Here is a 54,799-nt window from a genome sequence, read left to right as displayed (position 1 = left end):
CCCGATCACGTACGGGAAGGCCGCCGCCGCAGCGTTGTGGTCGTACGACACCCGCGCGTACTCGCAGCCCGAGCTGCGCAAGGCGCTGCGCGGCTGGCTGACCACGGAGTCGAAGTACGCCGACCCGGCCTCCGTCGACCAGGCGGTCCCCTCGGCCGTGCTGTGGAAGGAGATGGCGGCCAACAAGCAGGTCGCCACCGCAAAGATCAACGAGGGGCACTTCCCGCACGCCTTCACCCAGGCCCTCCAGGACGACCCCGGGGCGATCACCCAGGCGTACGTCTACGCCGTCACGGTCTCCGGCAAGCAGTCGATTCGCTGGAAGGGCTCGGCCGCAGGCGGCGCGGAGAGCCGGTCCACCACCCTCGCGGTCCAGTGCCGACCCAACCACTCCTGCGCCCTGGTCGGCGTCATGCCGTCCGTCGCGCCCTGAACCTCGCCCCAGAACGGAGGTACGACCCATGGGAGTCTGCGACTTCCCGCTGATGGACAAGGTGTGCGGCGCTGTCGACTTCGCCACCAACCCCGCCGGCACCGTCACCGACGGTCTCGGCGCGTGGATCGCGAAGTCGGCGGGCGAGCTGGCGTCCAGCGCGGCCGACCTGGCCGCCAAGGCCGTCAACAAGACGACGGCCATCGACCTCAACGCCGGGTGGTTCCGCGACAACTACGAGCTGCTGCTGCCCATCGGCCTCGCCCTGACCGTCGGCATCTTCTGCATCCAACTCATGACCGCGGCCTGGCGCCGCGACGAACGTGCCCTCGCCAAGGCGGCGTTCGGCACCATGACCGGAGTCCTCTTCAGCTTCTCCGCCATCGCCTTCACGACCGTCGCCATCACCGTGGTGGACGCACTGTCCGACGGCCTCTTCAAAGCCGCCAACACCTCGATCGACGACGTGATCCGCCGCGTGATCAAGGTTGATCAGATGGGGGCCATGTACGGCCTCGGCTGGGGTGTGCCCGCGCTGGTGGCCTTCGGGTGCGCGATCGGCGCCTTCCTCTACTGGGGCGTGATGGTGGCCCGCAAGGTCGGCGTCCTGATCATGGTCGCGCTCGCGGTGTTCGCCGGGGCGGGCGGCGGCTGGGAAGTCGCCAAACGGTGGCGGCGCGGCTGGATCGAGGCCACCGGCACCCTGATCGTCTCCAAGCTGTTGATGACCGTGGTCTTCCTGATCGGCGTCTCCGCCATGGGCAAGACCGACGCCAGCAACGGAATGGCGGCCCTGTCCGACGCGATGGCCGGCATCGTCGTGATGGTCCTGGTGTTGCTCTGCCCCTACGCGACGTACAAGTTCGTTCACTGGGCCAGCGACGGCGGCGGCCACGACGACATGCACCGCACCGGTGTCGCCGGCATGGCGGTCGCCGCAGGAGCCGCGAAGACCGCAGGCAGCCTCGCGCTGCGGGCCGGTACCGGCGCCCCCGCTCCGCAGGGTCCGAACCAGGTCCCCGGCGCGGGCACCGATGGCGTCGCCTCCGGCATCAACCCCTCCGGCGGCAACCTCAGCAAGGAGGGCATCGACGCCGGGCCGCCCAAGCAGCAGACCCGCTTCCGGTACGGCGAAGACCCGGACGCGAGCGGCGACAAGGGCCGGGCTCTGATCCAGCGCCCCGGGATCCCGCCGCTGATCACACGTCCTGGCGAGGACGAACCGGAAGGGTCCGAATCGACTGCCCAAGGCGTTGCGGGCGGCTCCGGTCACCTCGCAGCCGCATCGGCTCCGGGCGGCGACATGACCTCCATGCCGCCAGCCGACCCCGGACCTTCGGCCTCGGGCACTCCGGCGTCCGGGTCCGGTCCGTCGGCCACCGGCTCCGCGACGCCGACGAACTGGGTGTATCCCACCCAGCCGCCGTCGGGTTCCTGACCCACATCCCCGGGGGCGGGCCGCACTCCACGGCCCGCCCCCGCCCCCCCACCAGCAGGAAGGTTTCGCCATGACGTCCAGAAGAGCGCCGCGCGCCCCGTCCTCCGCCCGCTCTCACCGTCTGGAACCACCATGTCCGGCAAGCACCAGTCCTCCACGCCCACCGTGAAGTTCCCGCATCGCAGCAGGCGCGGCGTCCTGCTCGGCCTGTCCGTCCCGCAGTTGGTCGTCGCCGGGCTCACCGGCCTTCTCCTTCTCGCCGTGATCCTCGCCCGCGGTGTGGTCGGCGCCCTCCAGCTCATCCCGCTGTGGGCCGTGATCGCCCTGCTCGTCTTCGTCCGCCACCGAGGCCGTGCTCTGGCGGACTGGGCCCCGATCGTCGTCCGGTACGCGCTGCGCCGGATGCGAGGCCAGCTCGTCTGGCTCACCCGGCCCTCTCGCCGGCCGACCCGCGAGGGACTGCTCCACCTTCCCGGCACCGCTGCCAGCCTGCGCGTGACCACTGCTCCCGACGGCAAGTACGGCGCCGTTCACAACCCGCACACCGGGACGCTGACCGCGGTGGTCAAGGTCTCCTCCCGCGCCTACGCCCTGCTCGACCCCGGCACCCAGCAGGCCAACGTCGGCGGCTGGGGACGCGCGCTGGCAGCTCTCGCCCGTACCGGGCAGATCGCCCGCATCCAGGTGATCGAGCGCACCATCCCCGACTCCGGCGACGCGCTGCGCCGCTACTGGGAAGAGCACGGCCGCCCCGACACCCCGATGGCCGGCGCGATCTACAACGAGCTGATCCAGAGCGCCGGTCCCGCAGCCGCCCCGCACGAGGCGTACGTCGCGGTGTCCCTGGACACCCAGGCGGCCCGTCGGCTGATCAACCAGGCTGGCGGCGGTCTCACCGGTGCCTTCAGCGTCCTCGCCCAGCTCACCTCCACGTTCGACCAGGCGGCGCGGACCGCCGGTCTCACCCCGACGGGCTGGCTCACCGCCCGCGAGATCGCCGCCGTGGTGCGCACTTCCTATGACCCGAAGGCGCTGGCGACACTCGACCGCTGGTCCACGGCCGGTCGCCCCGAGGCCGAGCCCGCCGCCGCCGGCCCCGTCGTGGTCGTCGAGAAGGCGGACCACATCGCCACCGACTCCGCCGTGCACGCCACCTACTGGGTGGAGAACTGGCCGCGCACCGAGACCAGCGCCGGCTTCCTGCACCAGCTCCTGTTCACCGGCGGGGTGCGGCGCACGCTGTCGCTCTCCTACGAGCCGAAGAACCTCGACGCCGCCCTGCGCGACGTGCAGCGCAAGAAGTCCAGCGTGATCGCCGACGCCGCCGAACGGGCCCGGCGCGGCCAGGTCGACTCCGAGGCGGACTCGATCGAGTACCAGGACATCAAGTCCCGCGAACGCCAGCTCATCGCCGGGCACGCCGACATCGCCCTGACCGGTCTGCTGACCGTCTCGGCCGACACCGAGGACGAGCTGCGCACCGCCTGCGCCGTCGTGGAAACCGCCGCTGTCGGCGCCCAGCTCGATCTGAGGCCGCTGACCTGGCAGCAGGCCGAGGCGTTCACCGCCGCCGCCCTGCCGCTCGCGCTCGCTGCCTGACCCTTCCCTTCGAAAGAGCACCCTCATGTCCCGCACCGCCAGCCCGACCGCGCAGGACTTCGTGCCCTTCGCCACCGCCGCGCTCGACTTCCACCGGGCGCTCAACATCCCGGGCGGCCCGCTGGTCACCACCCGGGCCGAGCTGGACGCCCTGCACGCGCACCTCGTTTCGCTGTACGGGCTGCTCGACGCCCACACCGGTCGCACCGGGCAGCTCGTCGCGGTCGAGGGCGACCAGCTCCGTACCGCCCGCACCCGCATCTGGCAGGCCGCCGAGCACCTCCACGCCGCCTACCACGCGGCGTCCCGGCCGGACTCCGGCGAGATCCCCGCACCGGAGGCGTGCCAGGCCGGCCTTCCGGAGGGAGCACCGGAACTGACCATCTGCCAGCGCCACCAGCGCACCGCTCATCTCGTCCGGCGGCGCACCACCCCGGCCGACCTGCACGCACCGTTCACCGGCCTCGTCCGCCGCTGACCCACCTCTCATCTGGAGAAACGCTCATGCCCCGTACCCGCGCCAGCGCCTCCCCTCTGTTCGTGCCCCGTAAGACGACACGCGCCGAACAGCGAGCCGCCCGAGCCGGTTTCACCGAAGCCCGCCGCCAGGCACGCCTCGCCGGAAATCCGCCCAAGCACCGCGCCGAGCAGACCCTCGACCCGGATCTGCGGCCTACCTACCCGCCCGCCGGTCGCCCCGGTCCGGCCTCCGCCCGCGGCGGCAAGCTCGCCCTGCCCGCCCACCGGATGACCACCGCCACAGCCAGCGGCGCGTACCCGTTCGTGGCCGAGGGCGGCCTGGGCGCCGAAGGGGTATTCATCGGCCGCGATGTGCACGCGGAGGCGGCCTTCTGCTTCGACCCGTTCTCGCTCTACAACAGCGGCAGGGTGGAGGGCTTCACCAACCCCAACGCGGTCCTGGCCGGGATCATCGGCATGGGCAAGTCGGCGCTGGCGAAGTCGATCGCCACCCGGTCGATCGCCCACGGCTACCGGATCTACATCCCCTGCGATCCCAAGGGGGAGTGGACCGGCGTCTCGCAGGCCCTCGGCGGCTACAGCATCGCCCTGGGCCCCGGGCTCCCCGGCCGGTTGAACCCGCTGGACGCCCCGGCCCGTCCCGCCTCCGTGAGCGAGGAGGACTGGTTCACGGAGGTTCGCAAGCGCCGTCTGCTGCTGCTGGCCAGCCTCGCTCGCACCGTGCTGAAGCGCGACCTGCTGCCGATGGAGCACACCGCCCTCGACCTGGCCCTGGATCTGGTCGTCGCCGACGCCGCCGCCGCCCGGGGTACGGTGCCGCTGCTCGGCGAGATCGCGCACGTACTTGGCTCCCCCGAGCGCCTCGACCAGGCCCTCGGCCACCAGGCGGGGCACCTAGGTTCAGCCGCCCAGGACCTCGCCCATGCCTTGCGACGGCTCGTGCACGGCGACTTGAGCGGCATGTTCGACGCGCCGAGCACCGTGTCGTTCGACCCGACCACACCGATTCTGTCCATCGATCTCTCCCGTCTCGGCGGCTCCGGTGACGACACGGCACTGGTGCTCGCGATGACGTGCGCGAGCGCGTGGATGGAGTCAGCCCTCAGTGATCCCGATGGTGGTCGGCGCTGGGTGATCTACGACGAGGCGTGGCGGCTGATGCGGCACGTCGGTCTGCTGGAGCGGATGCAGAGCCAGTGGAAGCTCTCCCGAGGGCTGGGCATCGCGAACCTCATGGTGATCCACCGGCTCAGCGACTTGCTCTCGGCGGGCGACGCCGGTTCACGCGGCCGGGTCCTTGCCGAGGGGCTCCTCGCGGACTGCAGCACGCGCATCATCTACCGCCAGGAGCCCGACCAGCTCGCCGCCGCTGCCTCTCTGCTCGGCCTGACCGGCGTCGAGACCCAAGCCGTGTCCGCTCTGACCAAGGGGCGGGGTCTGTGGAAGGTCGCCGGCCGCTCGTTCATCACCCAGCACATCCTCCACCCGGCTGAGCGGGAGCTGTTCGACACAGACGCCCGCATGGCCGCCTAGCCCAACGACCAGCACAGCAACGGGAATCGATCATGTCTGCTTCTTCCACTCCTTCCTCCGGTGACAACCAGCCGTCGCAGGCCACCGACCCTTTGGCGTGGCGACGGCACCTCCCGGCACTGGCCTCGGCCGCCGCCGGGATCAACGAGGCGTGCGACGCCTGGGACGCGGTTTCGGACTCCCTCTGCGACGCGGACGGCTGGCCGCTGGACGACAAGGTCTACGGGGACGGGAAGGTCAAGCGAGACGCCGAAGCGTGGAAGCACGCCGAAGTGTTCCTCGACCACGGACCCGAGGTGCTGGCCGGGGTCCGCGCCGCCGCCGACGGCCCCGACTACGTCGAGGGGCCGATCAGTGACGACCTCCGTCGGATACGCGGGATCGACACCATCCTGTTCCGGGCGGAGGAGTTGCGGCACGAATGGGCCGACGTCATGGCGCTCATGGACGGTTCGCAGCCGAGCGTGCTCCACCTCTACCAGGAGCGGGCTGAGGAGCACCGCAACAGCGAAGGCTGGCACTACGCACACGAACTGTCTGTCCAAGGGGCGGCGTTGGTGCGCGCCGGTGAATACCTGGCTGACCGGGCGGACGCCGAACGGCCAGCCCCAAGCGAGCGGGCGCGCGTCGCCCTGACCCGGTCCACTCACAACGTCCGTGGCGAGCCGACCGCTGTGCCTCCACTATCCCCAGCAACAAATCCGCCGGCTCCCGGTCGCTCCCGATGACCCCTAGCACGGAGTCACGGCAGCACCAAACCGACCGATCACCGGATTCCAAAGCGTAAGCACCCGTTCTGACCGGAGTCATGTCGCCGGACCATCGTCGTCGGCGTCCTCCTCTCGGGGGTCGACGTTGGCGGGATCGGGGTCCTGCATCAGCTCGAAGCGACGCCGCTGAGCCAGCTCGTGCTGGGCGGCCCTGCGCTGCTTCTCTTCCGTCCGGGAGGAGAGCGATGGAAGCGGATCGGAGCGGATGTAGGCCGACAAGAGGTCGGTCAGCTCGTCCGTCAGCTCCGCAAGCCAACTCACCGCGAAGAAGTGTCGGACACCCGCTGCCCGGAACCGGCGCATGACGATGAGGAGGGACTTCACACGGTCTCGGAGTTCCCGGTTCGGGATGCGGGCCACAGCCCTCTCGACGTTCTCCATGTGGCCGAACACGGTGTCCAGGTACGACGCCCGCTCGTCCGTGGGCATCGTGGCGACGTCACTCCTGACTGAACTTAGAAACTCCCCGAGCGTGATCAGTTCGTTCAGGGCCTTGTCCGCCGCTTCCTGGCCGATCTCGGCGAGACGGGCCTCCCTGGCCAGCTTTCTCTGGTGGGACAGAGTGAGCCACACGCCCCCGAAGGACGCCGCACCACCCACGAGGGCACCGCCGAAACCGATCAGACCGGAGAGCACTTCAGGTTGCATGGCGATCATCATGCCGACTGGACCAACTCCGTTGGGCTGATCCCATCAACTCCCGCTGGACCACTTCCCGCCCCTTCGCCGTCGGTCGGCCAGCTCGTGCTCCCGACCGGTCCGCCGCCGGAGTCTTCCGCGCGGACCGCGCCGCCGTCGGTCAGTTCCTCACCCGCTCCCCGACTCTGACCGACCGCGATCCAGGAGCCCTCCGTGCACCGCACCCCCAGAACTGATCCGCCCGTCGCCCGCACCTGCAACCGCACCCGCCTCGGATGGATCTGCCATGCCCAGCCACTACGACGTGCTGCCCGACCTGGCCTTCGGCCACCACCCCGTCCACGGCATCGTCGCCGCCAACCCGAAGAACCTCGCGGCCAGCACCTGGATGCTCAGGGGATTCGACTTCCATCCCGTCCCCGACCAGCCGACGTTGTACGCGCTGGCCGACCAGAACCGTGACGGACACGGCCGTACGAGCCGGGCCATCGAGCTGCTGCGCAAGGCCGGCTACCAGGTCGATGTGGACGTCGCACTTGACCCTGCACCGGCGCCCGACACGGCACAGGTACGCGACCGCGGTCCGCTCGGTGAACCAGACGTCGCCTTCGCCGACCACCCGCAGCTCGGCATCGTCGCAGCCTTCGACGACCGTGTCTCCGGCCTCAGCGGGCTGGCGCTGTTGGAGGACGGCTGGCGGCACAACTCGAGCCTGGACATCTACACGCTCCCCGCGACCACCGATCGCGTCGAGGCGCTGGGGAAAGTCGCCGCCGCCACGGTGGCCCTGCACCGTTCGGGGCTCCAGGTCGCAGTGCAGCCCCGCCTCGCTCAAGAGGTGACGGCTCGGCCCCGCCCTGCTGCCACGCCGACCACCGGCCGTGAGCGCGGTCGTGGTCCCGCCCGCGCGTCTCCGCTGAGCGCCGCCGCGCTCGCCGCCAGCCCGGCCCGTGCCGGAATCCCGGGCAGGGCGCCGGTCCCCGCCGCCGCCGTCTCCACACCGGCGGTCCGGCCGGTTGACCCCCGCGTCGCGTACTCCCGCGACCGCTGATCCAACTCCTCAAGGAGGCCCTTCCATGGCCGTGAAGACGATCTGGCCTATCGACCACACCTGCGGTCACCATGCCGACCGCGACTTGTCCGACCGACCGGCTGACCGACGCGCCGGCTTCGCCGAGTGGCTCGCCAGGCAGGAGTGCACGGACTGCTGGCGCGCCTCGAACGAGGGCGACGAGCAGGACAAGGCTGCCTGGCTCAAGGCGAAGCGCGCCGAGGAGCAGACGGCGTCCGAAGCCTGGTCCGAGCAGTACCGGATGCCTCCCCTGGAGGGGACCGAGCGGGCCGTTCCCTGGGGCGTGCGCTGTCGTCACCAGATCCTGACCAACGCCTACACCGCACTGGTCACCGAAGGTACGACCAGCGAAGCGGAGTGGGCGGAGATCGAGGAGAACGCTCGTACGGTGACCCGTGCCGGGTGGTGGATAGACCAGAGGTCGTCCGAGCCCGAAGACCTCACCGAACTGCTCCGAGCCGCCACCGGGGCCGACCGGCCGACAGAGAATCCCTTCTTCTGACCGACCGGGTGCCCTGCTGCGGCGGGGCACCCGGCTGACCGCCACCGTGCGGCCTCTACCAGCGATTCTCGGCCGGACCAAACCCCGCATTTGCCGGACGCTCTGCCCACTGGCCCACCTCCAACGGGTCCTTCGCTCCCTCTGCCCCGGAGACTTCCGTGCCTACCTCGATCACCATCACGTCCGAGTTCAGCGGCAGCGTCGTTGCCAAGGGCGCTACTGATGACCTCTCCGCGCAGCTCCTCCGTCACGCCGGTTTCAAGCAGATCGACGACTGGCACGGCCGACGCCATCGCCTGCCCACCACCACTCCGCTCGCCGACCAGGTCGCCATCGCCAGCCATGCGGCCGAGATGCTTCGAGCCGCTCGCTATGACGTCACCCTTCCGCCGTCCCTCGACACGGCCCGGATGAGCCCTCCGGTGCATGCGCTGGGGCCCTACGCCGCCGGAGCTGAACTCCTCAGCATCACGGACCAGATCCGTGCGGCCGAAGACGGAGCCAGCCTTCAGCGGGCAGTCGACCACCTCCTTCACCCCGAGCACGGTGCGCTGGAGCGTGTCCGGGAGGCGTTGGAAGCAGCGGGAGAACAGGTCAACGACCTGGACGACGACGCGTATGCGCTCGCCGACCGGTTCGGCTTCGCCTCGGAGTTCGTCAGCTCGGCCCAGTCCGAACTCGTCGACTCCGAGGCCGAGCTACGCCGCGTCGGCGCCGCTTCGACGAGCTACTCCCCAGCACCGACCGTCCGTGATCACCGTGATGCCGCTCTCGCCACTTCTCCTGCGGCGAACCAGGCCAAGGTCTCCTCGGCGTCCAGTTCCCCGTCGGCGCCTTGCTCTGCGACGAGTCACCCACCGCGCGCCTCAACCCCCCGACGGTGACCCCGGCCGCCCTCTCCGCCGCCGGCCTCCATTACGTCGCGCGCCCCCGCTCGACTCACCCGTCAAGGACCACTCACCCGAAGAGGCAAACGTGCCCGAGCACTACTCCAGCATCGGCGAGGCCGTCGGTGCGGCCATGCAGCACAACATCCGGCTCGCCCACCGCAGCGCGGCACCGGGCTCCGACAAGCCGCTGCAGGTCAGGCACCTGCCCAGCGCTTCCGCCGATCCGTACTCGGTTCGCGGGATGATCTCTCGCCTCCACGAGGACGCCTCGCCCGATGAGGTGGCGGGCATCATCCAGGAGGTCAACGGCGCACTGGTCGGGGCTCTGCCCGAGCTGACCGAACTCGTCGCCTCTGCCGCCGACTGGACTCGCGCCCGCCTCGACTTCGACGACCCGCATCACCATCCGACATTCGAGACGTGGACCCGACTGGCAGCCGCGTACGGGATGCTCCAGGACGTCCGTGAGCAGTTGGAAGCCGCCGAGGACGGTCTCGCTGCCTGCCCCGCAGAGCGCACGGACCCCCGGCACCACCAGATGGTCAACGTCCTGCGCAGCCGGGAGTTGCTCGACGATGTCCTCGGTGCCGAGGCTGCTCCTGTGCCGTCCGCTGCCCAGAACGTCGATTCAGGCCGGCAGCGGGCGGCCCGCGCCTCGTCGCCGCGCGCCGGAACATCGCCGTCGACCGGCAGTCCGCCGGCCACCGCAGCGCCTCCGCCCGCGCCTCGTTCTGCCGGCCGACTCCGCTGAAAAGTTCCGCCTCAGACGTCCAGGAGTACCCCCATGATCTGCACGAGAGCCGAGCGCGCCCCGCCCCTGCCCGCTCGCACACCCAAGGAACCGCCGTGCCTTCCCCGCGCACCAGCGCGCCCTCGACCACCACCGGGTCGGACGCGCTCCTCTACCTCCTGTTCGGCATCCTCGGCGCCGCCATGGCCTTCGGCTCCCTGGCCTGGCTGACCGGAAATCTCACCAACACCTTGGTCGGGAGCGGGACATGGGCCCCCTTCCGCGTCACGGACGCGCTGCTGCACCCGGAGGTGCTGTGGCCGTCGTTGAGCACCAGCATGCTGATGGTCGGTGCCCGCCTCGTCCCCGCCCTGTTCACCGTTGCCCTGGTCGTCACCACTGCCGTGCTGTGGATGCGGTGGCGTGTCGGGTCCAAGTCCGGCCTCGCCCGGAAGGCGGATCTGGCGCCGCTGCTGGACAAGGAGATCGTCGCCAAGGCGAAGAGCCTGCGCCCGAGCCTGGGCGGCCGGGAGAGTAAAAGAGGTCCTGCCCGCTGACCGCGGCATCCTGCTCGGCACCCTCGATCCCGGTCGTGCGGAGGTCCGCGCGTCCTGGGAGGACGTGATCGTCGCGATCATGGCCCCGCGTTCCGGCAAGACGTCCGGGCTGGCGATCCCCGCGATCCTCTCGGCACCGGGCCCGGTCCTGCTCACCAGTAACAAGGCCGCGAACGACGCCTTCACTACCACGGTGGACGCCCGTGCCGAGGTCGGCACGATCTGGACCCTCGATTCGCAGCAGATCGCCCACCACCCGCGCGAGATGTGGTGGGACATCCTCGCTGACGCCCGCGATCTCGCCGGGGCGAAGAGGTTGGCGGGGCACTTCGTGACCGCGAGCGTGGACGAGTCCAGCGGCTCCGACTTCTGGTCGACCGCCGCGAGCAACACCCTCGGTGCTCTCTTCCTCGCCGCAGCGTCCCACCGGCGGCCGATCACCGACGTCCTGGCCTGGCTCGCGATGCCGGCCGACCGCACCCCGGTGGACCTGCTCACCGACGCCGGCCACCATGCGGTCGCCGCCCAGCTCCAGGGCACCGTCTCCGGCGCGACCGAAACGCGCGACGGCATCTATGAGACCGCGAGGCAGTACGCGAGCTGCCTGCTCGACCCGGACGTCGCCGCCTGGGTCACCCCCAGCGACGACCTTCCCGAGTTCCAGCCGTTCGCCTTCGCCACGTCCCGCGACACCTTGTACCTGCTGAGCAAGGACGGCGGCGGCAGCGCGTCCGCGATCATCGCTGCTGCGGCCGACGCCGTGATGCGCGCGGCCGTGATCGTGGCCGAGCGCTCCGGCGGGCGACTCGACCCGCCCGCCCTGTGCGTCCTCGACGAGGCGGCAAACGTCTGCCGCATCTCGGACCTCCCTGATCTCTACAGCCACCTGGGCAGCCGAGGCGTCATCCCGATGACGATCCTGCAGTCCTACCGGCAGGGCCAGCGGTGCTGGGGCGAGGCCGGTATGGACGCCCTGTACTCCGCCGCCACCATCAAGATCATCGGATCTGGCATCGACGACGCGGACTTCGCCGACCGGCTCAGCCGTCAGGTCGGCGATCACGACGTCCAGACCACCTCGGTGTCGACCAGCGAGGGCGGCAAGTCCACCTCGGTGAGCATGCGCACGGAACGGATCCTTCCGCCGGACGCCATCCGCGCCCTGCCCAAGGGCAAGGTTCTGCTGCTGGCCACCGGCATCCGGGTCGCCATGCTCAACCTCAAGCCCTGGTACAAGGAGCCCTCCGCCAAGGTGGTCGGCCCGGCTTCCGCTCGCGCCACGAAGGCCATCACCGAGCGTGCCCTCGCGAAGAGCATCGGCCAGGACGATCTTGGACTGTCGGCATGAGCGCGCCCACACCACCGCAGGGGCGGCTGGCCCACGCTCCGGTCGTCCTGCGCGGTGGCCGGTGGTGGCTTGACGGCGAGGCAGGCTCGGTTCCCGCCTCCGATCCCGCCTTCACTGCCGTCTTGGACGCCTTCGCGCTGTCGATGGCCGCTGCCGACCAGGCAGTCGCCAACCTCCGCATCCGGCAGGACGAGGCGTCCTGCGCTGATCCCGGAGGCCGGTGGTGAACCCGCTGATGAGTGCCGAGCAGGCGGTCCTCGGTGCCGCACTCCTCGACCCCGAGCAGCTCACGCACCTGGAGTGGCTCGCTGCGGACCACTTCTATCGGCCCGTCCACCAAGCGCTGTTCGCCGCGCTCCGCAAGCTGCGCAACGACGGGCATCCCGCGCTCTCGGCCGCTGGTCCGTTGCCGCTGTCGTGGGTGACCGACGCGGTCGAGGAGGCCGGACAGCACGTGCGCGGGCTGACCGCGGCGTACGCCCACACCCTGATCCAGGCGTGTCCCCGAACAGAGCACGCCCCCGTGTACGGACGCATGGTGCTGGAGGGGGCGATTCACCGCACCGTCGCCCAGCACGCGATCCGTCTCCACCAGGCGGCTCGGGCCGACGCCGTCCAGGGCGAGGTCGAGGGAGCCTTGCGCACGGCGGACGTCCTGACCGGCGTACTCACCGACCTTGCACGACGCTGGGGAACCGACCCTCGACCGGTCCCACCCACCGCTGGCCCCTCTGCCGCCACACACATCCCGCCTCCGGCGCAGAGCGGCCAGGTCGCCGAGGACGAGCGGTTCCTCCTGGCCGTCCTCGCCGAACAGCCGGGGGCCATGGGCGAGGTGGTGGCCTGGCTGCGGCCGGGAGACTTCGCCGACCCGACCCACGGGCAGCTCTACCGGTGCCTGGGCGCGCTGCACCACCGGGGCGAACCCATCGACCGGATCACCCTGCTCTGGGAGGCCCAGCGACGCGGTCTGCTGGCCGACGGCACTGTGTCGAGCGAGCAGCTGACCGCCATCTGCGAAGGCATGGTCCCCGGCAGCGCTGACTGGTTCGGACAGCGGGTGATGCGCTCCTCCGTCACCCGCACCGCCGCCGCCTCCGCGCGAGCCATCCGGACCCTGGCCCAGGACGAGGCTCTGGGGCCCGGCCGGCTGATCAACCACGCCCTGCACGAACTCGGTCCGCTCGACGAGGTACGTGCCCGCTGGGCCACCGCGAACAGCAGTCCGCCTCCGAAGACCACGGCATCCGCTCCGTCGGCGGCCGAGCCGCCGCCCGACCGAGTGAAGGCCGCCCGCGCCCGCAGCACACCCCGCCCAGGTGCGTCACCCCCAGCCCCGGCCAGCCATCTCCCCACGCTGTCGACGGCCCGACCACCCTCGCGCGGCCACCCGTGAGACCCCCTCCCCACCAGCCTCTTCTGCCCCTGGAACTCGTCTTGATCTATCCCATCTCCGCGCCCGCGCTGGACCTACGTCCCACGGCCCCGAGTCTCGCCGCCCCGTTGATCGGGTCTCTCTGCTCGGGGTACGGCGGCCTCGACCTGGGCGTGCAGTCCGCGCTCGGCGGCACGCTCGCCTGGCACGCCGAGGTCGACCCGAACGCCTCACGCATCCTGGCCCGCCACTGGCCCGGCGTCCCGAACCTGGGCGATATCACCGCCGTCAACTGGTCCACCGTCCCCCAGGTGTGCGTCCTGACGGCCGGCTTCCCCTGTCAAAGACGTCTCGGTCGCCGGCCGCCGGGCCGGACTCAACGCCCAGACCCGCTCCGGGCTCTGGCTGCACGTCGCCCGTGCGGTCGCAGCCCTCCGACCCTGCCTGGTTGTGATCGAGAATGTGCGCGGCCTCCTCACCTCCCCCGCCGGTTCCCCTGGCGACGTGGAACCCTGCCCGTGGTGTCTGGGAGACACCGCAGGTCAGCCTGCTCTGCGGGCACTCGGTGCCGTACTCGGATCCCTGGCCGACCTCGGGTACGACGCGAAGTGGCTCGTGCTTCGCGCCTCCGACGTCGGGGCCCCACACCGCCGCGAGCGGACCTTCCTCGCCGCATGGCCCGCCGGGCACCCTGCTGAAGACGCCGACCAGCAACATCGGGAAGAACGGCGGCAGCCAGCATCCATCGAAGCGGAAGAGCGGGGGCCACGGTCCGAACCTGGCCGACGAAGTCGAGTGGCTGCTGCTGCCGACCCCGAAGGCGTCGGACGGAATCAAGGGCTCGCCGAACCAGCGGCACGGCAATGGCGACATGACCCTGCCCAGCGCGGCTGCGTCGTTGTTGCCGACGCCGAGGGCCAGCGACACGGGCACCCCGGGCCGCCGCCCCGGGAAGGGATGGCGGCCTCCCTTGTCGGCGGTGGTCCTGCCCCTCTGGACGCAGGAGACGCCGGAGGCGGAGGCGCGGACCGGCGATGGGGAGCGTACGGATCCGCCATCACCCGATGGGAGAGCCTCACCCGCCCGGCCCCGGCTCCCACGGACGGCGCCGGTCGGCTCCGCGCGGACTTCGTGGAGTGGATGCAGGGCCTCGACGCCGGCTGGGTCACCGCGACTCCGGGGCTCGGCCGTCCGGCGCAGCTCACCGCGCTCGGCAACGGTGTCGTCCCACAACAGGCTTCGCGCGCCTTGCAGTCGCTGGCGGCGCCACCCTTCCCCCGCTGTCCCCGCTGCGCCGACCGATAGCGCTCCACTACCGCGATTTTCCGGCCGCACCAAACCGCTGATTCTCCGGATCCTCTCGGGCATGTCGCCGTCTCACAGATGGAGCACACCCCCATGGCCGACACCAGCCCGACCTCCCCCGGCCCCGAGCCGTACCGCGTCCCCGACGCAGACCTCGACGACCTCGCCAGCACCCTCGCCAAGACCATGGCCGAGGTCAGGCAGCACGGCGTCATCCTCGACCGCCTCGGCTCCGAGCCCGAATCCACCGGCAGCCAGCCGCCGGACGGTGCTTCGGAAGCCGAGGCGGCTGACGGGAAGAAGCCCGACGGTCCTGCCTCGGTGTTCATTCTCGCCCTGGGTGGCAAGGAGTATGCCGTCGAACTCGCTGCTCTCAGCGACTGGGTGAACTACCTCTTCCTGCCGGTGTACGGCCGGGAGATCAGCACGAGCCGTCCCTGGTGCGCGCACTGGTACGAACACCCCGAGGCCGTCGCCCGGCTCCACGCACTCTGGCTCGCCTGGCAGCAGTTCACCGACACGGAGGCCGGCCTGTCCGGCCCCTCGACCTGGCACCGCGACCACCTGGACCAGACCCTGGCGCACCTGCGTGCGCCCGACGGACCGTTCGCGGCCTGCACGACCAGCGCAACTCGCCCCAATCACCGGGTGCTGGCCACCCCGGCGCCCGAGCAGGCGGGGGTGGCGGCGTGAACGACGTTCTCGACTTCGGCCTCGACGATCTCTCGCCGGTCGACGACGACTCCGAGGAAGCGATGGAGGCTCTCTGGGCTGGCGACTTGACGGTGCTGTCCCAGCACCACACCACGCCCAGCGGTTCGCACAGCTTCGTCCTCGCCCACGACCGATCGGTCACCTGGGGGATACCCGGCGAGCCACAGCTCGTTGCGATCGCAGTCGCTCGGGATCTGCGGCAGTCCACGTTCACGTTCGAGACGAGTCACCACGCCACGGCGTCCTTCGCACAGAACTGGCTGGCAGAACGCGGCTGCCCGCTCGAACGGATCGCACTGCACGGTGGCGACTACATCAAGCCCGCCGACGACCTCACCCTCCAGGTGGAACAGCAGATCCAGAAGTCGGGCACCCGCTACGAGGTCCTCGACACCTACACCTCTGACGACAACCCCAGCGAGGCGTGGACACTCGTCAACGACTCCCAGGCCACCCATGCACCGGTTCGCCTCTTCTACGAGGAGTGCAACCACAATGCCGGCACGTACACGATGCGCGAGGGCGCCTTCCCCGACGTCGGCGTCGCCCAGACCTGGCTGGACGAGCGCAGTGAACCGCTGCCCGAGCCTCCGGAGTACAGCGACCACAACGGTGCTGTCGTCCGGGCTCGCATCGCTCGCATCGCCCTTTCCCGGTCCGCCGGAACCTCTCCGACACCGCGGACCGGGCGCGACGCGCCCCGCGCGTCAGCGGCGGTACCGGTCCAGCGCGCGGTCCAGGGGAGGCTGCTGTGAGCCGCGCCCGCTTCGCCTTCGCCGCGCACCCTGACGCCATCGCCGACCTGCGGGAACTCCCGCCTGAGATGCGCGATTTGGCCTTGCTGGAGCTGCAGAACCTGGTCCACGGAAGCGACGACTGCTTGCCGTTGAAGGGCCGTCTCGCCGGCTTCCACAAGGTGTACGTCGACCCGGCGGTCTCTTACCGGCTGGTCATCCAGTTCCGCCAAGCGCCGCCGACCTCGACCCACAAGCGCGAGATCTACCTCGTGGCGGCTGGCAGCCGGAAGGACTACGCGGTCTACCGCGCGGCCCACCTGCGGACCGAGCCTCAGCAAGGGCTCGGCCCGGACTCCGCCACGGAGGCCCGCGTGCAGGCCGCCCGGTCTCGCTCGACGCTCACCACCGAACGGCCGACAACGGGCCGCGCGGCTGCCCCGTCACCAGCGCCGCCCTCGGCCACTGCTTCTCGAAAGGCCACCCAGCGATGACCAACGACCGTACTGCGCTGACCCGTTCAGAGCTGGCGGATCTCCTCACCGAGGCCGCTCAGAACGTCGGCGGCATCCCTGCCGCCGAGTACCCGACGGCCGCCGCCCGGTCCTACCTGCATCCCGTCTTGGGTCCGCTGGCCGCTGGGCCCCGCGTGATCACCGAGCTGAACGACCGGTTCGAGGGCTTCGTGGCCACCGAGCCACGCCCTGCTGGTTCGGCGGGCCTGTTCGCTCTGGCCTCATACGCCTCCGCGCTGGGGTGGCTCACCGAGTCGTTCGCCGAGCTGACCTCCTCGGTCGACGAGATCTGTACCCGCGTGGGCATACCCACGGAGCCACGCGCCCCGATCACCGCCGCACCCGGTGGTACGGAGCAGGACGACGAGTTTGACTTCGCTTTCAACGCAATTGAGTTGGAGGCGGTCCGCAACGCAGCCGAGGCCGCCGGCCTCGCGACGGACGACTACGTCGAGGTTCTCTCCCAGTCGCTGCTCGCCGCCGCCCGGATCACCGACGCCTGCATGGAGATCTCCAGCGGCCTGCTCGATGACGCCGATCTCCTCAGCGAAGTGAGCGACCGCCCTCGGCTCGACAACGATCCCGGGAGCCTGCCCGCTCTGGTCCGCTCCCTACTCGCCCGGATGGAGACGACGGAGTGAACCCGTACGACGCAGACACACACCCTGGGCCTTACCTCGTCGTCGAAGTGCTCGGTGTCGGGGATGTCAGCGTGCACGCCCTCGCACATGGTCCGGAAGAGCCGCTGCACCAGGCCGCTACACGCGTCATCGAAGCCGCAGCGGCGTTGGACGAGCGACACGAGAGCGTGCTCGACGCGGTCCAGCGCGCTCAGCGGCTGCTCGAAGGCACTGGTCGGGGTGAAGTCGGCCGAGCCCAGGTCTCGTACGCGCTGCTGCGCACAGCTCTCCCGGACCTCGGAGACGGCCTGGCCCAGCAGGACCGGGCATACAGCCAGCTCGTCGAGTCCCTGTCCGCCTACCGCCGGCTTCTTCCCTCGCCCGAGCCTGCTCAACACGCGAGCAACAAGAGCCACGGGCAGGGCCAGAAGACGAGGCCCCACCGGGACGACGACTGGGCCGTCGCCGGGGAGCGCGGGCTGGTAGCCCTCGAAGCGGTTGCGGCCGGAGGTGTTCGCTTTCGCCGCAACGCGATCGGCGAGGACCCGTACATCTCGCGGGAGAAGGCCCAGTGGCAGGAGCCGGCGGTCTTCCCGCAGACCGTGCAGCGGCTGGTCGCCGACGGGCTACTGCATCAGGACATCACGGAGAACGTGTACCGGCCCGGCCAGCTCCTCTCGCTCACTGCGCAGGGGGAAGCCGCCCTGCGTGATGGTCGCGCGACGACCTCCCGTGTGTCCGCCGCCCTCGGCCGCACCACCACGCGGACCACGTCAGGCGCGCCCTCCGACCCGGCCGCCGTGCCCATCGCCAGGACCTCCCTCGCGACCCCCCGCTCACGCTGACCTCATCCCGATAAGGACCCCACCATGGCTACCCCCGGCCTGCCCCCCACCTTCTCCATCGCTTCCATCGACGCCCAGCGCGTCGAGGAGGCTCTCGCCCGGATCGGGCCCAAGTGGACCACCTGGACCGCGATGACCCTGGCCCAGGTGAGGGGCCCCGTGCGCGTCCGCGACGTTGCTGCGCAGCTCCCCTTCGTCAGTGAGCAGTTCGTCGGCAAACGGCTGGCCACGATGCACGCTGACGGACTGGTGGTCCGCGGCTACGACCGGCGGGGCGCGCCGTACCAACTCAGCGCGCTCGGCACGTCTCTGGCCCCCGTCCTCCGCACGGTCTCGGACTGGTCCCGCACCCACCTGACACAGGAACCGATGGCCGAAGCCGAGCGTGTCGAGGACGCGCTGCGCCGCCTACATCTTCGGCACTCAACTGCCGTAGTTCAGGCCCTCGACTCGGCTGACGGCCAGATGCGGTTCGTCCACATCGCCGAGGCGGCCGGTCTGGACTACGGCCTCGCACGGCAACGACTTGTCCGGCTTCAGGCCGATGGCCTGGTCACGCGGACGGGCTCCCGGCACGGAGACCCGTACGTGCTCACCGATGCCGGCCAGGCGTTGGGGGCCGTCTACGCGAGTGTCGAGCACTGGAGCCAGCCCTTCTCGCTGCGAGGTGGAACAGCGGCACCGCGTCCGACAGCGGCAGCCACGCGGACCCATCTCGGCGTTCCGCTGGGGGCGGGAGCCGAGAGCGCCCGGACCGCGGCGGCCCTACGACGGAGCGCCGCCGCGTCGAACGTCATGTTCAGCCACGCGCCTCAGCCGGAACCGCGGGTGCCGGCGGCCGTGACTGCTCAGTCGGCACCGGGCCGGGGCCGGTGACGGCGGTGAGAACGAGAGGCCACTCGCCGCCACTACGGCATCCGCGTGCACTCCGGCGGCTCCCGCCGCTGCATACGCGGATCCGTTCTCCTCCTTCGCTTCCGGAGACTCGACCATGTACGCCCCTGATGACCCGACCCGGTACCAAGAGGTACTGGTCAGCCCCATGTATTTGGCTGGTTCCAACGGGACCGGCGAGGCTGGCTTCGCGCCCGTCGCCCACTGGCCCCATCAGTACCTCGATGAGGGCCCCTGCCAGCTCCTCGTGACCTCTCCCGACCAACGGATTCGGATCGGCTGGTTCGGCGACGACTTCGAACTGTGGAAGATCAGCGCAGCCGAGGACGCCTTCTCGGCGCCTCGCTGGACGGCGACGTTCAACCACGTCACCCCGGCCGAGATGGTCGCCGGCCTCACCGCCGCACTGGTCCAGGACTACGACGAAGCCATCGCCTCCGACGCCCCCGGCCGCTTCTTGACAGGACCAGCCGTCCCCTGGAGGGACACCGTCCGGCCGCTGACCGATGCCGGCTGGAACCTTGACGGAGCTGCTGAACTCGGCACGGTCGAGATCATCGCTCCTGACGACCAAGCGGGCATCCTCATCGATCGGCGCGGCTACGGCTCCGACCGCACAACCGTTGAGCTGTGGGCTGGCCCGCCGGGCTGGGGCACTCGTGCCGAAGCGACGTTCACGGCCCGCACCCCGTCCCACTTGATCGCCGCAACGGCCGCTGTGATGGCGAAGTCGACGCCGGTGGTCCGCGAGCGCCACCAAGTCGACCGGCGGATGCAGCACTTGGTCACCATGACCCCTGTCGCTGCAGCCGCGCCGATCGCCGAGGCTCAGGTCCGGCGCGCTCCGACTCCGCTGGAAGTACGCCGCACCGCGGTCACCCAGGCCGTACACCGTGCCGCGCGGGCACCACGCACGGCAGCCGACCTCCGGGTGATGGCCGCGCAGAGCCGCTCCACGGGGGCGGCGCAGAAACGGACGGGACACTCGGCGCCCGCGCCCTCTGCCCGGCTGCCGGCCAGCTCGCCGACGCCCCGGCGCGGACGCTGACTCCCACCCCAGGCCGCACTCCACTCGCGACCGTCCCCGCCCAACAGGAGTTCCACCATGCCCACCACCACCACCACCACCATGCTCGACCAGGCCACGGCCATGATCGAGAACGCCTGGGGCCAGCCCATCGAAGCTCTTGAGGTCCTAGGGGTCCGCCGCCCCAGCGAGGACCCGCTCCTGCGCTGCGCCATGCACACCCGCGCGGCCCTGGCCATCACGGACAGCGCGGTAACCGTTCACCAGGACCGTCTTCACGCCCTGTCCCGGCGTGGGTACGTGCCTGACTTCTACGAACTCGACCGGATCACCGAAACGGCGGTCAAGCTCCGCGTCGCCCACGCGGAGAGCCGTGCGTACCTCCAGGCGATCCGGCGCGTGGTGGAAGCCCGGGAGGCCGCCGCACCCGAGGTTGCGGCACCGGCGGTTCGGCTGGCTCAGGCCGCTGTCGCCCGCTCCGGGCAGACGCGGCACGCCCCGGGGGCCGTGCCCGAACCGCCCTCTCCGGCGGCGGTCGTAGGGCCGTCAGCGCCCACAACGGGGCCCCGACGTTGAACGCTTAGCTCCGATTCTCGTCGCGGGGGCCCTCTTCGGCCCGGGGGCCCACCGCGCGGGCCAGCTCCTCCACCGTCAGCTCCACGCGCCGGCCTTCGGCCACCCGGCGCTCCACCGTCTCCTCCTCCGGCCACCGGTCGGGCTGTGCGCCGACTCCCCACTGGCCGTCGGCGACCATCGCGATGTCGCCCACGGTCCAGGGCCGTCCGGCGGCGCGGATCTTGCGTTCCAGTCCGGCGCCGTCCCAGTGTCTGCTCGCCTCGGCCATCCCCTGCTCCCCTTCACCGACGTGCGGTCCCTCACCGCAACCCAGATACGACAACCGCGGTCGCCGATCCATTCCCGTCCCGCCGACCGCTCGCTGGTGGTCTCCAGTTCGCCCACGGCAGACGGCATCCCCGGGGAAACGACTACGCACTTCGGCATGCCGCATGCCAACGTACGGGTGTCGGGAAAACCGCAGGTCAACGAAGGGATCGTCCAACCGTGAACGCCTCTGCCACCCTCCTGCCCGCCGTCGTCCGCCCCTCCGTGGAAGACCGCCAATGGCTCTCCTCCGACCACTGCGCCGCTCCGGTGCTCGACCTCTTGGAAGCTCTCGGCTGGACGATCGCCGAGACCCCGGAGGCCAACGTCCACGCGACCAGCCCGGACGGCGGCGTCTACGTCGGCTGGCTCCCCGAAGACCCCTCCGCCTGGGCGCGCGAGATCGTCTGGCGCGTCCAGGTGCTGCCCGCCGACGGCGAGGTGTGGGTCCAGGAGTTCGGTGTCCATACCCCTTCCGAGGCCGTCGCCGGATTCCTCGCCGCCTTGGTCACCAACTCCTCGTGCTGACTGCCGATCAGGCTCCGCTCATACATCCACCGACGGCGCGACGACTCCCCGTCGTCGGGCCGACCAGCCCCGTCAATGGCCACCGTTCACGGAGACTCCCTTGCCCCAGTACCTGACCGTCGGCCACCTGCTCCGCCAGCTCCAGGAACTCAACCCCAACCTGCCGGTCCGTCTCGCCGTCAACCCCGACTTCCCCTTCGCTCACTTCGTGGGGGCCGAGGTCGTCGTCCGCGACGGCAAGGCGTACATCGCCGATGACGGTCAGGAGGACTACCTCCCGGTGGGGGCGCGCGATGCCCTCACCTGGGCTTGATCGCTTCCCTACCACCAAGGAGGCTTCCATCTCCTCGCTCCCGCGTCCCGTGCCTCGACTCGCGCTGCACGATGTCGCCGTGCGCCCCATGCCGGACGGCGTGCACAGCGCGCTTCTCCAGCGCATCTCCACTCGCCCCGACGGTCCCCTCGACATCACCTGGCTCGCTGCCGAAACTCCCCAACTTCCCCTCGGGCGCATCCGACTGCGCTGGGAGCCGGGCTCGCGCAGCGGCTGGGACGTCACGACGTACCTGGGGCTGACCACGGCCGAGGTGCTCCTCGGTTCCTGGCCCGCCGCCCCGGACGACTGGCCACGCCTGGTCCGTCCGACCCTGTACGAGGTGACCGGCCTGTGCGCCGCCCTCGCTTTCGCGACCGCCGCCCTCGACCTCTCTAACCGACTCGCCGGAGTTTGATCGAGGACCGCCTAAGGCCGCCCCCACGCCGATCAGGCGGGGGCGGCTGGATTTGTTCACAGGATCCGGTTCTGGCTCCAGTTCTGTGGTGCGGCCACGTTGAGTGGCTCGAAGCGCGCTCAGCTTTCCTCCACCACTCCATCATCGACGGGCATAGGAACAAGTCGGTCGCTGTCTGAGAGATCGAGCGCTCGGTGGATGCCACTGATGGGAGGGGAGTCATTGTCGGTGACGATGATCTGTAGCCGATCGACGTTCTGCGTGGCCGCGCCGAGAAGGGCTGCATACATGTTGCGCAGACGGCGGAGGTCGTGTCCTTCATGGCCGACATTGCTGCTAATGCCGTCGATGATCAGCAGGTTGGGCAAGGGAATGGTTGGGTCTGCCAGCGCTACGCGTTGATGGGCCAGTACGTGCGCCACGTTGACGAGGACCTCTACCCCCTGCGATTCGAGGTCCGCGAAGGAGCGGCCGTCGACAACCGGCAGATAAGTCTCGCGGCTGATACGTGATCCTGGGCGATTGTCGAATCGGGGCGCATCGAATTCTCGCAGCGTGGCTTCGAGTACTCGATCAAGGCTGGAGAGCCGTTCATGCACGGACGGATTGCTGTGGCGGGCGGCGGCGATGCGTTCGTTGAGTTCTTCTTGTTCCTGCTGAAGTTGTGCCACTCTATCTCCCTGGCCACGCAACCGGTCGTGCAGGTCCAAGGCGTCGTGGAGTCGGGCAAGGTGTTCCTCCAGGCGACCTTGCCTGGTTGCCAGTTCGCGCACGTGGTCGGTCTCATCCGTCAGGTAGATGGCTGCGGCGCGTTCCAGTTGGCTCCCCAGGTCGGAGCGCCGGTGCTGAAGCGCAGTGCGACTTGCCCTGAGGGTTTCGAGTCGGCGTGTGCTGCGTTCTACGAGCTGGTCGGTCTCAGCAACCTGGTCGATAATGCGGTCCTGCTCGGCGGCCAGTGCTGCAGGCGCGGGTGCGTCGGGCGGGGTCTGTAAGCACAGGCGGCAGGTGTCCTCGTCCCCGCGCTCGGGGACGTCTGAGCCACAGCGTGGGCAGGTGTGAAACTCGAAGTCGTTGAGCAGGCGCTCCGCGACCAGGGCCCGAGTGAGACGCCGGCTCTGGGCGACGAGTTGACCACGAAGTTCTTGCAGACGGCCGATTGTTGCCTGCTCTGCAGTTTCCGTATCACTCAACTGGCCTAGGTCTGCTTCCACCTCGGAAATCTGCTGCCGCAGTCCGATTGTGGTGGGGTCTGCTGTGCGCCCGGTCAATTGGACGTCTTCCAGGCGGGCGCTGGCCAACTGCGCTTGGGTATCGTCTCTTTGGACTTCGAGGTGAGCGCGGGAGGAGTAGTTCGAGCTCTCCAGGATGCGCTCTAGGGTGGCCGCGTCCGCGGTCAAACTCCGCAGTTCGGTGCTCACCTCGCGTAGACGCTCGCGCAGTCCTGCGGCTTCAGGCTCGTAGAGGCCGTAGAGGATTTCGAAGACGTACTTGCGCTTGATGTTCTTGTAGTTGTTGTCAGGGGTCCCGAAGACCGAGCTGTCGATCTCCTTCTGTCGCAGGATGCAGTACATGAGGTAGTCGCTGATGGTGACGGGAACCAAAGGGCTGGCGTCGTCTGAGGGCGCGCGGGGAACACGCACGGCACGCAGTTGCAGCATGTCCAGCCACCAGTCGCGGAAGGTCTGGTCGTAGCCTTCCTGGAGTTCGCTGGCGGGAAGTCGCCACGCCTCCTGCTGTCCGCCAACTTCGGCAACGTCCACCTTGGCTGTGGTGGTAGTGACGAGTTGACGGACAATCCGGAAACGTCGGTCGCCAACGACGACCAGGCCCGCGATAGTTCTGCCCCGGAGCTCCGGAATGACCTTGACGTCAGCTCCCAGGAGCGCGCGTAGGCAGTTAACGGTGGCAGTCTTGCCGCCGCTCATCGCTCCGACGATCGCGTTCATTCCTGGTTCGAAGCGAACGACCCGGCTGGTGCCCAACAGCTGCAATTCTTCGATGCGTAGTCTCACAACGGGGTCCCCCAGTCCGCCTCGACGATGTCGGGGAACTCTTCGTAGATCATATTCTTGAGCGTGATGCCGGTGACATCGAAGTGTCGGCGCAGCAGAACGGCGCGCTCGCGCACGGGTTTCCAGCTCTGACTACCTGCCAGAGCCAGTGCGACCTCGTGTCCCGTGTCCGTACTGCGGTAGGTGGCGATGGTGTCCTCGTGCCGCGGTGTGACGAGGCCCTTGCCGGTTAGTGCACCCAGGAGTGCGTAGTAGGCGGGGTCCCACGGGCCGTAGCGGTAGCGGATCATTTTCTGTTCGATGACGCCGGTCAGCCAGGGATCCTCGCCCACCTCGACGTTGGGACGCCGCCGCTGCATCAAGACCTTGAATCGGTCTGGATAGCGCAGGAGGAAATCGAGCTTCGCCAGCTTCATGCGCCCTTCGACGCCCTTGGCTGCTCGGGTGGCAGAGAAGACATCGATCAGAGTCAGAAGTCTGGCCTGCGCATCCGCCGAGGGTGGCGCTCCTCCAGTGGCCGGCAGAGGCAACTCCCTCACGATCACGTCAGGAGGCGTCACGAGCGGTCCCCCAGTCGAACTTGCACTGGTCGGACACGGCGCAGGCGCGCCCCATCAGGAGCACGCCGTCTCTCGCATAGAGGGGGCGACGGTCCACTTCCTCGGGCCTGTTCTGCAACGACTCCTGCAGGGAGTCGAAAATGGCGTCTGCCGGGCGAGGGTTTTCGTTCTGCGCGCGCTTCATCCGCCGGGCTAGGTAGAGCAGCCGCCGGTCCAAATCAGTTTCGACAGCCTCGTCAGGCCACATCCCCCGAGCCACCTCCGTCAGACGGTGGTAGTCGGCATGGGCACGCATCATCTGGGCGTCCTCGATTACGTCGTTGGACGCCCCGCCGCGGCGCAGTTTGCGGACCAGCTGCGTCTCCTCAATCAGAAGCAGGTCCGCGACCTCTCCGAGCAGAATGTGGTCCGGACGCTGTAGACGTTGGCGGATGTCATGCACACTTGCCTGCGTGAGCCGCTTGTCCAGGAGAAGGGCAGGCTGCAGATCGAGGGCCAGCAGCTTCGGCCACTGAGGTCCCAAACGACCCTGAGTCGCGTTCCGGGTGAGGCGCAGGATCTCTGTGTAGAGGGATTCGATCAGCGCAACCGTCGCGTTGGGGCCGCCTAGACTGCTCATGACGCGCAGATTGTGAGCCTCGACGTCCTCGCGGCGAGCCAGGCGCCGCACCCGAACGCGGCTCAGGAAGTCGCCTACCTGGTCCCGGTCTTCGTCGGTCTTCTTCAAGTGCTTGGCGACGCGCGAGAGGCACGTGGCGTTCTCGTGGCCGACACCCCGGGCGAGCGCTGATAGGGGCTCGTCCGCCAGGTCGAGGGGCCCCTCTACTGCCACGGTCAACTGGTAGGTCAGGTGCACCGCCTGAAGGCTTTGGTAGGTGCGCCACAGACTCTTCAACGCACCCTTGGCGAGCACATCGGTCAACGTCCACGGCTCCACTGCATCGCGCGTCTTGACCTGCTGAAAGTCCCACAGCAGATCACCCGCAGCGCACCGGTGATCGCCCTTCCGAGCGATCACAATGTCCTCAATGTGCTCGCACGTGACGTGCTCCACACTGCCGTCCGCCGCGAGCATCTCCAGAACGCCCTGCGCCGCAATATGGACTTGATACTCATATCGGCGCAAGGTCGTGGAACCGGAGTCATCCGGCGCTTCAACCTCAATTGGATCGTCCATGTGCCCCCGCCTCGTAACTCCCCAGGCACGCAGCGTAAAAGGACAACGATCAATCGTCTAGGGATTCGAGATCGAGCCCCGCCCTCGTCAGTGCCTCGGGAGGTCACATTTGCCACTTGCGTATCTTGATCCGGTTGACGTGGCCCTCGACGACGCATTAGTTCCAGGGCAGTTCGTCGGTCCGTAGCTGCGAGGCCGGCGCGGAGGAAGCCATCCGGCACGCGACGGTTCATGGCTGGTTCGAGGGCCACATCCAGGGGGACGCATGACCGGGGTGTGATTTCCGGGGCGGACTACCAAGCGACGGCGCACGCGGCTGACCACGCCCGAACGTCGAGGGGTGCCACCGACGTATCGGTGGCGCCCCTCGGCGTTCCGTCTGTTGCTCGCCTACTCCAGGTAGATGCCGGCGAATGCCCCGTCGAACCCGAGCGCGGCTAGGCCCGCCTCGACACTCGGGTAGGTCGTCCCGTGCGGACCGCCGACCAGGGCATCGAAGTGGGCGCGGCTGATCTCGGGCTCGGGCCACTGGTTGCCGCACCGGCAGCGGACCCAGACGTTGGGGCCGTGGTTGATGAGCAGCCAGTCGCGTCGGGCACTGCAGGCGGAGCACTTCACGGGGATGCCGCCGAGAGCGAGTTCGCGTGAGTGGCCGACGCAGCGAATTGCCCCGGGGCCGTCAGCCGACCGCATCTCGGCCTGGAGCTGCAGCAGGGGGTCGGTACCAGTGGGGAGGACGGGCAGGACGGGTGCCGGCTCCGTGGTGCGGGTGGTAGTTCTGAGCACGAGCGTCATCTCCCGGTTGTCGGTCCTGTCTTCATCCGTAACAGCCGGTGGAACCGGCTGTCCATACATTTCGCGGCGTCCGCTCGGGCGGTGGTGGTCTACGTCCGGTTCGACGTGGTCAGCGACGTGGCGAGCGGCGGTTGGGGGCTTGAGCAGTCCCGAGCGGTACGGCTGCCGTCGCGTTTCGTTCACTGGTGCGGCTGCTCGGCGCGGTGGCCTGGCGGGTGGCGACCTGCGGACGACGGGCACCGTCACCCGGGTGTGCCGGGAGCTGGGCGATGCGCCGCAGGCGCCAGACCAGGACGTCGTTCACGTCGTCGGCGCTGTCGAGTTCGCGCATGTCGATGGCCTGGCGCAGGAGGGCTTCGGAGTCATGGCCTGCCCGCTCTGCCTGGGCGAGGGTGGCGACCAAGGCGTCGGTCCTCGCTTCCGTGCCTCCTGCCCGTACGACCTTCTCGGGCAGGACGGCGCGAAGGGTGGCCTCGTGCATGAGGCGCTGGGCGTCAGGAAGGGCGCGGCCTTGGTCGTGCAGCATGCGCATCGGGGTGGCGGCGGCCTGGCGGTAGGCGGTGCGCAGATGCGCGGCGGCTTGTCGGGAGGCGTGGGCCTGCTGGGCGTGTCCGCGGGCGGAGTGCCAGCGGGCGGCGGCGAGGGTGACGAGGACGAGGGTGGAGACGAGCATGGCGGTGGTGCCGCCGTCCTCGCCTCGGCCGAGCGCTCCGCCGGCCTGGACAATGCCTCGGGCGGCTGAGCGGAGGGCCCGGGTGTCGGCGCGTTCGGCGCGGACATGACTGCGGGTTGCACGTTCAAAGGCGCGAGCTGCGGCGGCCAGCTCGGTGCGTGTGGTGGCCGGTGAGGTCTGGGCCACTGCGTCGAGGAGTTCTCCGACGCCGACGAGCTGGGGGGCGGCCTCGCCGTCCTCGTCGCGTTCCAGGAGCGTGGCCGAGCGCTCTGCGATGACGGTGGCGTTGCGTCGCTGACGGGCGGGCGGTGACCAGTTGGTCCGGTCAGCGCCGACCGCGGGCGCGCTCGGCTCGGCGGCCCCGTCGGTGAGGCGTAGTCGGATCTTCGGAAGGGAGAGGTCGGGGGCCAGTTTGGAGCCGGGGTACCAGACCGGGTCTCCGTCGCGGTTGCGGTCGCCGGGCAGGGCCACGTTGTAGCCGAGCGCGTCACCGGACGGTGCGTGTCGCAGCTTCACCCGTACCCCCGCTTCTCGGAGCCGCGTGAAGAACTCCTCTTCCGAATCCGCTCCCGCCACGGCTCGACGAACTGCCTCGCGGAGCGTCTCGCGCGAGGTCTCCGGGCGGCCGGTGCGCTCGGCCTTGAACTTCTCGGCGCTGCTGGGATTCTTCGCTGCGGTTCCGTCGCCCGCGTTCAGGCGCCGCAGGCCCATCTCCTTCTCGATGCGGCGGCATTCGGCCTGGGCCTTGTTGAAGTCGTAGTTCAGGCGCGGGTTGCGCAGGTCGCCGCGTACGAGGGTGGCGACGATGTGGATGTGGTCTTCCGCGTGGCGGACGGCGATCCACCGGCAGCCGTCGGCGTCTCCAGCCGGGGCGATGCCGGTGGCGTGGACGATGCGCTGGGCGACGGCGTTCCACTCCTTGTCGTCCAGCCGCCGGTCCCCTGGGGCGGTGCGGACCGAGCAGTGCCAGACGTGCTTGGCGGGTGCGCGGTCGCCGGCCTGCTTGACCCGCAGGTCCAGGGCGGCGGTGAGCCGGGCGAGGGTGACCTTCGGGTCGGGGTCAAGGCCGGTGTCGCGGCCGGGGTCGGGGGCGAAGCCGTCCCAGGAGCCGACGAGGTGTGCGTCGGTGTGCTCCTCGCGCCGTCCGGGGCCGTACAGGTAGACGAGGAGGCCGTGGGTGCGGGAGCCGCGTCCGATGTCGGGAACCATCACAGCCGCCGGGTCACCAGGTCGTTCGCCGCGTCATCGACGCGGGCGAGAAGTCCGGTCAGCGCGCCCAGCGCGTGTTCGAGTTCACCGGCGCGCGGCTGGCCACCGCTGTTGAGGACGAAGGCGATCTGGTTGATGTTGTTACCGATGCGGGCCAGCGCAGTGCGCAGAGCGGCGAGTTCATCGATGGCGGTGTCGAGCTGGTCGTTGCTGTGCACGGCGGCGCATCCGCGGGCGGCGCTCAGGCCGGAGACGGCGAGGAAGCGGGCGACGGTGACGCCGCGCTTGGTGGCGGCCTCGGCGATCTCGGTCTTCTCGGTGTCGGAGAGGCGGGTGGTCGTCTTGCGGGTGCGCTCGCTGGGGTTGCGGGTGCGGCGGCGCGGTTTGCGGTCGGGGTAGGCGGGCGTGCTCGGGCTCGGCTGCTCGCGGTGGTCGTCGCGATCGGCTTCTCCCCCGGTGACCGGCGCCCCCTGGTGCCGGTTGCCCGGCTGGTCCCCGTGCGCCCTCGCTCGGGGACCAGCCGGGCTTCCCCCGCCCTCCTGGGCGGGGGCAAGTGCGTACGTCGGGCCGTAGGACCGTCGTACGCGATAGCTTGCTCCGCCAGGAGCCGTGGTGGGGTCACGCTGCTGTCCAGCGGGGGTGGCCACCGGGTCGTTGGTGCTCACCGGCTCGTCTCCGGGTCCTGCTGCTGGAGTTCGCGGACGAGTTCCTCGATCCAGTCCATGGCCAGGACCGGGTGGTGCAGGGTCCAGGGGCGGCTTTCCCGGGTTCGCTGGACGATCCAGGTGGCGTCGGGGCCGGAACGGGCGCGGTGCAGGTGTCCGTGCTGGTGCAGGACGGTCAGCCAGGAGTCGACTTCGGCGGGCGTGGCCGGGTGAGTGCGCATCGGGTGCTCTCTGCTTCTGCTGTGGCGGGGTGTCTCGGAGACGCACGGGGCGGGTGATCGGTCGGGGTGACCGCCTCGGTCACCCGCTCCGTGGAGGTCCGGTCAGGGCCGGGCGGAAGTGACCGGCTGGCGGTGCTGCTCGCGAAGCTGGGCCATCAGCGCGGTCAGGGTGTCGCTGGACAGCGGGATCTGCTGACCTCGGATCGCCTGGGCGACCACCTTGCGGGTCAGTTTGTCCTCGGCCCTGACCGCCGACCGGGCGATCGCCAGCAGCTCCTCGGTGTCCGGGTCAGGACGCCGGTCACCAGTCGGACGAGCGGCCCGGTCAGTGACCGGCGGCGAGGTGACCGGCGGGGCACTGACCGCCGCCGGGCTGTCCTGGTCATCACCGACCGGGGCCGCACTGCTGGGGCGGTCAGTGACCGTCAGACCCTTGTCCGGCTGTCCCGGCAGGTCAGGGGCACCGTGGCTGCGGTTGTGGTGGTCGGTGTCCGACTGGTCGCTGGTCGCCGGGGTCGAGTCTCCGGTCACTGACCGGGCGGCGGTGTCCTCGTCGGTCGGGGACAGGGGCAGCCGGTCGGTCAGAGCGGTGACCGACTGACCGGACTTGACCTGACCGGCCGCTGAGCGCTGCTGACCGGCTCGGTCGGTCCGGGTGACCTCGATGGCGTCGCTCCGGTCGGTCTCACCGAGGTGACCGGGCTGACCGAGGTTCTGCCGGCCAGAGTCCTCGACCGGGCCCCGGGCAATGAGGATGTAGAGGTGGACCGCTCCGGCCAGTGCGAGCGGGGCGATGGTGGAGAGCACCGCGACCACCGCGTTACCGAGTAGGAGGCCGGTGCCGGCGACCGTGTCCTGGTTGATGCGCACCGCGTGGAGTGCGTTGGCCCAGATGCTGGCGGCGGTGGCCGTGCCGAAGAGCGTCCAGACGTAGAGCCGGGCGCGCAGTGGTGCGTTGCGCAGGACCAGGAGGGCTCGGATGCCGTAGGCGATGAACCCGTCGATCACCAGGGGGAACAGGTAGGTAAGGAAGCCTCGGATGTGGATGGCCACGGCCATCTGCTGCAGGGCGTCGTACGACAGCGCGCACCCCGCGCCCCCGAGCGCCACGACAGCCGCGCGGTCCCACCCGGATATGTGCGCAGTCTTCGACGCGCTTGCGATGTTCATGCCGCCGTCCCGAAGTCGTCGCGGATCAGGCGCTCGCCGCTGGTCTCGGGGGGTGTGGTGTTCGTGGTGGGCTGGTTCAGGGTTCGGTTGCGCTCGGCCCGGCGGATCTCGCGGTACCGCTTCTTGGCGTGCTCCTCGGTGACCTTCAGAAGCCAGGCCAGGCGCTGCTCGCTCACCCCGTGGCGGTAGGCCGCGTACTCGACCGCGCGGCGCTCCGTATGGGTGAGGTGCACGTCGCGTCCGGCGATGGTGGCATTGACGCGGCTGTAGTCGAGGCGGCTGGCGAGCTTGTCGTGCAGCGGCCCGCGCTCTTCTTCCGTCAGGCCGCCACGGATCCCGTCGGTGTCACCCCCTTCGAGAGCGGCGTCCAGGCAGGTGCGCCGGACCGGGCACTGGCCGCACAGGGCCTTGGCCGTGGCGATCTTGGCGGTCTCGTCGGGTTCGGGGAAGAAGACTTCGGGGTCCACCGGGTTGTACTCGGTGCTCTGGCAGACGGCGTCGGCCTGCCAGGTCTGGTCGCCGAGCTGACGGTGCTGGGCGGGGCCGTTCATCGTGCTGGTCATGCGGGGTGCTCCGATCGCTCTCCGCGCGCAGGGGCATCGGCGGAGAGGTGCGCTGGCGGTAGGTGCCCGGGGGACGGCGGTGCGAGGGCGCGGTCCGGCGGGGTGGCCTGTGGAGGGTCAGGCGGCGGCGCTGTGGCGTCTGCGGTCGACGGCCTCGAACTCGACTCGGGTGGTCATCTGCGCGAGCCTGCTGGCGACTCGGTCCCCGAGGTAGGAACGCAGGTCCTTGATCGCCAGGTTGGTCGTGATCAGCGTGGGGAGTTCGTAGTTGTACCGCCGGTTGATCAGCCGGTACGTGATCTCCTCGACCCACTCGCTCGCTTTGGCCGCGCCGAGGTCGTCGATGATCAGCAGCGGGCACCGGCTGACGGCCGCCAGCTCCCGCTCACTGTCCGCCCCGGGCCGGGGGCGGAGATCGGCGTAGAGGTCGGCGGCGGTGGTCGCCCGCCAGCGCGCGCCGACCCCGCTCTGCACCAGCGCTCGGACCGCGCCGTACGCCTGGTGCGTCTTGCCCGCGCCGACGACCCCGGCCATCAGCAAGCTAGGGCCGGTGGTGACCTGTCGTCGGGCTCCTCGGCTGGGGGCGACGGCCGCGTCGGTGACCTTCCGGACCCACTCCAGGACCGTGGGGTGGTCGGCGACAGCCGCTTGATAGCGCGGGGGCATCCCGGCGAGCAGAGCGTCCAGCGGTGAGAAGGGCTCGGCGTCGTCCGGCAGCGCGGCGTCGGCCGGGTCGATGTTGCGGGCGGCCAGGATCCGGGCCATGCGCTCCAGGGTGCCTTCGTGGCCGAGGAGCTGGGGTTCGCGGTGACGGGTGTGCATCACAGCTCCTCGGCGTAGGCGGCAGAAGCGTTGGCCGGGTTGGTCCACGCCTGGTGGGCGGGCACGTTAGGCCGCATTCCCGGCCGCGCCAAACCGCCGGGGCGAGCGTTCATCGCCTCGTTGACCATGCTGGTCAGCACGCTTGGGTGCTTGGGGTTGGCCGTGAAGTTCGCCAGCCCGGCTCGGATGTACGCCGGTGCGATGCCCTCGTCCAGGAGCTTCTTGATGATCCGGCCGAGGTGCCCGATCACGTCGCTCGGGGGGCGCTGGTCGCACCCGGCGACGTACTCCCCGACGAGGTCCTTGGCGGAGATGCCGGCTGCGGGCGCTGTGCGCCCCGTAGGGACAAGAGATCCAGGATCCAAGATCCTAGATCCAGGCGCCGAGCCTTCGGGGAGGCTTCGGGGAAGGTTCGGGGAGCCGCCGGAGACAACCCTCTGACCTGCACTTTTGATTCCGGTCCGCCCGGGTGCGCTGCTGGCTCCATCGGCGGCGCCCTGCCGGTCGGCGCTTGGCCCGTCTGCCTGCTCCGACACCGTCGAGGAGGGTGCGGCGGGCAGATCGAGGGCTCGGGGTGCCCTCGCCGAGCTCTCAGTTAGTCCTCGGGAAGTGGTGGGCGAGCCCTTCCCCCTCCGGGAGCAGGAGCCCTTGCAGGGGGCGCACCGGTCGGCAGCCTGGTGCTGCGGGCACGAGGGCAGGCGCGACTGGCTCGGCTTGTCGATCTTCTGGTGCTCGGACCAGGTCACGATGTGGAGGTAGAGGCGGCCGTCGCATCCGGTGTATCGGCAGATCAGTCCGGCGTTCGCGAGCTGGTGGAGGTCGTCTTCGACGTGGACCGAGGTGTGCTCGGCGCGCAGGGGCCAGAGAAGCCCCGCGATGATCGCGGCGTTGTCCCGGTGGCGGCCATGGTCGTCGGCCTGGGTGAGCAGGCCGAAGAAGGTCCGCTCGGCCGCCACGGTCACTTCGGCGAGCGACTCGGACGTGAACGCCTCCGGCTTGACGGTTCGGATCCGGGCCATCTCAGCGGCCCCGCTCAGCGGCGACCAGGTCGCTGCGGGTCAGGGTGGCGTCGGCGAGGCAGAAGGTGTGCGGGCGCATCCAGTCCACCTCCGGCCAGACCCGCAGGATCCAGCGTGACGCGACCCTGGCGATCGGGCGACCCAGCTCCAGGGTCCTTCCGGCCTCGTTCTTGACCACGGCGTGCAGATGAGGCCAAGTCTGTGTCGGGTCTGTGAGGCTGACCCGGATCGTGGCCGCCCCCGGGATCATGTCGGCGAGCTGCGCGGCGAGGCGGCGCGGACGGCCGTCGTCCGCGCAGGCCGGGCTTCCGCTCGGCGTGGCGAGCATGCGATACTCCGTTGTTCGAAGGAGCGCGGTGCGGCGGTCTCGTGCAAGAAGCCCTGCCGCCCGCGTGATGTGTAATTGGCGCCCCTCGGGGTGCCAGCCCGGCGCTTGGGAGTTGGTAGCTCCTCGGCGCCGGTTTCAGTTTTGGGGTCAGATCACTGGTCGTATGCCGGCATCCGTCCCGCCTCCTTTTCGCTGGTCATCGGCCCCTTTCCGGGGCGCTGCCCGACGTGGGACGACGAACATACGTAGACCCTGCGGACAAGTCCATCCCGTTGCCAGGAAGATCATTTGTGGTCGACTCACCCGGTGCCGGCTGGCTTCACCAAGGAGAGGGCGAGATGAATCCGCGCCGTCTGGGCGCCTTCCGGGCGTTCGTTGCGCCAGCGGTCATGACAGAGGATTACGCATAGAGGTCCCCCAGGGGTTGGCACCGTAGAATCGCCCTGATCAGCAGGGGTGCGATACGAAAACGTACGTCAGTTTCGGAAATGCATCAACCCTGGCTTACAGTTGATCCCGACACCGAGCTCATCACCACCTCCCACCAGGAGTCCCCGTGCCCCCTCGTCAGTTCGACGGCAGCCTCGTTCGGGCTGTCCGCCGACGCAGGGATATGCACCAGAAGCAGCTGGGCGAACTGGTGGGAGTCAGCGGTGCCACCGTCGCACGCTGGGAATCCGGGAAGGATTTCCCCAAGGGCGAGAAGCTGCCGGCGATCGCAACGGCGCTCGAAGAGCCGCTCGACGAACTCTTCCCCCACGAGGGACCGCCGGACCTGCAGCTTCTGCGATGCGACGCCGGCCTCAGCGTGGCGGAGGCCACCGAAATCATCGGGGCCAGCCGAGGACCGGTAGGCAATGCCGAGTCCGGGCGGCGCAGGCTCAACGCCATCTATGTGAAGCCACTGGCGGCGGCGTACGGGGTGACCGATGATGAGCTGCTCGCGGCACAGGATCGCTCATTCGGCATTCGCACCACCTCCCCGCGTGACGACCAAGAAGCCGCGCCCCGCACGGTCGGAGAAAAGATCAACTTTCTCCTGCAGTACGGCTCCACCGGGGAGGAGACGCTCTCCGACGCGGAGATTGCCCAGATCGTCAACCAGCACGCGCCGACGGCAGCCGCCACCGCCGCGGGCATCGGCGAGCTACGCGAAGGAACGGAGACCGCGGCGTCGGAGGCAGTGCGCGCCGGCCTAGCCCACGCCTTCCAGGTTCCCCCCTGGCTGTTCGGCGACGACGCCGAACTGAGCCCCATGATCCAGGAGTTCCTGGAGGCTGTTCGTTTCATCGGCTCGATCCACCAGGGACAGGTCCTTGGCCTGGCCGCACGCGGCAACGAGATCCTGTCCCTGAGAACGATGGCCGACATCAACAGGCTCGTGGGAGAGCTGCGGCACAAGTTGTCCGAGGTTCAGGACGAGGAATGAACCCGCCGGCAGCTGGCGGGTGAAGATCGTTCGCAGCACTAATTGGCTCTAGCCGAGTCGCCACAGACCTCGGACCGGAAAGACGAAGGGGCTACGGCTCAGCCTCCGCGGAGGCTGAGCCGTAGCCCCTTCGTGCAGACGAAGTCGACGCAGTTCTACGAAGCGGCCAGGTCCACGCCGAGAAGCTCGGACAGAGTTGCGACCGTCTGCTTCGGGTCCTGGTTATGCACGCCGGCGAGGCCGAGCTGCTCCGCTGCCTGCACGTAAGCCTCAGTGTCATCGACGAAGACGCACTCTTCGGCGGGCAGCCCCATGAGCTTGAGTGTGGCCTCGAAGAGCTGGGGGTCAGGCTTGCGCATCATGTGGTGCTCACTGATGACGACGACGTCGTACAGCTTCTCCAGCTCGTATCCGTCGTACAGGTCCCACGGCGCCAAGCCCACCGAGTTGGACAGGATGCCGACCTTGATCCCGGCTTCGCGCGCTGCGGCGGCTGCGTCGATCAGCAGCGGCTCGGGACGGAGGTCGCCAAAGATCCTCCCCATCAGTCCGTCTGCCGACACATTCAACATCCTGCCGGCGAACTCGTTCCACTCGCTCTGGGACACCACTCCGCGCTCGAGATCACTAGTGATCCGGACGCCCTCCGGGTCCTTGTACAGGGCGGTGAGGCAGGCACCCTGGGGAAGCCCTTCACGCTGCTCGAACGCCAACACAGCGGGCAGCAGAGGGGTGGTGAGAACGCCTCCGAAATCAAGAATGAGGCCGGTACGGCGGTTGGACATGCGGGGAACTCCATTGCTGATATTTCGGACGCCTATCCAGACCGGACAGCGTCTCGGACCCGGCGTGTATGACAGTCACAGAAGCTGCGCATCGTCGGCCAGGAAGTGCACGTAGAAGGCGGGCAAAACCTCCTTGTCCGCCTCGCCCACGGTACCAGTCGCGACCACACGCCCGATGGTGCCGAATCTCACGCTACTGCGCAAGATCGCGGCTCTAAGTGACAGGGCGTGTACGCCGCAAACACAGTTGCGATAATCACCCGTGTATCTCTCTTCAGACTTACAGCCGAGAGTCCGATTCCAACTTCTCGGAGTCTTCGAGAACTTCTCGCGCTTGATCACCGGTGATCCGCGTATAGAACGCGCCGACTCGCACATACCACGCAGCTTCGCTTTCGGTGTCGACAAACGGTTTATCCCTCATGGGCGTGGCCGAGAGCGGTCTGACAGACTCAGCGTTAGCGGCGAGAAGTCCGGCCCTTATCCAGTACGCCTCCGCAGCGGGCTCAGGATCGGACTGCATGGATGCTGCGTCGTCCGCGGAAAACATCAAGTCGCGCGGGACGTAGTAGCGCAGCTTCTCGCAGGCGTCGGAGATGTCTTGCGTCCATCGGTCCAAACGGACGTCGATGGGAACGCGAATTTGCAGAAGTTCCGTAATGCGCCGACCGGGTGGATAAAGGCTTGTTCCGGGGAAAGCTTCTACCAGATCGAACCAGAGTGGATAAATCAGATTCAGCGTTCGGAATGTCTTCCAACGCGCAGCAGCCGCACGGGTTGTCGGAATGCTCGCCCCTACAGCGACGATAACGAAAAGGAGGTTCATCCAAATCGCGGTGGCATCGACAAGGAAGCGAACGGTTGATCGACTGAGTGGAAATATTACGGCGCTCCACAGGATGGCAATTCTGGCAATCGTGTGGATTAGCCCCATCCACATTGCGAAGCCCATTAGTCCGAGCCCGATGCGCATGCTCGTGCTTTCGGCTCGGCGTGCCGCCCTCGTCCACTGATAGCCGCATACGGCGGTGGTGACCAGCGGGAAGAAATAGAACACGGTCATGTAGACCGCGACCCCCCATTGTCCAGCGTGGTCAATGAGGAAATCTTCGCTCGGCCGGTTTCGTTGAACAACGGTGAAGAACAGGATCGCGAGCAGAACCACGCCTACGGCACCGGCCCTGTACGACGCTCGGGCGATCCACCGCGAGACCTCAACGTGCCTGGGCACGACGGTCTCAGCAGTCTTGCCGTAGCTGGTGGCGACGTAGGTCAGGGCTGCCATGATCGCCGCCGTGCTGGCGAAGTGCCGGAGCAGAGCGCTGAGATCGACTATAGGAATGCGATCGACTGCGACCATTGCTACTGGGGTGTAGAGACACAGAGCGACCGCAAATCCAGCGTAGCCGCCCCAGAGCGCCCTGCGGTGCGCATCGCCGTACCTGACGGCTGGGAAACGCCAGACGGATATCAGCGTCATGACTGCCGCAGTGAAGTATTTGAAGAAGTCGAACACGGGATCAGTCGATCTATACGTGCCGCACCTGTCGCCGCTCACGGCTCCTGCAGAGTGCAGACTGATTGCTGGGGGCTTTGCGAGAGCTGAGGTCGAGTTGAGCTACCGCCGACGCCGCGGTGGAGCGACCGGATGCGCCAACGAATACTCCAGCAGGCTGATTACATCGTCTCCGGTAGCAGACTGGCGGCGCGCCAGTCGCTTAATCAACGAGGCTGAAAGCTCAGCCTGCTTCTCCTCGTGACTGTCGAAGTCGACTCGCGCTTGGATCAGGGCCGACGGGTAACGCCGAAGAACTTCCTGCCGGATGCGCTCAGGTACGTATCGCTCGATCTCGACAGCCGTCAGTGACGTGCCGTGGTCCATCCACTCATGTGCGATCTCATGGAGGATGATGTGTTCCGTCTGATTTCGGCTTGAGCGACGTCGATAGAGAACTATGGTCACCTCCGGAGTTTTCACCCGTAGGCCGCACGCTGTCCCGAGGCCCCCGTCGGGGTCATCCAGTGGAACCAATTGGATCTGGCGCCCCAACACGCTTTCCATATTGCTCACCAGCGTCTCGACGCTGAAGGGGGTTGGTATAGGGAGATCAGCGAGCTTCCTCTCGCATTCCCTCACAAGGGCGCGACGTGAAGGATCCCTACGCCAACGCATAGTCGCTCCATTCATGCTCACTGCAAACCCAGTACCTAGGCGAGGCGCTGGCAGGCTGGAGCCTGTATCCGATGCGCACGGCGCTCTACCGGCACGAACTGTCCGCGCCTAAGCGTACAAGGGGGATTTAGCGATCATGAGAGAAGGCTGTGTTGCAAAGGTCACCCGAGTAGACCAGGCCACTATCACTGGTCAAGATCGAAAAGGCCAGCGCGCCTTAGACTATTGATCGTTAAATTATCTCTGGAGTTCGACCTCCAAGGGGCGTACCGTTTCGCGGCTAGCCTCTGTCCAGTGTGCTTGATGACTGACGCTAACCCCTCACGGAGCGAACCTAGTTGATGCCCGGGAAATGGAACAAGTCGCCCAACAGGGACCATTGAGTTCTTGCCGATGCCTCAGTTGCGATGGTCAAGAAGGCGCTCAGCTCGCGCCAGATCCTCAGGGGTGTCTACTGCCACCCCGTCGTCCAGGACAGGGACCATCCGCACGGCGTGACCGTGTTCGACGAAACGCAGCATCTCTACTCCCTCCGCACGCTCCAGGGGCCCCTGCTGGAGCCGCCGGAAGTGCTGGAGAGCCTCGCCGGTGAAACCGTAGAGGCCCAGTTGGCGCAGGTACTTCGGCCGGTCACCCCTCGGGTACGGGATGGGCTGGCGCGAGAACATGAGGGCCTCGCTGCGGGCCGTGACGACAACCTTGACGACGTTGTGGTCCAGGACGGCGCCGACGTCGACCAGCTCGGTGTAGGCGTTCACGGCGAAGGTGCCGGGCGGAGTGAATTCCAGGGCCTCGGAGACGTCGTTGATGGCGGTCGGCGAGATGAACGGCTCGTCGCCCTGGACGTTGATGTATCCGTCGGCCGGGAGGCGCTCGGCGACCTCTGCGACGCGGTCGGTGCCGGTGAGGTGCTCCCCGGTGCGGATGCAGTCGATGCCGAGTTCGCGGCACGCCGCTTCGATGCGTTCGTCGTCCGTGGCGACGATGGCTCCGTCGAGGCGTTTGGCTTCCAGGCAGCGCTGGTGGACGTGCCAGAGCAGCGGCTTGCCGCCGAGGAGGGCCAGTGGTTTGCCGGGGAAGCGGGAGGCACCCCAGCGGCACGGTATGACGGCGATGTGCCGGCGCCGTTCGGCGTCGGTCTGTCGGGCTGTGGTGGCGGCCACGGCGTCCTCCTGGTGGTCGGAGTCGAGGGCTTCAGGTGAGCTGGGCGAGCTTGGCGCGGACGGTGGGTGAGGAAGTGGTCGCGAACGGCCGCCACTGGTAGCCGTCGACCTCCTCCTCCTGCAGCACCACCGCGTGATCGGTCGCGAGTTGGAAGGCCCAGCGGAAGTCCACGTGGTGGTGGGCCGGCTCGTTCTTCGACGGGTTCGCGTCGATCGCGTGCACGTCGATGTCGAGGGGGATGTCCTCGTAGCCGGCGAGGGGAACCACGGCGCTCGGCGGGATGCCAGCCTCCTCGTGCAGTTCGCGCAGGGCGGCGTCGCGCAGGCGCTGGTCGGACGGTTCGTTGTGCCCGCCGGGCGCCAGAAGTTTCCTGGACGCCTTGTGCAGGATGTGGAGCACGTGCCGTTCACCGTTGATGACGATGGCGCTGCAGGTCACGTGGGCGGGGAAGGTCTTGCGGCTGGTGGGATCGTCCGCGCCCGCGAGCACGTCGAACAGCATCGTCATGGAGGCGCGCTCGTCCGGGTGGCGGGCGAGGTACGCCTCCGTGACCGTGCGGATGTGTTCGGTGGCGGGAGGCAACGAGGTCACCGTTCGAAGTGGCGGAGCCAGGTCCTGGCGATGGTGTCGCGGTCGGCCGCCGGCATCTCGTGCAGTCCGGGCTGCAGTCGCGCGTGGCTGAGTGCGGCGGTGGCGGCGAGTATCTCGGCCTGGACGAGGTGGATGTAGGTGCCGACGGCGGCGCCGTGCACGAAGTTGACCGCACCCCCGTCGGCGAGGACGTAGAAGTAGTGGCCAGTGACCTCGTATCGGGTCAACTGGGTTCCGACAGGCTGCCGTTCGTAGAGGTCGTCAAGGCTGCTGAGTTCGAGTTCGTCCTCTGAAGAGGTCACCGATCCGAGGTACGCGCCGTTGCGCAGGGCGGCGAAATCCTCGTGCCGTAGGGCGAGATTGCCAGTGGCGCAGAGGACGAGTTCCGCGTCGTGGACGGCCTCGGTGGTGGAGGCGCTGGTGTGGAAGCCGAGGGCGTGCGCCTGTACCCGCTTGACCGCGTCGTTGTCGTACACGGTGACGCGCAGGTCCTGTGCGCGCAGGGTCTGCGCGATCGAGCGGCCGATCTTGCCGAAGCCGATGACGCAGGCGCTGCGGCTCGTGAGGATGTCCCCGCGGGCGCGGACGAGGGCGTCGGTGGAGAACACGATGGACCGGCCGACGAGGTGGTCCTCGCAGTCCTTGAGCGGGGAGCGGGCCACGGACACGACCGGGCACGGCAGCGAGCCGAGGGCCGCGTACCGCTGGTGCCCGTTCTCGGTGTCCTCGACGACGCCGAGGATGCGGCCGGAGAACTTGTTCACGAGGGTGTCGAGGCTGGCCGCGAAGTACCCGCCGATGTCGACCAGGACGACGTCCTGGCCGCCAGCCGTGTCCTCCAGATAGTGCAGGGCCTGGGTCTCGTCGGTGAACCGCTCCCGGCTCAGGTCGTGGACCGGCAGGGTGCGGCGGACAGTGTCGAGGGTCGGCTGGTGGATCGACCGGGGCTTGGGGAGGACGGCACCGATCGTGGACACCGCGGCCATAGCGCGCAAGAACGCGGGGCGTTCCGGAAGCAGGTGGGTGATGACCAGCGTCGTGATCGCCTGCCCGGCGGGGAACTGCGCGGTGATCCTCCGGAAGAAGGCGTCCAGCCGTGCTCGCTCGGGAGTTTCCATGAGCATTCCTCTCGGGTTCCGAGGCGTAGGGCTACGCGGCCCGGCTGTAGTCCGGAACCGGGGCGGCCAGAGCCTGCATGTGGGCGCGCAGTCCGCTGTGGAGGTCAACGCGCGGCTGCCAGCCGAGGGCCTCTCCCGCACGTCCGGGGTCTGCGCACGTGAGCAGGACGTCCCCGTTGCGCACGTGGTCCTGGTGGAGCTGGATCTCGCGACCGGTGAGGCTGTTCGCGATGTCGATCACGTCCAGCAGCGATGCGTTCGAGCCGCCGCCGACGTTGATGGTGCCGTGAGCGTTCGGGACGACGCCGGCGGCGATCGTGGCGGCGACCACGTCGTCGATGTAGGTAAAGTCTCGGCGCTGGTGACCGTCTCCGTACAGGCGCAGGGGCTGCCCGGTCAGGGCGGCGTACAGGGCGCGATGGGTGAACATGTCGGCGCGCTGCCGGGGGCCGTAGACAGTGAAGTACCGCAGGGCGACGACGCTGGGGCCACCGGGGCGCTTGGCATAGGCGAGGCAGAGCTGCTCCTCGGCCAGCTTGGTCACGGCGTACGGGGAGGCGGGATTGGGGCGGTCGGTCTCGCGGCTCGCGTCGCCGTCGGTCGGGCCGTAGACGCTGGAGGAGGAGGCTACGACGAGCCGGGATACGCCGATCCGGGTGGAGGCTTCGAGGACGCGGTGGGTGGCCAGCACGTTGGACGCGAGGTAGTCGCCGAACTGCGGTCCCCACGAGGGCCGTACGCCGGGGATGCCGGCGAGGTGGAAGACGGTGTCGGCGTCGATCAGGATCGGGTCGATCGCGCAGTGGAGGAGGTCGGCCGTGACGTGGTGGTATCCCGGGCGACCCCGCAGCGCGGCGAGGTTGGCGGCGGCCGTCGGGTCGGTAGACGGGTCTCGGCGGTCCACGCCGATCACGGTGGTGCCGGCCTGGACGAGGGCGTGGGCGAGGTGGGAGCCGATGAATCCGGCGGAGCCGGTCACCACGGCCCGTCGGGGGGAAGCGTTGGTCGGGGGCTGCTCGTGCTGTGGCACGGAGATCTCCAGAGTGGTGTCGTCTAAGGGGCTGGTCAGGCGAGCCGCGACAGGACGGTTCTGCCGTGCGCACTGAGCGCGGCGTCGTTCTCCTGGTGGCCCTTGACCAGGGCTGTGGCCGCCTCGATGGCGCCGAAGGACTCCAGGAGGCGTCGTTCGAGGTCGTTGGGTGAGCGTCCGTAGCCGTCGAAGAAGGCGGTGCGGAGGTGGGGGGCGGCCTGCCAGCGTCGGAATTCGAGCCGGGCGAAGTCGCGGACCCTTGCGTCGCGTCGCATGTGCTCGAAGTCGTAGATGCCGAAGGTGTCGCCGAGCAGCCAGTTGTGCGGCTGGTAGTCGAGGTGGCAGATCGCGCTGTCCATGTGGCTGGTGCCCAGGATGACCGCGTGGTGCTTCAGCAGGTTCTCCTCGGCCGCGTCGAGCAGATCGGCGTGGACGGCCCGGTCTATCCACCCCTGGAACCGCTCGGCGAGTGAGGCGCCGACGGCACCGCCCTGGGGCATGGCCGTGGCTCGGTGCAGCTTGCCCAGCACGTGCCCGGCCTCGTGGTGGGCCAGCTCCTCCTCCGGCGAGCCCGGAGCGAAGGCGTCCGCCCGGTCACCTGCGAGTGCGGTGAGCAGCAGGATGCGGGTGGCATCATCCCGGCCGACCAACACCGGTGCATGGCCGGTCAGATGGGTGACCCACGCCCCGTAGGCGTGGAGTTCTCCGGCGTACCGGTCTCGCTCCGCGTGCTGCTTCGCGATGTACTGACGCCCGTCACCGGCCACCAGGCGTACGACGCGGGGCGGGAGCGCGGGGTCCGCAGCGATGTCGACTGTGCCGAGGAGCTGGTGCGCCAGTTGTATCCGGGGGTCGCGCGAGGTCGCGATCACGGGGTCGGCTCCGGCGTGAGGAGGCTGAGGTGCTCGGTGTCGTTGTGCCGGTCGAGCATCCAGCGGTTCTGGCCCAGGCGGTTTCGGTGGTGCTGCCAGCGGGTGATCGAGGCGTGGTTGTGGGTGAATCCGGCGGGCGAGCCGATCGGGATGCCGAGCAGCAGGGTGTGTGCGGTGATCACCGTCTCCCCGTGGGCGGCGAAGATAACGCGCTTGCCGTGGTTCTCCTCGATGAGCTGGCTCAGGTTCCTGCTGGCGCGCTTCAGGAACCCGTTCCAGGTGTCGGAGCCGTTGGCCCAGGGCGTGTCGGGGTGGGCGTGCGGCCCGCCGTCGGCGGCCGTCTTCACCGCGTCCCAGGGCTGGCCGTCGGCGTCGCCGTGGACCGGGCCGTCGAGTCGCTCGTCGTGGAGCACGGGGATCTGGAGCGTCTGGGCGATGATCTCGCCGGTCTGGACGAGGCGGATCCGCGGGCCGGTGTAGATGACGTCGAAGGGCTTCTTCAGATGCTCGGTGGCCAGGCGGCGTGCGGCCTGTTCGGCTTGGGCGTACCCGAGGTTGGTCAGGCCGTTGCAGGTGCGCGGGCCCCCGACCAAGCCGTCGGCGTTGCACTGGGCCTGGCCGTGCCGGACGAAGACGAGTTCGGTGGTGATCATGAGGCTCCTCGGTGCGTGAAACGGAGGGGCAGGCTGTAGTGGTAGCCGTTGCGGCCGACGTACGGGGCGGTGAGCACGGCGTGCAGGCCCAGGAAGCTGTCGAGCTGGCCCCGGTCCGTCGTGCCCAGCCGGGCGTCGTAGCGTCGGGCTGCCGCGTTGTACGCGAGCAGGGCGGTAGTGACGGCTTGGTCCGTGAGTGGCCCGTAGGTCAGGTGGAGCGTCGCGACGAGCTTGGCGAGGTCGTAGCCCAGCGGGGCGAGGGAGAGGTCGTCGGTGTCAACGGCGACGATGTCTTGCGCGGTGATGATGAAGTTTCGCGGGTTGCTGTCCTTGTAGAAGACGCACGGGCCCTCGGCGGTCGCCTGCAGCAGGCCGAGCATCGCGTGCAGGGCCGTCTTGTTGGGCAGGTAGCCCTGCTCGTGGCGTCGCCGTAGAGCGACCTTCCGGGGACCGAGGTAGTCGTCAAACAGCGTGCCGTCCTCGAAGAGGTGCGGGGTGTCCAGCGAGGCGGAGTGCAGGTCGCTGGCCCAGGCGGCACCGTGGGCGTGGCCGAGTAGTTCCGCCACGCGCGGGAGGTCCTCGGGACGTACGGGGCGGCCCTCGATCCGTTCGAACGTCAGGAACCGCGGCCCGGCAGTGTGGAGAGCCGGCTGCCGCAGCGGCTTGGCGTGTGCGGTGAGCCACCGGTAGTGGCGCACCGCCCCCGCCGCGCGCTCCGGTTCCGCGTAGTGCTTGGTGAACGAGGCGGGGCTCATGCCGGCTCTCCTCCCTCCTTCGGCTGGGCGACGACGAAGGTGATCCGGGACCGGGTGGTCAGCGGCTGGTCGGGAAGGAACTCGTGCAGGGTCGCCGCCAGGGCACCGGGGTTGCCGTACAGGCCGGGCGCCAGGTCGTACTTGGGGTTGGTGGCCAGGTACTGCGCCGTGTGGTCGTGGCCGTCGAAGGTGAAGACGTGCTCCTCGTCCAGGACGGCGATCACGTCGAGCGAGGAGGCGGCCACGTCGGCGAGGTTGCCGCTGTGGGCTGCGGTGTAGAGGCTTTCGTGCTGGGCGGCACGCGGATCGAGGCCGGCGGCGGCGACCAGCTGGTCCATCTCCCGGTAGCTGTCGAGGCCCTTGGTGACGAGCACGGCCACACCACCGGGGGCGAGGACCCTGGCGATCTGTCCGACGACGTCCTGGGGGCGCGGCGAGTGGTAGAGGCAGAACGCCGCGACGACGATGTCGCTCGACCCGTCGGGCAGAGGGAGGTCGTGGAAGTCGCCTTCGACGAAGTCCACCGTGCTGTCGGGCAGGTCCTTGGCGCGCTCGCGGGCCTGGGCGAGCAGGGAGGGGGCGGCGTCCAGCCCCACGAGGCGCTCGGGCCGGAGCTGCTCGGCGATGACGCGGCTGCTCGTGCCACGACCGCAGCCGATGTCGAGCACCACGCCGAGCCGGTCGGGCCGGGCGTGATGAGTCTGCACCAGGCTGACGATCGTCTCGGGCACCGGGTGGCCGGTGGTCTTGGCTCGCATCAGGGCGCTGGTGCGCCCGGCCAGCCGAGAGGCGTGCCCGTACAGCTCCGACTGTCGGGCGGGGTCCAGGAACGGGTTGGGCTCGTTCATGCCGCACCCCCTGGCCGGGGGCGCGGGCCGGTCAGCACTGCTCGGCGGCGACCTTCCGCAGCCAGCGGCGCGTCTGACGCCGGTTGGCCAGCAGCACTACGTCGGTGCCGGAGCCGAACTCCTCGATCTTCGCCATCACGCGGGGGCGCATTTTGCGCCGGTACGTGGCGACGTACTTGATCACGCCCCAGTGGATGCGGTTGTGCACTCCGTTGCCCTTGTGTCCGGCTCCGTGCCGGATCTGCCGGGAGAAGATCCCGTACAGCGCAGCCACGGTCGACACGTCCATCAGGACCACCGTGTCGCAGGCTTCGAGCCGTACCTGCAGCGTCGAGTTGTAGTTGCCGTCGATCACCCACCGCGGCTGCGCGACCAGCTCGCGCTGAACGTCGGTGAACTTGTCCATGGGCAACGCGTTCCACTCGTCGTCGTAGAACGCGGCGTCCAGGTGCGTCACCGGGGCGTCGAGGATCCTGCCCAGTTCGCGGGCCACGTGGGATTTGCCGCTGCCTCCGCAGCCGACGATGGCGACCTTCTTCATGGTGCTCCAGCGTAGAGAGGTTCGGGTGTCCGGCGGACCCATCCTCCGGGAGAGGCCCGGAGGGTCCGCGCGCCGTGGTCGATCGAGCGGTCTGCATCAGGCAGCTCCCCGCTCGGTCGCCGTGGTCTGGAGGAGGCCGTGCAGGACGGACTCCAGGGTGTTGACCTGCCGGCACAGGCCGAATAGGCGCAGCCGGTCCACGCATGCGGCGATCAGGGCGGCGTGCTGCTCGGTGCCAGCGATCTCGCGCAGGTAGGAGAGGCGTTCGAGGACGTCGTTGCCGGAGCGCACGACCAGTTCCTTCGGGACGAACCGGTCGGCGAAGCGGATGTCCGCCGGGGCCAGCGGCAGGCAGCCAGCGAGCACGGCCTCGAAGATGCGCTGGGTCATCTGCCCGACGGCGGCGTACCGCTCGGGCAGCATGAGCACCGTGGCCAGGGACCGGCCGTAGACGCCGGCGGCGTCCTCGAACGGGATCCGGCCCGCGAAGCGGACGTGCGGCCAGCGGCCGGTCTTCGCCCACTTCCCGGCGACCAGGTGCTCGACGCGGGCGGCTGCCGGGGCGAAGAAGCGGTCGAAGGGCTCATCGCGGTCGTACTGGTTGCCCACGTAGCCGAGCGCGAGATCCCGGGGCCGCGCCGCCAGGGTGAGGGGATCAGCCTGGGCGAGGAGGTCCTCGGCGACGGGGAAGAGCAGCGAGTGCGCGCCGAGCGTCGGGGCGAGCGCGGCCTCGCAGACGCGGGTGTGGGCCGTACGGCGCCACACGCTCTCGGCGCGCAGGGTGCGGTCCTTGTCCCAGATGACGGTGGGCGTACGAGACCGGGCCGTGTAGTGGTTGATGAGCTGGGCCTGCCGGTGTAGGTCGCAGGTGTGCCCCTCACTGCCGCACACGGTGGTGTTGCGGCCGGGGATGGCCCAGCGCCACTCGAGGAACAGGACGTCGATGCTGGGCAGGCCGTCGTCGAACGTGTACGCACCGCCGAGGTCGTCGTCGGCTTCGAGGCGGTCGCGGTCGGGCTGGAGGAAGACGATTTCGTGACCGCGGGCAAGGAGGGCGTCGATGAAGGGGCGGCGGTGGCTGCGGCCTCCGTCAGGGGTGTCGGTGACGCCGTTGCCGAGGAAGCCCCAGAAGCTGTACCCGATCTTCATTTGGTGATCCACCGCCCTTCGAGGAGCAGGGCGTCGAGGCCGGAGTTGGCCAGGCAGTCCAGGGCCATCTCGGGCGTCCCGCAGATCGGTTTCCCCTTGACGTTGAGGGAGGTGTTGATCAGCACGGGGATGCCGGTTCGGCGGCCGAAAGCGGTCAGCACCGCGTGCATGAACGGGTTCTGCGACCGGGTGACGGTCTGCAGGCGGGAGGTGCCGTTGGCGTGCACGATGGCCGGCACCCGCTCGCGCGTCAGGTCTGTCACCCCGGAGGCCATGGACATGTATGGGGCCGGCTGGCCGAGGGTGAAGAACTCGGCGGCTCGCTCGGCGGGGACCATGGGGGCGAAGGGCCGGAACGGCTCGCGGAACTTCACGGTGGCGTTGAGCCGCTCGACGACGCCGGGCTCCAGCGGGGAGGCGAGGATCGAGCGGTTGCCCAGGGCACGCGGCCCGGCTTCGACCCCTCCCTGGAAGAGTCCGGCGATCACGCCGTGGGCGAGCTGGTCGGCGAGGAACTCGGCGGTCTCGATGCCGAGGGTCTTCTGGTGGAGGCCGGGCCAGGGGGTCAGGTCGAGGGGCTGGTCCCCGTAGGAGGGGCCCAGGTAACAGTGGCGTGCGATGCCGGCGACCGGGCGAGGCGTGCGCGCGTCGACGTGGACGGCGAGCGCGGCCCCGATCGCGGTTCCGGCGTCGCTCGGTGCCGGCGGGACGAACACCTCGTCGAAGATGTCAGCCTCGATGATCTTCCCGATGCTCACGCAGTTCGTGGCGACGCCGCCGCCGACGCACAGGCGCCGGGAGCCGGTGAGCACACGGGCGCGGCGGGCAAGGTGAACCATCACCTGCTCGGTCCGCTCCTGAAGGGCAGCCGCCAGGTCTCGGTGGACGTCCGTGAGCGGCTCGCTCGGGTGCCGCTCGGGGCAGGTCTCGGCGACGAACCGCCGGGATGTTCTCGGGTATCCCGAGGTGAGGGTGCGCGTCGGGAAGTAGTCGGGGTGGATGCGAAAGCCCGTGGCCGTCGTGCGGACGGCCGTGGTGAACAGGTGCCGGAAGCGGGCTGGGTCGCCGAGGGCGGCCAGCGCCATGACGGTGCCTTCCTCGTCGCCCCGCCGCCAGCCCAGGTGCTCGGTGACGGCGCCGTACACGTAGCCGAGGGAGGCCGGGTCGTTGATCGCTTCCAGGGTGTGGACGCGGGGGTGCTGAACGCCGTGGCCGTGGGCGATCGTGGTGGTCTGCCGCTCGCCGAGGCTGTCGACGATGAGCACGGCCGCTTCCTCCCAGCCGGAGGCGGCGTAGGCCGTGAGCTGGTGGGCGCGGTGGTGCAGGACCGATGTGACGCGGGCCGAGGGGAACTGGCTGCCGAGGACGCGCAGCCGCCGCCGGGTGCGCAGGGCGACCTTGGCGAACCCGTGGGCGCGAGCCAGGCTGCGGTCGCGCGTGGCCGACGAGAGCGCCATACGCAGGGCGACGGGCGACTCGGCGAGGTAGCGGGCGGGCTGGAAGTTGTAAGCGACGGCGTCCACGTCGCCGGCGCTCAGCTTGGCCTGGTCGAGGAGCCAGCCCACGGCGCGAGCCGGGTAGAGCTTGGTGTGCTTCTGCTCGGAGAGGCGTTCCTCCTCGACGAAGCCGACGAGTTCACCGTCGACGAGAAGGGCGGCCGAGGAGTCGTGGGTGTACGAGCACAGGCCGAGGACGACGGAGGGGGTGCGCTTCATGGCGGCGGTCACCTTGCCCCTGCCGTCGCGGCGCGATTGGTCGAGCGCCGCTCCAGCTCTCCGTACCAGGCGGTGAGAGCTTGGCCGAGGGGCCCGTCGATCGTGTCGGCCGCCCGCCACGCCTGCTCGCGCTTGCCGTCCTTCCACAACCGGTAGCTGCGCAGCGTCTCGGCCATCGCGTCCCAGCCGGGGTGGCCGGTCACGTCACGGGCCTCGACCTGGTCGAGCAGGCCGTCGAAGCCGTTCCAGGGTGTTCGCAGGTCGGGCATGATCCCGCTCGCCGGGAGTGAGGTGAGCGTGTCGGCCTGTTCGATGTGCTCGTCGTAGATGTGCAGCGAGCCGATGTGCAGGTGAAACTCGCCGAGTTCGGCGTCGAGCCATCCGGCGACCAGCTCGTGCAGCACGGTGTAGAAGAACACGTCGTACGGCATGCCGATCCATACGTCCTGGCCGCGCATCATGGTCGCCATGTGCAGGCGGCCGGCGCGCAGGTGGAACCGGAACCCGAGGGTGCACGGCACGTCCTTGTGCCCTGCGGCGTCCTGGGCCGGGTCGTAGAGCTGGATCAGGGCTCGCCGGGAGTCGGGGTCGGCTTGGAGGATCTCGACGACGCGGGCGAGCTGGTCGACCTTGCCACCCCAGTTCCGCATCCTGGGGCCGTACGCCCCCAGGAGGACGCCTTCGTCGGCGAACTGCCGCAGCCGGTTGTTGTAGTCGAAGATCCACGGGGCGTCGGAGCCGGACAGGTGCCAGACCGTCTCGGCCACGGCGAAGGCCGGATTCACGATGCGGGCGGGCGGGGCGTAGAGCAGGCGGGCACGCGGCTGGGTGAGCAGCAGGTGCACATCGCGGACTTCGTGGGTGGCCATGCCCCGGGGGCTGATCTTCTCGCCGGACTTGGCCAGCGTGACGGCGCCGGAGAACAGCTCGGCGATGCTGTCGGCCGTGAGGGATGTCATCGGACGGATGCTCCTTCGTCCTTGGGCGACGCAGCGGCGCCCGGGTGGTGGTGGGTGGAGTCGTCGGCCCTCGGGCCGGAGGTGGCGCGGTCGGTGATGAGCCGGGCGATCCGAGTGGCGCTGTCGCCGCGCCACCGGCAGACCGCGTCCAGGGCCGCCCGCGGGATCGGCGCAGGGCCCGCGCGCAAGCCGGAGAGTGCTTCGGCGACCTCACCGGCGGCTTCGCACCGGGTCGCCAGTCCGTGACTGGTCAGGCCCAGGGTGCGTTCGCCCGGCGGGCCGATTTCGAGGACCGGGATGCCGAGCAGCGCGGCTTCGATCCCGCACGTCGAGTACGCGCTCGCCAGGAAGTCCGCGCCGGCGAGGCAGCCTCGGGCTCCGACTCGGGGATCGGCCACCGCGATGGGCGGCCCGGCGTTCCGCTTCACCAGAGCGGTGAAGGCGTCGGCTCCCTGCGCCGGGTGTGGAGCGATGACGAGCCCCCAGTCGCCGCCCGCCTCGGCGAGCCCGTCCAGGAGGAGGTCCGCGTGGGACTCGAGGTGATCGGGGTTGAAGGGCTGGCAGGCCCACACCGCGATCCGGGTCGGCGCGCGTCGGCCCCCCGGAGCGAGCAGGTTCTCCAGGTACCGCCGTTGTGTCTGGCGGCTCAGGCTGGTGAGGACGTCGAAGCGGGGCTGCCCGAGGACGTGCACCTCGGCCTCGGGGTGGCGCGCCCACCCTCGGCCCAGGGCAAGGTCCCGCTCGCCCATGACGATGATGTCGCGGCTGTGCAGGGCCGGCCAGGCGACCGATTCCGGCGTCCACGCCCCGTGCTGGACGTGCATCGAGTTCGCTCCGTGCCGCTCGGCGGCGTGCGCGGCCAGCACGCCCAGCGGGCTGGTGTCGTTGCTCAGCAGGACGGTGTGCGGCCGGGTGGTCGACAGGATGTCGTCGAGCCAGCTCTCCGCCCGCACCACCGTCCGCCACGACGGTTGGGTGCAGCCCCCGCTGGTCTCCAAGAGAACGGACAAGAGCCGTACGAGCCGGGCAAGTTGGATGCCGTGGCCTTCCACTTGAACGACGTGCTCGTCGTCGGGGCGGTGGAGGCCCTCGGCGGTGCCGGAGACGGTGAAGAGGTCACTCGGAGCCGCTCGCAGCTCGAAACCCATTGCCGGTCCCGCGCTGCATCGCTCGGCGGTCTCAGTGGCGAGGTCGAGCAGGAGGCTCCTCTGCCCGCCTCGCGCCAGCTCGGCGAGAACGGGGGTCAGCGTGGCGGCATGGCGGGAGGTCCACGACAGCGCCAGAACGTCCTGCCGTCCGAGATCCGAGGGGAGCGGACTCGGCTCCGTGTTCGCCGTACTCGTCCGGGCGCGGTTCCGGAGCTGGGCGGAGCGGGTCGGGTTGTGCGGTGCCGCAGCACCGAGCACGTACGCGACGCCGGACCATGTCACGGTGTAGGCCAGGTACTCCCGCGAGCTGCTCGAACGCAGTCCCACGAGACCTTCGTAGGGGGCCAGGATCAGGGGCCCTGGGGCGGAGGCGAACGGTACCCAGGAGTTCAGGGCCAGGAGCTTGCGCACGATCTCGGCGACGAAGCGTCGCACGGGGACGTGCTGAACGTGGAGCCAGTCGGCTCCGCCCGGGGTGGCGGCCCACTTGGCGCTGTAGCGGTCGACGGCCTCCATGACGTCTTCGACGCCGGAGCGCAGTAACTGCTTGTCGACGGCCGTCGCATCAAGCTCCGTCGTGTGGATGTGGTCGGTTCGCGCGTGCGCCAGGGCGCCGGTTCCGACAAGAGTCCACGTCGGCTTCCCGACGTTGGAGGAGCGGACCAGGCCGAGGCCACCAGTGGTGCGGGGGCTCACACCGTGCTCCCCTCGACGAGCTGCTTGGCGGGGAGGAGGCTCAGCAGTTCCCTGGGGGACGAGACCGTCTCCGGGGCGGGAGCCGTCGGCTGCCCGTAGCCCCACACAGCGTGCACATAAGGGACGCCGGCGCGTGCGGCCGACTCCTGGTCGACCGCCATGTCACCCACGTAGACGGCGGAGGCGGGGTCGACTCCCAGGTCGACCAGTGCCAGGAGGAGCGGGTCCGGGGCCGGCTTCGTCCGGCCCGCGCCGGCGGGCGTGCGGATGGTCGCGAAGGGACACCCGAGGCGCGCGAGGAGCGGGGCCGCCCGGTCGACGTGCTTGGACGTCACGACGCCCAGCCGCCAGTCGGCGGCCACGAAGGCGTGGAGCGTCTCGACGATGCCGGCGAACTCCTCCGCGAGGTGCGCGGTGGCCACGGACTCCGCCTCGTAGGTCCTACGGACCGCCTCGGCATCGGTCACGCCCAGGCGCTCCATGATGTCCCCGAACTCGCGACCCAGGTGGCGCTCGTAGTCACGGAACGGGAGCGCGATGCCATGGACCTCCTGGACCCTCTGCCACGCCCTCCGCATCACGGGACGCGTGTCGAGGAGGACCCCGTCGAGGTCGAGGAGAAGTGCGCGCGACCCGTGGTCGCTCGGCGCGGCCGGAGCGGGTGGCGATCCGCAAGCGGGAACGGTCATGATCGTCCTCTCGTCAGGGTGTCGTCGTGCCTCAGAGGGCCGAAGCCGGGGCAAGTTCCAGCTCGGGGTACTGGGCCGGACCGCCGGCCTCCTCGAACGCCGCGTCGAGCAGCGCCACGTGCAAGCGGTCCCATCGCCCTCGGGACTGCAGAGCACGCCCGTGGCGGGTCAGGGCCCACGCCTTGAGGGCCGTCGGGTCCTGCATGAAGTTCCGCGCGTTCTGCCGCAGGATGGCGGGGGTGAACACCCTGAGATTGAGGCCGGTGCGCCAGAACTCAAGCCACCACTGGCACATCAGGAGCGGACCCGATTCGTCGTCCTTGACGTGATCGGGGTGGTTGCGCACCCAGATCGGGTCCAAGTCCGGGTGCGTGGTGGCGACTTCGAGCATGCGGCCGTGAGCCTGGTGCACTGCCAACTCCAGGGACTGGCGGTGCTGCTGGCGGCGCTGGGCGATGTGCACCGCGGACGCGAGGGCGATGGTGGTGGCCAGAGCGAGAACGGGACGGTTCATCTGCGACCTTTACTCGGGGATGGATGGGGCGGTGCGGCAACCGGCGACGGCATCCGGGGCAGTGGTGGTCGCCGTCGTGCTCGCTTGAGGAGAGTCAGGCCGCGTCCGGCGGGCCGTCAGCCGAAGGCGAGGTCGATCCGTCCGGCACGGCCGGCAGGCGCGCGAGCCGGTGAAAGCGCGAGAGGTCGAAGCCACGCCCCTGAACCTCACCAGCGGGCACGGCGAAGAGGTCGATCCCCTCTTCGCTGGGTGCCGAAGGGGCGGCCTCCCTGATGGCGAGGAGCGCTTCGCCCTGCTCGCGGTGCGGCAGGAGGCGCGGTGCACGATCGATGTGTCCCTCGAAAGTCATGGTCAGCCCTCGGTCAGGTGTATTTGAAGGTGAAGACGAGCACGACGCTCACGGTGACGATCAGGGCGATCTGGGCGCTGATCTGCCGCCAGCCCCAGCCCTTCCTGTCCATCCAGCGCAGCGGACGCCTTCAAGTCGGCGCGACGGGCTCCTCGGAGATCACGAGGTGGAGAAACGCCCGGCAGTGCTCGCCCAGGTGTTTGATCACGGCGTGGTACTCGTCGTCATCGGAGCTGATGTTGTGCCGGTCGAGGACGAGCACGCCGTCGGCCAAGCCCTCTCGGAGCTGCCGCTCGGCTTCCCGCCAACCAGGTCGATCCCAAGGCGGCGTGTAGACGCCCTGGCTCGCACTGGATGCTGGGAAGTACGTCGTGGTCACCGGGACCGCCACATCGTGGAGACGGGCGGCGATCGCGTAACCGAGCTGGTCGGCCTCAGCCTGTAGCGTCCCCCAGTCCTCGTCAGGTCGGACCCTCGGACTCGGTACCAGGCTGTACGCCAGCACGCGCAGCGGCTGATCGGCCTGCGCGCCGACGGCCTGACGGTAGAAGTGCTGGCGTAAGCCTCGGAGTTGGCCAGCTCGGGACTGGCGCTTCACCGGGGCAGAGGTGCGAAACCAGCTCGGGTAGTCACGGCCAGCGGTCGGCGCCCCACCGCCCGTGTGCTTCTCTCGCCCCCGATCAAAAGCGGCGAGGCTCAACACGTCGGCTCCGTGCTTGACTGCGTTGTGCGGCGACATGGGGGTGCCTCCGTAAGAGTGGGGATGACCGCGTACGTCGTCCGGCCGCCGTCCGCGACGCCCCACCGAAGCGACAAGCAGGCGACAAGGTGCAGCCCTCGACCGCCGAGGCCGGCGGCGCTTGCACGTCGTCGCCTCGCCGGTGCCGTGCTGTCGTCGGTGACTCGGATTCGAAGCTCGTGCTCGTCGTGTCGCAGTCGCAGTCGGACGTCCCCGGAACCGTGGATGATCGCGTTGGACACCAACTCCGAGACGACCAGCCGGGCGTCCTCTGCCGGCGTCTCCGGCAACGACCAGTGCTTCAGCACGGTGGCCGTCGTTCGTCGCGCTTGAGCGACGTGCACATCTACCGGCTCCATGGCCATCTCGAAGACGTGAGAGGCCAGCGGACACCGAGCGGTCGAGGCGCCGACGGCGTGGGCGCCACCGTCGTCGCCCCGAGGTCGGGGCGGCGTTGCTGTCCGGTGCGTGGTCATGAGCACATCGCACCGTGGCTGCGCGATCCGGGACAGGGGAAACCGGAGGGGGGAAATCTTTGTCAAGGGGGGAAAACCAGGGGGGAGTTGAGGGGAGTATTGGCTTTCTCCCACGGATAGGGGTCAGACTCATGGCGGTGGATCCATTTGCCGAGTTGCTCCGTCACCTGCGGCGTAACGCGAATCGGACGCAGGACGAGCAGGCCGGTGCGATCAACGCCGCCTCCGGCCGGGCAACGGTGACCCGCCGGGAGGTGAACCGGTACGAGAACGGTGCGAACGTTCCGACAGACCACACCCTGGGGAACATCGCTTTGGCCTGTGGCGTCCCGCTGGAGCCGCTGCTGCGCGAGGCGAAAGCCGCCCGCGCCAGGCGGCGAGAGAAGAACAAGGCCGAGGCGGAGGACCTGGACGACGTGAAACGCCGAACGCTGCTGGGAGGCGCAGTCGTCGGTGCGGCTGCGGCTGCCGAGCCCTGGGGCCGACTGGCCTACGCACTCAGCAAGGGTTCCAAGATCGACCCTGAGTCCGCGGCGGTGCTTATTGATCATGCCGCCACGTTGCATGTGGACGAGCTGAACGAGAGTGCGCTCAGTCTGCAGTCCCGCGTCGAGGCGCACTTGGACGCGATCACCGCAGCCCTTCCCCGCGCCGGAGCCCACGAGCGAGCCCTGACCATCGCGGCCGGGGAGACTGCCGCTCTTGCTGGGTGGGTCGCCTGGGACCTCGGCCAGCAGGACAAGGCCACTTCCTATTACGGAGTGACCTCGGAGTGCGCGAAAAGGGCCGGACACCCTCCGCTGCGCGCTCTCGCTCTGGGCTACGCGAGCTACGGTGCCCCCAGCCCGGCGAAGGCGCTGGAGATGCTTTCGCAGGCAGCTCAGGACGTACGCGGACGGGGCAACGCAACCGCCGCAGCGTGGGCTCTGGGCCGGTACGCGGAGGAAGCCGCCCAGTCAGGCGATGACGCTGGCGCCCTTCGTGCTCTCGATCAGGCCAAGTTCGCTTATGACTTCGCCGACCATACGAGC

Annotated in this window: 61 protein-coding genes and 2 pseudogenes (2 of these 63 running past the window's edge); 28 read left to right on the top strand and 35 right to left on the bottom strand. The window is 69.3% G+C overall.

Annotated features, from left to right (window positions below; translation table 11 throughout):
* The 6 genes from ACWD2L_RS08670 to ACWD2L_RS08645 all read left to right on the top strand — a co-directional run.
* On the top strand, window positions 1-433 hold the 3' portion of the coding sequence (locus tag ACWD2L_RS08670) for a hypothetical protein (protein WP_382085183.1). It extends 248 nt beyond the left edge of the window; only the last 433 of its 681 coding nucleotides appear in the window; the start codon falls outside the window, past its left edge; it ends in the stop codon at window positions 431-433.
* Window positions 434-461: 28 nt separating this feature from the next.
* The gene (locus ACWD2L_RS08665) at window positions 462-1,871 is read left to right on the top strand and encodes an SCO6881 family protein (RefSeq protein ID WP_451188018.1); all 1,410 of its coding nucleotides are present in this window, start codon (window positions 462-464) and stop codon (window positions 1,869-1,871) included.
* Between the two features lie 132 nt (window positions 1,872-2,003).
* A complete protein-coding gene (locus tag ACWD2L_RS08660; RefSeq protein WP_451188015.1) occupies window positions 2,004-3,470 on the top strand; it encodes an SCO6880 family protein in 1,467 nt (488 codons plus the stop codon).
* A 25-nt stretch (window positions 3,471-3,495) separates the two neighbouring features.
* Complete coding sequence (locus ACWD2L_RS08655) at window positions 3,496-3,948, top strand: DUF6238 family protein (RefSeq protein ID WP_451188013.1); 453 nt, start codon at window positions 3,496-3,498, stop codon at window positions 3,946-3,948.
* Between the two features lie 26 nt (window positions 3,949-3,974).
* Window positions 3,975-5,483 carry an ATP-binding protein gene (locus ACWD2L_RS08650; protein WP_451188011.1) on the top strand — a complete coding sequence of 503 codons (1,509 nt, stop codon included), beginning with the start codon at window positions 3,975-3,977 and terminating at the stop codon, window positions 5,481-5,483.
* Between the two features lie 32 nt (window positions 5,484-5,515).
* Entirely contained in the window at window positions 5,516-6,211 is a 696-nt protein-coding gene (locus ACWD2L_RS08645) for a hypothetical protein (RefSeq protein ID WP_451188007.1), read from the top strand.
* Window positions 6,212-6,289: 78 nt separating this feature from the next.
* Here ACWD2L_RS08645 and ACWD2L_RS08640 read toward each other — a convergent pair whose 3' ends face one another.
* Entirely contained in the window at window positions 6,290-6,901 is a 612-nt protein-coding gene (locus tag ACWD2L_RS08640; protein WP_451188005.1) for a hypothetical protein, read from the bottom strand.
* 277 nt (window positions 6,902-7,178) lie between these two features.
* On the opposite strand from ACWD2L_RS08640, the gene ACWD2L_RS08635 reads away from it, so the two are divergent.
* The 17 genes and pseudogenes from ACWD2L_RS08635 (at window position 7,179) to ACWD2L_RS08555 (ending at window position 20,596) form a co-directional block, all read left to right on the top strand.
* The gene (locus ACWD2L_RS08635) at window positions 7,179-7,943 is read left to right on the top strand and encodes a hypothetical protein (protein ID WP_451188002.1); all 765 of its coding nucleotides are present in this window, start codon (window positions 7,179-7,181) and stop codon (window positions 7,941-7,943) included.
* Between the two features lie 25 nt (window positions 7,944-7,968).
* Window positions 7,969-8,466 (top strand): hypothetical protein, encoded by a 498-nt coding sequence (locus ACWD2L_RS08630; protein WP_200717982.1) that lies wholly within the window; start codon window positions 7,969-7,971, stop codon window positions 8,464-8,466.
* A 158-nt stretch (window positions 8,467-8,624) separates the two neighbouring features.
* Window positions 8,625-9,350, top strand: a complete 726-nt coding sequence (locus tag ACWD2L_RS08625; RefSeq protein WP_451187999.1) for a hypothetical protein — start codon at window positions 8,625-8,627, stop codon at window positions 9,348-9,350.
* A 91-nt stretch (window positions 9,351-9,441) separates the two neighbouring features.
* Window positions 9,442-10,107, top strand: coding sequence for a hypothetical protein (locus ACWD2L_RS08620; protein WP_451187996.1), 666 nt, complete (start codon window positions 9,442-9,444; stop codon window positions 10,105-10,107).
* Window positions 10,108-10,202: 95 nt separating this feature from the next.
* Window positions 10,203-11,991 (top strand): annotated as a pseudogene (locus tag ACWD2L_RS08615) (type IV secretory system conjugative DNA transfer family protein).
* A complete protein-coding gene (locus ACWD2L_RS08610) occupies window positions 11,988-12,218 on the top strand; it encodes a hypothetical protein (protein ID WP_408054556.1) in 231 nt (76 codons plus the stop codon). Before ACWD2L_RS08615 ends, ACWD2L_RS08610 begins: the two are co-directional and overlap by 4 nt.
* Window positions 12,215-13,387 carry a DnaB-like helicase N-terminal domain-containing protein gene (locus ACWD2L_RS08605; RefSeq protein ID WP_382085173.1) on the top strand — a complete coding sequence of 391 codons (1,173 nt, stop codon included), beginning with the start codon at window positions 12,215-12,217 and terminating at the stop codon, window positions 13,385-13,387. The genes ACWD2L_RS08610 and ACWD2L_RS08605 overlap by 4 nt, the downstream gene beginning before the upstream one ends.
* Window positions 13,384-13,650, top strand: a pseudogene (locus tag ACWD2L_RS08600) (hypothetical protein); the annotation flags it as partial. The gene ACWD2L_RS08605 and the pseudogene ACWD2L_RS08600, both read left to right, overlap by 4 nt.
* Before the next feature lie 121 nt (window positions 13,651-13,771).
* On the top strand, window positions 13,772-14,671 hold the full coding sequence (locus ACWD2L_RS08595) for a DNA cytosine methyltransferase (protein ID WP_451188175.1): 900 nt from the start codon (window positions 13,772-13,774) through the stop codon (window positions 14,669-14,671).
* Between the two features lie 93 nt (window positions 14,672-14,764).
* Window positions 14,765-15,364 carry a DUF4913 domain-containing protein gene (locus ACWD2L_RS08590; protein WP_451187992.1) on the top strand — a complete coding sequence of 200 codons (600 nt, stop codon included), beginning with the start codon at window positions 14,765-14,767 and terminating at the stop codon, window positions 15,362-15,364.
* Window positions 15,361-16,140 (top strand): glycosyl hydrolase, encoded by a 780-nt coding sequence (locus ACWD2L_RS08585; protein WP_451187989.1) that lies wholly within the window; start codon window positions 15,361-15,363, stop codon window positions 16,138-16,140. The genes ACWD2L_RS08590 and ACWD2L_RS08585 overlap by 4 nt, the downstream gene beginning before the upstream one ends.
* Window positions 16,137-16,613, top strand: a complete 477-nt coding sequence (locus ACWD2L_RS08580; protein ID WP_386549171.1) for a type II toxin-antitoxin system RelE family toxin — start codon at window positions 16,137-16,139, stop codon at window positions 16,611-16,613. Before ACWD2L_RS08585 ends, ACWD2L_RS08580 begins: the two co-directional genes overlap by 4 nt.
* Window positions 16,610-17,275: a hypothetical protein gene (locus tag ACWD2L_RS08575; protein WP_451187985.1), complete on the top strand. Its 666-nt coding sequence runs from the start codon at window positions 16,610-16,612 to the stop codon at window positions 17,273-17,275. Before ACWD2L_RS08580 ends, ACWD2L_RS08575 begins: the two co-directional genes overlap by 4 nt.
* Window positions 17,272-18,099, top strand: coding sequence for a large ATP-binding protein (locus tag ACWD2L_RS08570; RefSeq protein ID WP_451187983.1), 828 nt, complete (start codon window positions 17,272-17,274; stop codon window positions 18,097-18,099). Before ACWD2L_RS08575 ends, ACWD2L_RS08570 begins: the two co-directional genes overlap by 4 nt.
* A gap of 24 nt (window positions 18,100-18,123) precedes the next feature.
* Window positions 18,124-18,975 carry a winged helix-turn-helix transcriptional regulator gene (locus ACWD2L_RS08565; protein WP_451187981.1) on the top strand — a complete coding sequence of 284 codons (852 nt, stop codon included), beginning with the start codon at window positions 18,124-18,126 and terminating at the stop codon, window positions 18,973-18,975.
* A gap of 115 nt (window positions 18,976-19,090) precedes the next feature.
* A complete protein-coding gene (locus ACWD2L_RS08560) occupies window positions 19,091-20,041 on the top strand; it encodes a DUF317 domain-containing protein (RefSeq protein ID WP_451187979.1) in 951 nt (316 codons plus the stop codon).
* A gap of 57 nt (window positions 20,042-20,098) precedes the next feature.
* The gene (locus ACWD2L_RS08555; RefSeq protein ID WP_451187977.1) at window positions 20,099-20,596 is read left to right on the top strand and encodes a hypothetical protein; all 498 of its coding nucleotides are present in this window, start codon (window positions 20,099-20,101) and stop codon (window positions 20,594-20,596) included.
* A gap of 4 nt (window positions 20,597-20,600) precedes the next feature.
* On the opposite strand, the gene ACWD2L_RS08550 is transcribed toward ACWD2L_RS08555, so the two are convergent.
* Window positions 20,601-20,864: a hypothetical protein gene (locus ACWD2L_RS08550; protein WP_200737705.1), complete on the bottom strand. Its 264-nt coding sequence runs from the start codon at window positions 20,862-20,864 to the stop codon at window positions 20,601-20,603.
* A gap of 218 nt (window positions 20,865-21,082) precedes the next feature.
* Here ACWD2L_RS08550 and ACWD2L_RS08545 point away from each other — a divergent pair, with 218 nt between their 5' ends.
* The 3 genes from ACWD2L_RS08545 (at window position 21,083) to ACWD2L_RS08535 (ending at window position 22,161) form a co-directional block, all read left to right on the top strand.
* A complete protein-coding gene (locus tag ACWD2L_RS08545; RefSeq protein WP_451187975.1) occupies window positions 21,083-21,430 on the top strand; it encodes a DUF317 domain-containing protein in 348 nt (115 codons plus the stop codon).
* A 100-nt stretch (window positions 21,431-21,530) separates the two neighbouring features.
* A complete protein-coding gene (locus ACWD2L_RS08540) occupies window positions 21,531-21,743 on the top strand; it encodes a hypothetical protein (protein ID WP_451187973.1) in 213 nt (70 codons plus the stop codon).
* Between the two features lie 88 nt (window positions 21,744-21,831).
* Entirely contained in the window at window positions 21,832-22,161 is a 330-nt protein-coding gene (locus tag ACWD2L_RS08535; RefSeq protein WP_451188173.1) for an esterase, read from the top strand.
* A 119-nt stretch (window positions 22,162-22,280) separates the two neighbouring features.
* On the opposite strand, the gene ACWD2L_RS08530 is transcribed toward ACWD2L_RS08535, so the two are convergent.
* The 12 genes from ACWD2L_RS08530 to ACWD2L_RS08475 all read right to left on the bottom strand — a co-directional run bounded on the left by ACWD2L_RS08530 (window position 22,281) and on the right by ACWD2L_RS08475 (window position 33,375).
* Window positions 22,281-24,173, bottom strand: coding sequence for a hypothetical protein (locus tag ACWD2L_RS08530; protein ID WP_451187970.1), 1,893 nt, complete (start codon window positions 24,171-24,173; stop codon window positions 22,281-22,283).
* Window positions 24,170-24,733 (bottom strand): hypothetical protein, encoded by a 564-nt coding sequence (locus ACWD2L_RS08525; protein WP_451187967.1) that lies wholly within the window; start codon window positions 24,731-24,733, stop codon window positions 24,170-24,172. The genes ACWD2L_RS08530 and ACWD2L_RS08525 overlap by 4 nt, the downstream gene beginning before the upstream one ends.
* Window positions 24,720-25,910, bottom strand: a complete 1,191-nt coding sequence (locus ACWD2L_RS08520) for a dsDNA nuclease domain-containing protein (RefSeq protein ID WP_451187964.1) — start codon at window positions 25,908-25,910, stop codon at window positions 24,720-24,722. The genes ACWD2L_RS08525 and ACWD2L_RS08520 overlap by 14 nt, the downstream gene beginning before the upstream one ends.
* Before the next feature lie 390 nt (window positions 25,911-26,300).
* The gene (locus ACWD2L_RS08515; RefSeq protein WP_451187962.1) at window positions 26,301-26,705 is read right to left on the bottom strand and encodes a hypothetical protein; all 405 of its coding nucleotides are present in this window, start codon (window positions 26,703-26,705) and stop codon (window positions 26,301-26,303) included.
* Between the two features lie 109 nt (window positions 26,706-26,814).
* The gene (locus ACWD2L_RS08510; protein WP_451188170.1) at window positions 26,815-28,587 is read right to left on the bottom strand and encodes a relaxase/mobilization nuclease domain-containing protein; all 1,773 of its coding nucleotides are present in this window, start codon (window positions 28,585-28,587) and stop codon (window positions 26,815-26,817) included.
* A complete protein-coding gene (locus ACWD2L_RS08505; protein ID WP_451187959.1) occupies window positions 28,587-29,252 on the bottom strand; it encodes a MobC family plasmid mobilization relaxosome protein in 666 nt (221 codons plus the stop codon). Before ACWD2L_RS08505 ends, ACWD2L_RS08510 begins: the two co-directional genes overlap by 1 nt.
* Window positions 29,249-29,473: a hypothetical protein gene (locus tag ACWD2L_RS08500; RefSeq protein ID WP_359710794.1), complete on the bottom strand. Its 225-nt coding sequence runs from the start codon at window positions 29,471-29,473 to the stop codon at window positions 29,249-29,251. Before ACWD2L_RS08500 ends, ACWD2L_RS08505 begins: the two co-directional genes overlap by 4 nt.
* A gap of 102 nt (window positions 29,474-29,575) precedes the next feature.
* Entirely contained in the window at window positions 29,576-30,643 is a 1,068-nt protein-coding gene (locus ACWD2L_RS08495; RefSeq protein ID WP_451187956.1) for a DUF2637 domain-containing protein, read from the bottom strand.
* Window positions 30,640-31,206, bottom strand: coding sequence for a WhiB family transcriptional regulator (locus ACWD2L_RS08490; protein WP_109180474.1), 567 nt, complete (start codon window positions 31,204-31,206; stop codon window positions 30,640-30,642). The genes ACWD2L_RS08495 and ACWD2L_RS08490 overlap by 4 nt, the downstream gene beginning before the upstream one ends.
* Window positions 31,207-31,323: 117 nt before the next feature.
* Window positions 31,324-32,028, bottom strand: coding sequence for an ATP-binding protein (locus ACWD2L_RS08485; protein WP_451187953.1), 705 nt, complete (start codon window positions 32,026-32,028; stop codon window positions 31,324-31,326).
* Complete coding sequence (locus tag ACWD2L_RS08480; protein ID WP_451187950.1) at window positions 32,028-33,047, bottom strand: hypothetical protein; 1,020 nt, start codon at window positions 33,045-33,047, stop codon at window positions 32,028-32,030. Before ACWD2L_RS08480 ends, ACWD2L_RS08485 begins: the two co-directional genes overlap by 1 nt.
* A 1-nt stretch (window position 33,048) precedes the next feature.
* Window positions 33,049-33,375 carry a transcriptional regulator gene (locus tag ACWD2L_RS08475; RefSeq protein ID WP_451187948.1) on the bottom strand — a complete coding sequence of 109 codons (327 nt, stop codon included), beginning with the start codon at window positions 33,373-33,375 and terminating at the stop codon, window positions 33,049-33,051.
* A 556-nt stretch (window positions 33,376-33,931) separates the two neighbouring features.
* On the opposite strand from ACWD2L_RS08475, the gene ACWD2L_RS08470 reads away from it, so the two are divergent.
* A complete protein-coding gene (locus ACWD2L_RS08470; protein WP_451187945.1) occupies window positions 33,932-34,804 on the top strand; it encodes a helix-turn-helix domain-containing protein in 873 nt (290 codons plus the stop codon).
* Between the two features lie 155 nt (window positions 34,805-34,959).
* Here the strand turns inward: ACWD2L_RS08470 and ACWD2L_RS08465 are convergent, their stop codons facing one another.
* The 21 genes from ACWD2L_RS08465 to ACWD2L_RS08365 form a co-directional block, all read right to left on the bottom strand.
* Entirely contained in the window at window positions 34,960-35,589 is a 630-nt protein-coding gene (locus ACWD2L_RS08465; protein WP_451187942.1) for an HAD-IA family hydrolase, read from the bottom strand.
* A 280-nt stretch (window positions 35,590-35,869) separates the two neighbouring features.
* Entirely contained in the window at window positions 35,870-37,105 is a 1,236-nt protein-coding gene (locus tag ACWD2L_RS08460; RefSeq protein ID WP_451187940.1) for an MAB_1171c family putative transporter, read from the bottom strand.
* A gap of 102 nt (window positions 37,106-37,207) precedes the next feature.
* The gene (locus tag ACWD2L_RS08455) at window positions 37,208-37,552 is read right to left on the bottom strand and encodes a hypothetical protein (RefSeq protein ID WP_451187937.1); all 345 of its coding nucleotides are present in this window, start codon (window positions 37,550-37,552) and stop codon (window positions 37,208-37,210) included.
* A gap of 608 nt (window positions 37,553-38,160) precedes the next feature.
* Entirely contained in the window at window positions 38,161-38,925 is a 765-nt protein-coding gene (locus ACWD2L_RS08450; protein ID WP_451187934.1) for a 3-deoxy-manno-octulosonate cytidylyltransferase, read from the bottom strand.
* Between the two features lie 31 nt (window positions 38,926-38,956).
* Window positions 38,957-39,517, bottom strand: coding sequence for an NUDIX hydrolase (locus tag ACWD2L_RS08445; RefSeq protein ID WP_451187931.1), 561 nt, complete (start codon window positions 39,515-39,517; stop codon window positions 38,957-38,959).
* Window positions 39,514-40,635: an adenosylhomocysteinase gene (locus ACWD2L_RS08440; RefSeq protein WP_451187928.1), complete on the bottom strand. Its 1,122-nt coding sequence runs from the start codon at window positions 40,633-40,635 to the stop codon at window positions 39,514-39,516. Before ACWD2L_RS08440 ends, ACWD2L_RS08445 begins: the two co-directional genes overlap by 4 nt.
* 31 nt (window positions 40,636-40,666) lie before the next feature.
* A complete protein-coding gene (locus tag ACWD2L_RS08435; RefSeq protein ID WP_451187925.1) occupies window positions 40,667-41,665 on the bottom strand; it encodes an NAD-dependent epimerase/dehydratase family protein in 999 nt (332 codons plus the stop codon).
* A gap of 35 nt (window positions 41,666-41,700) precedes the next feature.
* On the bottom strand, window positions 41,701-42,537 hold the full coding sequence (locus tag ACWD2L_RS08430) for an aminoglycoside phosphotransferase (protein WP_451187922.1): 837 nt from the start codon (window positions 42,535-42,537) through the stop codon (window positions 41,701-41,703).
* Window positions 42,534-43,190 (bottom strand): histidine phosphatase family protein, encoded by a 657-nt coding sequence (locus tag ACWD2L_RS08425; protein WP_362434953.1) that lies wholly within the window; start codon window positions 43,188-43,190, stop codon window positions 42,534-42,536. The genes ACWD2L_RS08430 and ACWD2L_RS08425 overlap by 4 nt, the downstream gene beginning before the upstream one ends.
* On the bottom strand, window positions 43,187-43,945 hold the full coding sequence (locus ACWD2L_RS08420; protein ID WP_004921006.1) for a phosphotransferase: 759 nt from the start codon (window positions 43,943-43,945) through the stop codon (window positions 43,187-43,189). Before ACWD2L_RS08420 ends, ACWD2L_RS08425 begins: the two co-directional genes overlap by 4 nt.
* On the bottom strand, window positions 43,942-44,793 hold the full coding sequence (locus ACWD2L_RS08415) for a class I SAM-dependent methyltransferase (protein WP_033949340.1): 852 nt from the start codon (window positions 44,791-44,793) through the stop codon (window positions 43,942-43,944). Before ACWD2L_RS08415 ends, ACWD2L_RS08420 begins: the two co-directional genes overlap by 4 nt.
* Before the next feature lie 31 nt (window positions 44,794-44,824).
* Entirely contained in the window at window positions 44,825-45,334 is a 510-nt protein-coding gene (locus ACWD2L_RS08410; RefSeq protein WP_451187919.1) for a topology modulation protein, read from the bottom strand.
* Between the two features lie 96 nt (window positions 45,335-45,430).
* A complete protein-coding gene (locus ACWD2L_RS08405; RefSeq protein WP_451187916.1) occupies window positions 45,431-46,483 on the bottom strand; it encodes a glycosyltransferase family protein in 1,053 nt (350 codons plus the stop codon).
* Window positions 46,480-48,198 carry a carbamoyltransferase family protein gene (locus ACWD2L_RS08400; protein WP_451187913.1) on the bottom strand — a complete coding sequence of 573 codons (1,719 nt, stop codon included), beginning with the start codon at window positions 48,196-48,198 and terminating at the stop codon, window positions 46,480-46,482. The genes ACWD2L_RS08405 and ACWD2L_RS08400 overlap by 4 nt, the downstream gene beginning before the upstream one ends.
* Before the next feature lie 8 nt (window positions 48,199-48,206).
* Window positions 48,207-49,157, bottom strand: a complete 951-nt coding sequence (locus ACWD2L_RS08395; protein WP_096624679.1) for a thymidylate synthase — start codon at window positions 49,155-49,157, stop codon at window positions 48,207-48,209.
* Window positions 49,154-51,001 carry a hypothetical protein gene (locus ACWD2L_RS08390; RefSeq protein ID WP_451187909.1) on the bottom strand — a complete coding sequence of 616 codons (1,848 nt, stop codon included), beginning with the start codon at window positions 50,999-51,001 and terminating at the stop codon, window positions 49,154-49,156. Before ACWD2L_RS08390 ends, ACWD2L_RS08395 begins: the two co-directional genes overlap by 4 nt.
* Window positions 50,998-51,690 carry an HAD family hydrolase gene (locus tag ACWD2L_RS08385; protein ID WP_451187906.1) on the bottom strand — a complete coding sequence of 231 codons (693 nt, stop codon included), beginning with the start codon at window positions 51,688-51,690 and terminating at the stop codon, window positions 50,998-51,000. Before ACWD2L_RS08385 ends, ACWD2L_RS08390 begins: the two co-directional genes overlap by 4 nt.
* A 31-nt stretch (window positions 51,691-51,721) precedes the next feature.
* Window positions 51,722-52,204, bottom strand: a complete 483-nt coding sequence (locus ACWD2L_RS08380; protein WP_451187904.1) for a DUF6082 family protein — start codon at window positions 52,202-52,204, stop codon at window positions 51,722-51,724.
* 94 nt (window positions 52,205-52,298) lie between these two features.
* Complete coding sequence (locus tag ACWD2L_RS08375; protein ID WP_200717937.1) at window positions 52,299-52,553, bottom strand: hypothetical protein; 255 nt, start codon at window positions 52,551-52,553, stop codon at window positions 52,299-52,301.
* Between the two features lie 130 nt (window positions 52,554-52,683).
* Window positions 52,684-53,292: a hypothetical protein gene (locus ACWD2L_RS08370; RefSeq protein ID WP_451187901.1), complete on the bottom strand. Its 609-nt coding sequence runs from the start codon at window positions 53,290-53,292 to the stop codon at window positions 52,684-52,686.
* Entirely contained in the window at window positions 53,250-53,651 is a 402-nt protein-coding gene (locus ACWD2L_RS08365) for an ATP-binding protein (protein ID WP_224317235.1), read from the bottom strand. Before ACWD2L_RS08365 ends, ACWD2L_RS08370 begins: the two co-directional genes overlap by 43 nt.
* Window positions 53,652-53,899: 248 nt before the next feature.
* Here ACWD2L_RS08365 and ACWD2L_RS08360 point away from each other — a divergent pair, with 248 nt between their 5' ends.
* On the top strand, window positions 53,900-54,799 hold the 5' portion of the coding sequence (locus ACWD2L_RS08360; RefSeq protein WP_224317165.1) for a helix-turn-helix domain-containing protein. 348 nt of this gene lie beyond the right edge of the window; 900 of the gene's 1,248 nt are visible here — the first part of the coding sequence; it begins with the start codon at window positions 53,900-53,902; its stop codon lies beyond the right edge, outside the window.

The sequence above is a fragment of the Streptomyces sp. NPDC002754 genome, from assembly GCF_053592315.1.
The sequence above is the reverse complement of the archived record's forward strand: the minus strand, read 5'-3'. Positions and strand labels throughout refer to the sequence as shown.

Bases quoted from the DNA above. Each gene is read 5' to 3' on its own strand.
- ACWD2L_RS08500 (WP_359710794.1), bottom strand. From the start codon at position 29,473: ATGCGCACTCACCCGGCCACGCCCGCCGAAGTCGACTCCTGGCTGACC.
- ACWD2L_RS08565 (WP_451187981.1), top strand. From the start codon at position 18,124: ATGGCTACCCCCGGCCTGCCCCCCACCTTCTCCATCGCTTCCATCGAC.
- ACWD2L_RS08420 (WP_004921006.1), bottom strand. From the start codon at position 43,945: ATGAGCCCCGCCTCGTTCACCAAGCACTACGCGGAACCGGAGCGCGCG.
- ACWD2L_RS08510 (WP_451188170.1), bottom strand. From the start codon at position 28,587: ATGGTTCCCGACATCGGACGCGGCTCCCGCACCCACGGCCTCCTCGTC.
- ACWD2L_RS08465 (WP_451187942.1), bottom strand. From the start codon at position 35,589: ATGTCCAACCGCCGTACCGGCCTCATTCTTGATTTCGGAGGCGTTCTC.
- ACWD2L_RS08405 (WP_451187916.1), bottom strand. From the start codon at position 46,483: ATGAAGATCGGGTACAGCTTCTGGGGCTTCCTCGGCAACGGCGTCACC.
- ACWD2L_RS08410 (WP_451187919.1), bottom strand. From the start codon at position 45,334: ATGAAGAAGGTCGCCATCGTCGGCTGCGGAGGCAGCGGCAAATCCCAC.
- ACWD2L_RS08485 (WP_451187953.1), bottom strand. From the start codon at position 32,028: ATGCACACCCGTCACCGCGAACCCCAGCTCCTCGGCCACGAAGGCACC.
- ACWD2L_RS08385 (WP_451187906.1), bottom strand. From the start codon at position 51,690: ATGACCGTTCCCGCTTGCGGATCGCCACCCGCTCCGGCCGCGCCGAGC.
- ACWD2L_RS08665 (WP_451188018.1), top strand. From the start codon at position 462: ATGGGAGTCTGCGACTTCCCGCTGATGGACAAGGTGTGCGGCGCTGTC.
- ACWD2L_RS08555 (WP_451187977.1), top strand. From the start codon at position 20,099: ATGCCCACCACCACCACCACCACCATGCTCGACCAGGCCACGGCCATG.
- ACWD2L_RS08550 (WP_200737705.1), bottom strand. From the start codon at position 20,864: ATGGCCGAGGCGAGCAGACACTGGGACGGCGCCGGACTGGAACGCAAG.
- ACWD2L_RS08425 (WP_362434953.1), bottom strand. From the start codon at position 43,190: ATGATCACCACCGAACTCGTCTTCGTCCGGCACGGCCAGGCCCAGTGC.
- ACWD2L_RS08380 (WP_451187904.1), bottom strand. From the start codon at position 52,204: ATGAACCGTCCCGTTCTCGCTCTGGCCACCACCATCGCCCTCGCGTCC.
- ACWD2L_RS08495 (WP_451187956.1), bottom strand. From the start codon at position 30,643: ATGAACATCGCAAGCGCGTCGAAGACTGCGCACATATCCGGGTGGGAC.
- ACWD2L_RS08575 (WP_451187985.1), top strand. From the start codon at position 16,610: ATGACCAACGACCGTACTGCGCTGACCCGTTCAGAGCTGGCGGATCTC.
- ACWD2L_RS08520 (WP_451187964.1), bottom strand. From the start codon at position 25,910: ATGGACGATCCAATTGAGGTTGAAGCGCCGGATGACTCCGGTTCCACG.
- ACWD2L_RS08640 (WP_451188005.1), bottom strand. From the start codon at position 6,901: ATGCAACCTGAAGTGCTCTCCGGTCTGATCGGTTTCGGCGGTGCCCTC.
- ACWD2L_RS08535 (WP_451188173.1), top strand. From the start codon at position 21,832: ATGCCGGACGGCGTGCACAGCGCGCTTCTCCAGCGCATCTCCACTCGC.
- ACWD2L_RS08370 (WP_451187901.1), bottom strand. From the start codon at position 53,292: ATGTCGCCGCACAACGCAGTCAAGCACGGAGCCGACGTGTTGAGCCTC.
- ACWD2L_RS08630 (WP_200717982.1), top strand. From the start codon at position 7,969: ATGGCCGTGAAGACGATCTGGCCTATCGACCACACCTGCGGTCACCAT.
- ACWD2L_RS08415 (WP_033949340.1), bottom strand. From the start codon at position 44,793: ATGAACGAGCCCAACCCGTTCCTGGACCCCGCCCGACAGTCGGAGCTG.
- ACWD2L_RS08490 (WP_109180474.1), bottom strand. From the start codon at position 31,206: ATGACCAGCACGATGAACGGCCCCGCCCAGCACCGTCAGCTCGGCGAC.
- ACWD2L_RS08365 (WP_224317235.1), bottom strand. From the start codon at position 53,651: ATGGAGCCGGTAGATGTGCACGTCGCTCAAGCGCGACGAACGACGGCC.
- ACWD2L_RS08635 (WP_451188002.1), top strand. From the start codon at position 7,179: ATGCCCAGCCACTACGACGTGCTGCCCGACCTGGCCTTCGGCCACCAC.
- ACWD2L_RS08560 (WP_451187979.1), top strand. From the start codon at position 19,091: ATGTACGCCCCTGATGACCCGACCCGGTACCAAGAGGTACTGGTCAGC.
- ACWD2L_RS08475 (WP_451187948.1), bottom strand. From the start codon at position 33,375: ATGCTCGCCACGCCGAGCGGAAGCCCGGCCTGCGCGGACGACGGCCGT.
- ACWD2L_RS08650 (WP_451188011.1), top strand. From the start codon at position 3,975: ATGCCCCGTACCCGCGCCAGCGCCTCCCCTCTGTTCGTGCCCCGTAAG.
- ACWD2L_RS08515 (WP_451187962.1), bottom strand. From the start codon at position 26,705: ATGACGCTCGTGCTCAGAACTACCACCCGCACCACGGAGCCGGCACCC.
- ACWD2L_RS08645 (WP_451188007.1), top strand. From the start codon at position 5,516: ATGTCTGCTTCTTCCACTCCTTCCTCCGGTGACAACCAGCCGTCGCAG.
- ACWD2L_RS08660 (WP_451188015.1), top strand. From the start codon at position 2,004: ATGTCCGGCAAGCACCAGTCCTCCACGCCCACCGTGAAGTTCCCGCAT.
- ACWD2L_RS08395 (WP_096624679.1), bottom strand. From the start codon at position 49,157: ATGACATCCCTCACGGCCGACAGCATCGCCGAGCTGTTCTCCGGCGCC.
- ACWD2L_RS08655 (WP_451188013.1), top strand. From the start codon at position 3,496: ATGTCCCGCACCGCCAGCCCGACCGCGCAGGACTTCGTGCCCTTCGCC.
- ACWD2L_RS08610 (WP_408054556.1), top strand. From the start codon at position 11,988: ATGAGCGCGCCCACACCACCGCAGGGGCGGCTGGCCCACGCTCCGGTC.
- ACWD2L_RS08400 (WP_451187913.1), bottom strand. From the start codon at position 48,198: ATGAAGCGCACCCCCTCCGTCGTCCTCGGCCTGTGCTCGTACACCCAC.
- ACWD2L_RS08375 (WP_200717937.1), bottom strand. From the start codon at position 52,553: ATGACTTTCGAGGGACACATCGATCGTGCACCGCGCCTCCTGCCGCAC.
- ACWD2L_RS08440 (WP_451187928.1), bottom strand. From the start codon at position 40,635: ATGGAAACTCCCGAGCGAGCACGGCTGGACGCCTTCTTCCGGAGGATC.
- ACWD2L_RS08590 (WP_451187992.1), top strand. From the start codon at position 14,765: ATGGCCGACACCAGCCCGACCTCCCCCGGCCCCGAGCCGTACCGCGTC.
- ACWD2L_RS08480 (WP_451187950.1), bottom strand. From the start codon at position 33,047: ATGGCCCGGATCCGAACCGTCAAGCCGGAGGCGTTCACGTCCGAGTCG.